The 57671-nt window shown below is 25.8% G+C and carries 37 protein-coding genes and 1 riboswitch (1 of these 38 running past the window's edge); of the genes, 6 read left to right on the top strand and 31 right to left on the bottom strand.

Annotation, left to right across the window (positions count from 1 at the left end; translation table 11 throughout):
- The 4 genes from KYD98_RS10725 to KYD98_RS10710 all read right to left on the bottom strand — a co-directional run.
- Positions 1-1329, bottom strand: the 5' portion of a protein-coding gene (locus KYD98_RS10725; protein ID WP_219780014.1) for a hypothetical protein. Its footprint begins 189 nt before the window's first position; the window shows 1329 of its 1518 coding nt (coding positions 1-1329); its start codon is at positions 1327-1329; the stop codon falls past the left edge of the window.
- Positions 1322-2833 carry a YncE family protein gene (locus KYD98_RS10720; protein WP_219780012.1) on the bottom strand — a complete coding sequence of 504 codons (1512 nt, stop codon included), beginning with the start codon at positions 2831-2833 and terminating at the stop codon, positions 1322-1324. Before KYD98_RS10720 ends, KYD98_RS10725 begins: the two co-directional genes overlap by 8 nt.
- A 95-nt stretch (positions 2834-2928) precedes the next feature.
- Positions 2929-3207 (bottom strand): putative Se/S carrier protein, encoded by a 279-nt coding sequence (locus KYD98_RS10715; RefSeq protein ID WP_308462454.1) that lies wholly within the window; start codon positions 3205-3207, stop codon positions 2929-2931.
- Between the two features lie 134 nt (positions 3208-3341).
- Positions 3342-4835: a hypothetical protein gene (locus KYD98_RS10710; protein ID WP_219780010.1), complete on the bottom strand. Its 1494-nt coding sequence runs from the start codon at positions 4833-4835 to the stop codon at positions 3342-3344.
- 192 nt (positions 4836-5027) lie between these two features.
- Here KYD98_RS10710 and KYD98_RS10705 point away from each other — a divergent pair, with 192 nt between their 5' ends.
- Together KYD98_RS10705 and KYD98_RS10700 are read left to right on the top strand one after the other, a co-directional pair.
- Entirely contained in the window at positions 5028-5789 is a 762-nt protein-coding gene (locus tag KYD98_RS10705; protein ID WP_219780008.1) for a hypothetical protein, read from the top strand.
- Between the two features lie 157 nt (positions 5790-5946).
- Positions 5947-6486, top strand: a complete 540-nt coding sequence (locus tag KYD98_RS10700; RefSeq protein ID WP_219780006.1) for a DUF4489 domain-containing protein — start codon at positions 5947-5949, stop codon at positions 6484-6486.
- Positions 6487-6761: 275 nt separating this feature from the next.
- On the opposite strand, the gene KYD98_RS10695 is transcribed toward KYD98_RS10700, so the two are convergent.
- From KYD98_RS10695 to KYD98_RS10635, 13 genes are all read right to left on the bottom strand, one after another.
- On the bottom strand, positions 6762-8480 hold the full coding sequence (locus KYD98_RS10695; RefSeq protein WP_219780004.1) for a flavin monoamine oxidase family protein: 1719 nt from the start codon (positions 8478-8480) through the stop codon (positions 6762-6764).
- A gap of 123 nt (positions 8481-8603) precedes the next feature.
- Positions 8604-9743 carry an aminotransferase class V-fold PLP-dependent enzyme gene (locus KYD98_RS10690; protein WP_219780002.1) on the bottom strand — a complete coding sequence of 380 codons (1140 nt, stop codon included), beginning with the start codon at positions 9741-9743 and terminating at the stop codon, positions 8604-8606.
- A gap of 411 nt (positions 9744-10154) precedes the next feature.
- Positions 10155-10928, bottom strand: coding sequence for a hypothetical protein (locus KYD98_RS10685; RefSeq protein WP_219780000.1), 774 nt, complete (start codon positions 10926-10928; stop codon positions 10155-10157).
- A gap of 383 nt (positions 10929-11311) precedes the next feature.
- On the bottom strand, positions 11312-14497 hold the full coding sequence (locus tag KYD98_RS10680) for a DEAD/DEAH box helicase (RefSeq protein WP_308462453.1): 3186 nt from the start codon (positions 14495-14497) through the stop codon (positions 11312-11314).
- Between the two features lie 349 nt (positions 14498-14846).
- Positions 14847-15362: a J domain-containing protein gene (locus tag KYD98_RS10675; protein WP_219779996.1), complete on the bottom strand. Its 516-nt coding sequence runs from the start codon at positions 15360-15362 to the stop codon at positions 14847-14849.
- A gap of 254 nt (positions 15363-15616) precedes the next feature.
- Positions 15617-17287, bottom strand: a complete 1671-nt coding sequence (locus KYD98_RS10670) for a GH3 auxin-responsive promoter family protein (RefSeq protein ID WP_219779994.1) — start codon at positions 17285-17287, stop codon at positions 15617-15619.
- A gap of 21 nt (positions 17288-17308) precedes the next feature.
- Positions 17309-19750, bottom strand: a complete 2442-nt coding sequence (gene recQ / locus KYD98_RS10665; RefSeq protein ID WP_219779992.1) for a DNA helicase RecQ — start codon at positions 19748-19750, stop codon at positions 17309-17311.
- A 441-nt stretch (positions 19751-20191) separates the two neighbouring features.
- Positions 20192-20443, bottom strand: a complete 252-nt coding sequence (locus KYD98_RS10660; RefSeq protein ID WP_219779991.1) for a phage holin family protein — start codon at positions 20441-20443, stop codon at positions 20192-20194.
- Between the two features lie 287 nt (positions 20444-20730).
- Positions 20731-20994, bottom strand: a complete 264-nt coding sequence (locus KYD98_RS10655; protein WP_219779989.1) for a hypothetical protein — start codon at positions 20992-20994, stop codon at positions 20731-20733.
- 375 nt (positions 20995-21369) lie between these two features.
- Positions 21370-22410: a CAP domain-containing protein gene (locus KYD98_RS10650; protein ID WP_219779987.1), complete on the bottom strand. Its 1041-nt coding sequence runs from the start codon at positions 22408-22410 to the stop codon at positions 21370-21372.
- 490 nt (positions 22411-22900) lie between these two features.
- A complete protein-coding gene (gene nifJ / locus KYD98_RS10645; RefSeq protein WP_219779985.1) occupies positions 22901-26416 on the bottom strand; it encodes a pyruvate:ferredoxin (flavodoxin) oxidoreductase in 3516 nt (1171 codons plus the stop codon).
- 402 nt (positions 26417-26818) lie between these two features.
- Positions 26819-28537, bottom strand: a complete 1719-nt coding sequence (locus tag KYD98_RS10640; RefSeq protein ID WP_219779983.1) for a S8 family peptidase — start codon at positions 28535-28537, stop codon at positions 26819-26821.
- Positions 28527-30326, bottom strand: a complete 1800-nt coding sequence (locus KYD98_RS10635; RefSeq protein WP_219779981.1) for a S8 family peptidase — start codon at positions 30324-30326, stop codon at positions 28527-28529. The genes KYD98_RS10640 and KYD98_RS10635 overlap by 11 nt, the downstream gene beginning before the upstream one ends.
- Before the next feature lie 223 nt (positions 30327-30549).
- Between KYD98_RS10635 and KYD98_RS10630 the strand changes: the two genes are divergently transcribed.
- Positions 30550-31392, top strand: a complete 843-nt coding sequence (locus tag KYD98_RS10630) for a viral A-type inclusion protein (RefSeq protein WP_219779979.1) — start codon at positions 30550-30552, stop codon at positions 31390-31392.
- Positions 31393-31469: 77 nt separating this feature from the next.
- Here the strand turns inward: KYD98_RS10630 and KYD98_RS10625 are convergent, their stop codons facing one another.
- The 11 genes from KYD98_RS10625 to KYD98_RS10575 all read right to left on the bottom strand — a co-directional run bounded on the left by KYD98_RS10625 (position 31470) and on the right by KYD98_RS10575 (position 48198).
- Positions 31470-32660 carry a DegT/DnrJ/EryC1/StrS family aminotransferase gene (locus KYD98_RS10625; RefSeq protein ID WP_219779977.1) on the bottom strand — a complete coding sequence of 397 codons (1191 nt, stop codon included), beginning with the start codon at positions 32658-32660 and terminating at the stop codon, positions 31470-31472.
- A gap of 26 nt (positions 32661-32686) precedes the next feature.
- Entirely contained in the window at positions 32687-33847 is a 1161-nt protein-coding gene (locus tag KYD98_RS10620) for a MerR family transcriptional regulator (protein WP_219779975.1), read from the bottom strand.
- Between the two features lie 599 nt (positions 33848-34446).
- Positions 34447-35622, bottom strand: coding sequence for a DegT/DnrJ/EryC1/StrS family aminotransferase (locus tag KYD98_RS10615; RefSeq protein WP_219779973.1), 1176 nt, complete (start codon positions 35620-35622; stop codon positions 34447-34449).
- Between the two features lie 200 nt (positions 35623-35822).
- Positions 35823-37613 carry a dynamin family protein gene (locus KYD98_RS10610; protein WP_219779971.1) on the bottom strand — a complete coding sequence of 597 codons (1791 nt, stop codon included), beginning with the start codon at positions 37611-37613 and terminating at the stop codon, positions 35823-35825.
- 35 nt (positions 37614-37648) lie between these two features.
- Entirely contained in the window at positions 37649-39421 is a 1773-nt protein-coding gene (locus KYD98_RS10605; RefSeq protein WP_219779969.1) for a dynamin family protein, read from the bottom strand.
- A gap of 3 nt (positions 39422-39424) precedes the next feature.
- A complete protein-coding gene (locus KYD98_RS10600) occupies positions 39425-40255 on the bottom strand; it encodes a hypothetical protein (protein WP_219779967.1) in 831 nt (276 codons plus the stop codon).
- Between the two features lie 83 nt (positions 40256-40338).
- Positions 40339-42846, bottom strand: coding sequence for a dynamin family protein (locus KYD98_RS10595; protein WP_219779966.1), 2508 nt, complete (start codon positions 42844-42846; stop codon positions 40339-40341).
- A 282-nt stretch (positions 42847-43128) separates the two neighbouring features.
- Positions 43129-44799 (bottom strand): ribonuclease J, encoded by a 1671-nt coding sequence (locus tag KYD98_RS10590; RefSeq protein ID WP_219780155.1) that lies wholly within the window; start codon positions 44797-44799, stop codon positions 43129-43131.
- A gap of 357 nt (positions 44800-45156) precedes the next feature.
- Positions 45157-46611: a HAMP domain-containing sensor histidine kinase gene (locus tag KYD98_RS10585; RefSeq protein ID WP_219779964.1), complete on the bottom strand. Its 1455-nt coding sequence runs from the start codon at positions 46609-46611 to the stop codon at positions 45157-45159.
- On the bottom strand, positions 46601-47272 hold the full coding sequence (locus tag KYD98_RS10580; RefSeq protein WP_219779962.1) for a response regulator transcription factor: 672 nt from the start codon (positions 47270-47272) through the stop codon (positions 46601-46603). Before KYD98_RS10580 ends, KYD98_RS10585 begins: the two co-directional genes overlap by 11 nt.
- Before the next feature lie 203 nt (positions 47273-47475).
- Positions 47476-48198 carry a DUF2680 domain-containing protein gene (locus KYD98_RS10575; RefSeq protein WP_219779960.1) on the bottom strand — a complete coding sequence of 241 codons (723 nt, stop codon included), beginning with the start codon at positions 48196-48198 and terminating at the stop codon, positions 47476-47478.
- Positions 48199-48541: 343 nt separating this feature from the next.
- Between KYD98_RS10575 and KYD98_RS10570 the strand changes: the two genes are divergently transcribed.
- Positions 48542-49285 carry a 3'-5' exonuclease gene (locus KYD98_RS10570; RefSeq protein WP_219779959.1) on the top strand — a complete coding sequence of 248 codons (744 nt, stop codon included), beginning with the start codon at positions 48542-48544 and terminating at the stop codon, positions 49283-49285.
- Between the two features lie 106 nt (positions 49286-49391).
- On the opposite strand, the gene mgtE is transcribed toward KYD98_RS10570, so the two are convergent.
- From mgtE to bsh, 3 genes are all read right to left on the bottom strand, one after another.
- Positions 49392-50738, bottom strand: coding sequence for a magnesium transporter (mgtE, locus tag KYD98_RS10565; RefSeq protein ID WP_258049765.1), 1347 nt, complete (start codon positions 50736-50738; stop codon positions 49392-49394).
- A gap of 245 nt (positions 50739-50983) precedes the next feature.
- Positions 50984-51149, bottom strand: a riboswitch (M-box (ykoK) riboswitch).
- 172 nt (positions 51150-51321) lie between these two features.
- Complete coding sequence (locus KYD98_RS18425; protein ID WP_219779957.1) at positions 51322-53475, bottom strand: YhgE/Pip domain-containing protein; 2154 nt, start codon at positions 53473-53475, stop codon at positions 51322-51324.
- Between the two features lie 377 nt (positions 53476-53852).
- Positions 53853-54842 (bottom strand): choloylglycine hydrolase, encoded by a 990-nt coding sequence (gene bsh, locus KYD98_RS10555; RefSeq protein WP_219779955.1) that lies wholly within the window; start codon positions 54840-54842, stop codon positions 53853-53855.
- Positions 54843-55032: 190 nt separating this feature from the next.
- Here bsh and KYD98_RS10550 point away from each other — a divergent pair, with 190 nt between their 5' ends.
- Positions 55033-55941 carry a LysR family transcriptional regulator gene (locus KYD98_RS10550; RefSeq protein ID WP_219779953.1) on the top strand — a complete coding sequence of 303 codons (909 nt, stop codon included), beginning with the start codon at positions 55033-55035 and terminating at the stop codon, positions 55939-55941.
- Positions 55942-56121: 180 nt separating this feature from the next.
- Entirely contained in the window at positions 56122-57591 is a 1470-nt protein-coding gene (locus KYD98_RS10545) for an aminotransferase-like domain-containing protein (RefSeq protein ID WP_219779951.1), read from the top strand.
- The last annotated feature ends 80 nt before the right edge of the window (positions 57592-57671 follow it).

The following is a 57671-nucleotide window of genomic DNA, read 5'->3' as shown; positions in this document are numbered from 1 at the left end:
CTTTAATAGTAACTTATTCTCTAAATATTTATTTTTTTCTTTTAATCTATCATTTTCATTAGTATATAACTTGATTTTCTCTTTTTCCTTATAAAATTGATATTGAAACTTTATTACTTGATTTTTTTCATACTTCATAGCTTCATTCAATCTTTTAAGTTCTTCTTCTGCAATTTTAAGTTTTGCTTCAGATTCTTCTTTTTCCATTTCAAGTATTTTCACTTTTGTTAAACAATCTTTCAGCCCTTCCATTTTACAATCTGAATCCTCCACAGCTTTTAAATAGCCTTTATTATCTTCTTGTGTGCTCATTGAATTTTCTAAAAGCTCATGTAAAAACATTTGTTCTTCTCCATTTATGCTAATTACATATATTTCATAGCAATAATGTTTATTTGCCTGATCTTCTAAATGTTCTTGAAAAAAAACTTTTATAGGTACTCCCTTATCAAAACTCTTATATATTTTTGGACTACTAAAATTTTGTCCGTGATTTTTAGAAAAACACCCATAAAGATTGTTACTACAAATCCACAAAGCCCATAATACATTCTTCAATAGTATTAACAAACAAGAATCAATCTTTTCACTTTGAAACAGTATAATATTTTTTTGTAATCCGATCTCTTTATACTGGTAAATTACTCTATTGATTTGATCATCTTGAGTAATAAACAAATAATGACTTCTGTTTTCCTCTAAGCAAAAATTAAAATCTATGTAAGGTAAGAATGATGTATATATGACTTCTTTCTTTCCCCATCGCCCTTCAATAATATGAAACTTTCTAGAAGTTAATTGATACCCCCCAACTAACATAGTATTTAATAATACTAGATTCGATTTAAAATCTCTATTAATACAATATGGACTTTTATTATAATAATCTAATTTATTAATTATTTGTGGGCTACCCAAATTCACCCCATTTTCAGTAATTTGCTGAACTAATACTTCTGAATAAGTATGTTTATCTATTATATTATATAACAAATGAATATGATCTAAATGAAAGAACGCTCTAATATATACAGGCATAATTGAATCATACTTCATATGAAGGAGTGTTTTATAGTTCCATTTTATTCCTTCTAATGTACATAAAATAATATCACCACAAATATCCTGACAGAAAACATTAATTTCCCCATTGCATCCCTCTAATACATAGAAGCATTTAAAACTTTCCTTGTAAATACTCTTCTTATCTGACCAGTTCTGTTTCATAAATATCTGATAATATATCCCTTTTTGACTATCATAAGAAAATTTTAGAAGTGTGTCATCTTTCTGCTTGATAAAATAATAATCATATTTTTCATTAACCATTATTTCCCCTCATTTTTTCATCTCTCCTTTTCCACATCTCACATTCCTTACAAAATGGAATAAATACTATTTCATCCACAATTGCTTTTGTTGAAATCAAAGCACTAACGTCAAACGTCAAATTCTTATTCATAATGATCGGAGTACTTGTTAATTGAGCAAAAGAATTGACTACAAATTCTACTCCTTGTTGTTCTGCATAATCAGGTATATATAATGTAGCTTTCTGAGTTCCCTCGAGCCTTCCTTCAACAATATATTTTCGTTGATGTTCATCAGTATATCCTATGCAATATGGAATATAAAAATTATATTGTAATATTGAATAATTTTTCCGACTATCTATATTACTTCTATTTTTTGTTTCATTTATAACTTCACATTTTTTAAATATGATCTCTTCTATATTTATAATTTCTCCCTCTCCTAAATATACTTTAACTGATACTTCAGTAAAAATCATTTTTTCTTGATAATTTGACAAAACCTTCTTAGCAAGTATTGAAGTTCCATTTTCTTGTTTCAATTTATTTTCTAAATTTGTCAAAATAAAAGGTTCATTTTGTACTTCAAATTCACTCTGACTAATCACTCCGATATCATATGGAATACTATTATTTTGTTTAAATATAAATGTATCTAAAATAGCATTACTAGAAGTATCTATTCTATCAATTACTCCCTTCCCATCATTACTACGACTAGTTACAAGTAATATTTTTTTATCAGGAGATAATCGAAGTCTTTGCAATTCTGTTAGAGTTGTTTTTATTGTTGCTACACATTCTCTTTTTAATATATTTATAACATCAATTCTATGTAACCCACTATTTGCTGCGTATAAAAAATTTTCATTTTGCTCCAAGGAAGTAATAACAGATCCGTTTTCTAAATATATATATGAAATATTTCCGTTTTCAAGATCCAATACAGAAATATTACTTGTATAAGTCGATTTATTAACTCCTTTATTTGAAATATAAACATCCTTTTCATTTTCTGCTATGAGAATGTAGTTCGGTGAGGTTCCAACATCTTTATATAACTTAATTAAATGAAAATCTGATGTATCATAAATTCTTATTTCATTCTGCAAAATATCCAATACAAATAATTTTTTCTTGTCTTTATCAAGTTTTAAATCATCTGCTGCAACAAAACCCGTTAAACATCCAATCTTTTCGCCAGTTTTTAAACTATAAATACATACTTCTTCAGTATCACAAACATAGATATTATTAGCAATGGAATCCACTTGTATATTACCATTATTAGGCATATTCCATGTTTTATTAGAATCATATAAGTCATTAATGAGCGTAACTTTACCATTTCTATCACTGGCTATATACACATTGTTTTTTTCATCTACAATAATATTTTGAGGTCTTGGACCTATTTCAACTTCCTTTATAATACAATAATTATCTCCATCAATAATAGATACCATTCCTGTGCCTACGTTTGATACATAATAAATTGTCTTGTCTCTTTTATCAATCATAAAGTCGCCATCCCCCTTAATTACTTATACTAAAAGATATGCTTTATGAGTTCTTATTATTCAATAAAAATATGAAAAGACCTGGATAACCAGATCTATTCAATTAATTCATAATTTTCTTTTTTTCCTTCTTTTACAATTCTATATACTGCAGTAGGATACATATTATTCTTCTTTAATTCCTCTTGTACTACTTTCTTATCTATTTCTTTAAATTTTACTGCTTGCGTACAGCTAATATTAATTTTATTAGGAGAACTAACAAGCTTAACTTGAATATTTCTTTGAAATAAATGTTGATATATATATAATGCTCTATTATGAGAAGTAAATGTCATTATATAATCATAATCTTCTATTTTTATGTTAACCACCTCTATTTTGTGTATTTTTAAATTTAAGCATATGAAAGAAATTAGTAGACTAAAGAGACGTGATATTTTTTTGAATATGAATTATAACGAATTTATACTTTAATATTGTATACTCTAAATTCTTAGAAGTGACTCTATATTTCTCTTGATCTTCTTCTTAATAATCGCTCCATAATGGATTGATTCTTTTCAAGTTCAAGTTCTTCATACAATTTTTTCTTTTCTTCACTTATAATCTTAATTTGCTGTTTAATTGATATATTTTCCTCTTTAAATTCTTTTAATTTATTTTTAATACTTATGTTAGTCTCTCTTTCTTCTACTAGTTGCTGATTTGTATCCTCCAAATCTTTTTGTATCTTTTGTTGCAATTCTAAGAATATATTATAATTCTCTTCCGCCTTGTGTTTTTGTTCTAATATTCTAGCAATTTGTTCTTCATAATCTTCCATAAATCTTTGCTTCTTTCGTAATTGCATCTTTAAGGAATCAATTTTTCTTTCTAAGTTTTTCTTTTCTGATGTTATCCTAGATAATTCAAGTTTTAAGCTTTGAAATGCTTTTTCTTCATATGGTGTATCTATGTTAGCTTTATCTACCTCATATTTCAATGAATCCTTAATATTTAATACAAACCAGCTTGGAACAAGTAAGCATAAATCTAATTCATTAGTTCCATAAACTCTTATTGCTTTAATTGAACTCTTATCATCACTACAAATAAAACAATTATATCGCCTTACTACAAGCTCATTTCCCCTATCAAAATAGAATGTACTACTCCATTTTTTATCATTAAAAACTGAGTAGAAAATCTTACCTTGCTCTAACCAACAAGAATACAACTTATTATTTTCAGTAAATAATAGAGGTTCCTCTAAGTCATTATTACTTTCATAAACTCTGAAATTTTGAATATCTCCACTGATATCTATACACACGTGATCAAGAAAATACATAGATTCTTCTCTATACTTATTTAGTATATGAATCTCTTGTTGATCTCTTAATACGTCAAATCCTATATCATCGCCTTGAATACCATAAAGCATCTTTACAGGAGTCCATCTAAGATTTTCAAATCTGCAATAGTTTAAGGATATCTCATCGCCTTCATCAGTAATAAAAAATACATCAATACTATTATTTTCATTTACGTTTATTAAATAGTTTTCTCTTAAATCAGGTAGCAATATAATATCCTGCAATGTAGTAATTTTAGTCTCTTTTCCATTCCATATGCAATGCATTAACACCCCATGTTCAGTGCCATCATTACCTATTAATAAATAAAAGATATGCATCTTATCTCCACTAATTTCAACTTTTAAATTTTGTATTTCAAAGTCATCAATTTGCATTTTATAGAGAATCTTTCCTACCCATCGCTTATCCTTCATGGTACAGTATTTCAATTCTCCTTTAATATTGCTGTAGACTATATGTATTGTTTCATCTTGCTCAACATATACAGCAAACCCTAGTACATCTTTATCAATAAGTCTTTCTTTGGTCCATTTTCCTTCTCCATACATAATTTTGTAAACTAATTCTTTATTATCATTTTCAAAGAATTTCCATATATTATTTGTATAATCAACATATATCCATGGATATATACTACTCATTTCACTCCCTCCTTTATAAAATTATATTTTTAGTGAAAACTTATTATTCCCTTTTGCAAAATAAAAAATTATTTTTGTCAAGCTTTTATTTTCACAACTTTTATTTTCTAACATACAATTATTATAGGAAGCTTTTAATTAAGTAATAAATAAACTTATATTTACTATAATTTTTGAAGAGGAGGAGAATTTATGTCCATTAACTTCAAGAAATTTTCACCACGTCCTGGTCTTGTAAATAAACAGGGATGTTTACCAGACCCTTCTGAATTAGTCTGCATTGAAGTACCTAAAATCTTTGATCAGTGCTTAATAAAAAGGTGTCTTGTATACGGTGAAGGTCCTGATACGAATACGACAGATTCTGAATTAAGAAGCAATCCATTAACAGATCCAAAAAGATATATTAATAGTAGAGATTTTAATTTAACATTAATTTCAGTAGATAAAATTCCTCTTAAGGGAAAACCAGGTTTTAAAAAAATAGTTATTTCTTATAAAATTTCTTTCTATTCAGATTATATTGACTGTAATGGTGTCAATCGAAGTGAATTCTTTGAAATTAATAGAACAGATATAATTGGAAAGTTCTATTGTCCTGATTCTATAGCTCAAATTTCTGCTAGCTTTGTACCAGTTCAACATGCTAAAGATTTAGATTCTAATATAATAAAACTTGAAATGGTTGCGGATGCTTTAGATGGTGAATTATTACAAGATGAAAGAGGTAACGATGTTTTAGATATCACTTTAGGTTACTACATTATTGTAAAATGTGAGCTTATTGTACAGCTTCTAATTCCTGCTTATGATTATTGTCCAATTCCAAAAGAACCATGTGAAGAAGATCCAGAAGAAGATCCATGCGAAAGATTTGAAAAAGCTCCAATTCCTAAATTCTATCCAGATCAAAATTTAGACCCATTATTCCCAGACTGCAATGACAATGATTGAAGGTATAATTAGTAAAATGAAATTGGCTCATTGTCATCACCATTCTTCTACAAGACTCATATACTATAGGAGAAGCATTAAAAGAATTACCTTATGACTTAATTGGTCATATAGTAATTCCTAATTAAATTTATCCAATTAAAGGGAGGGTTCATTTATGAATTCAATGTCAAAAAATTATTGTTATGATGATCATGATCGTTGTAAACATGATGATCATTGTTATTGTAGAAAAGAAAAGAAACCATGTCCAACTATTATAAAATGTAATTGCCCTAGTTCAACTACAATCCCTGCCATTCCAACAGGAACTTCTAATTTTACCATTAGTTCTCTTACTTTAAATACGTCTTGCTTGTGTGATCCATGCATCAAGCTTGAATTTGCAAGTAATGTAACTATTAGTGCGGACTTTACTGGAACTATAAATTTCCAAGTATTTAAGCTTTGTAAAAATCAACTTAACCCTATTCCAGTAGGACCTAGCTGGACATTATCAATTCCTGCTGCTACTGGTTCAATAATTAGCTTGCCTTTAGCATTCTTTGTTTGTGATTGTGATAATTGTGGCGATGATTGCTGCACTTATACAGTAGTTGCAACTAATACAACTGTTATTGTGGGTAGTGTTACTCTTGGAAATACAACATTGGGAGCAATAGCAACATGTAACTCAAATAACTGCTGCTACAATTAAATAAAATTTTGTACTCACAGAGTGAATGTGACACACACTTGGTGCACCTGAACTCTTAGAGCCTGATGTATAAATTTCATGCATCTTACTCTTAATAGATTTATCTAAATAATTATTTAAATATTCTAAAAAGAAAAAGTGGATTCAATACGAATCCACTTATTTGCGCATACTTATACTTTTATTATAATTAATAATTTATCTTCTAAATCATTAAAGACCTACATCAATATAATGCAGGTCTTTTTTATATAAACATTTACTTATTATAAAGTTTAATTATCCCTTATTTGCTTTGCCACTTCATTTGCAGCAATCATTCCACTTTGAAGAGCTCCTTGTTGACTTACATGTTTCTGTGAAATATGCTCTCCTGCAAAAAACACCTTATTCCCCATCTCTGGTTCTGTTACAGCATATGAAAAAAGTGTCTTATCCCCTGGCCTTGATAATGTTCCTGCTGTCCATATATACTGTACATCTGACCAAATTAATGACTTATAATCAATTAATTTATCATCTAGATAATGTGGAGAAAGACCATGAGCTTTTTCTATATATCTCATTACATCATTAATTTGCAATTCTGGATTTTCATTTCCCAATCTCACTGCTTCCTGACCCCAACTATAACTAGCCAATAATACCCCAGCTTCTTCTGGACTTGCTCCAGGTTTTAATACCCACTTACCGTATTTACTAGTTACAGGTTTTGCATGATCTGAAGGATAATACATTGAAACCAAAGGAAGATCTGTATAGGTACTCCCTCCTATTATATTTTTTGATGCATTTCCCATTTCCCAAAATCTTTCCTTAAGATATAAATATATCTTATGTGCTATCTCATAATTCATTTCATTGATGGCCTGCACCTTCTTAGTTGTAAAAAGAGGTCCTATTTCAATTCTCCTTAGACTTGAAAATGGTATAGCACATATTACATAATGAAATTCTTCAGATGTTTCTTTATTATCTCTATAATCTTTATATTTAAGTATAACTTTATCTTTTGCAGAAGAATTATATATTCCTCTAACAGGGAAGCCCATTTTTATTTCTATTTTTCCTAATTGTTCTTTACTAATACCTTTATAAGCATCTTCGTTTTTATCGCAAAGTGCTTCATATAATGAATGAGGTAAATTAATCATGCCATCAGTAATGCGATAGGTATATTCATGATCTACTGTATAATATTGCTGAAGCATTTCAGTAAGACTTAAACCAAAAAATTGCTCTTTGCCTTCTAAATACCCTAACATTGATATGGCATCTTGACTAAGACCCACATTCTCATATGCATTTCTATAGCTTAACTTATCTATTTCTACTATATTTTTTGAATATTCTGCTTTAACTTGAATTAATTCCTTTCTCAATTCTGCTGAAAGAGATTTTAAATATTTTTCATATATCTTTTCGCAAAGTTCATACCATGCTTTCTTTTTTTCAACTTCACTTAAATTAAATTTAGGATATATATTATTTTCAACACTTTTACCTTTAGCATCATTAACTGCCCGTTCATTTCTAACATAAAACAGATTATTGTCATTATTATTTACAAAAGGGCTTGTATGAAGTTTAAATAAATTTATATAATGCCAAGTAGTGTAATGAGATACTGGTATACTTATTGGTCCTAATTCACCATAGTACTTTCTATTTCTATCAAAGTAATAAGTGTATACTCTTCCCCCTATTCGTTGGCTTGCTTCAAATAAAGTAACATTACATCCTATTTTTCTAAGTTCAAATGCAGCAGCTAATCCAGCCTCTCCTGCACCAATTACTGCTACTTTAATATTCTTAGCCCCTCCCATCTTACAAATATTGGTTATATCTTCAGGTGGACTCATTAAATTAATTATATTATCTAAATCATCTGATCTGTTTTGTAGTTTGAGTATATATTCAAGCATTGTATATCTTTCATACTCACCAGGATTATCAATCTGATAAGGAGAGTTTGAATTATTATAAGAATTCATAACTTTCACATCCTAATATTTTTATTACATATATAGTTATATATGTACTACATCCTTTGTCTTAAATAAGGCACATTCAAAAATAATAGACAGGCATACTAGTCTATTATTTTTGAATGTGCCTTATCTTATTTTACAAATCTTCATTATTGTCACTAATAGTTTATCTATATCATCCAAAGTATTAAAGTATCCTGGGCTAACTCTAACTGTTCCCGCATATTCTGTATCAATCACATCATGTATTAGCGGTGCACAATGATACCCTGTTCGTACAGCTATTCCCTCTTCATTCAATTGTTCACCAACAATTGAGGCATCAACCCCCTCTATATTAAATGAAATTGCTGTGCTTCTTTGCTTTACAGAATCACTTCCATAAATTTTTATATAAGATAGCTTTTTTAATTCCTTCAATAAATATGATATTAATTCTTCTTCATATTTTTGTATAGTTCTTATTCCAATATTCTTAATAAATTTTATCCCTTCGCATAACCCTGCAATCCCTGGAATATTTAATGTCCCACTTTCAAATTGATCTGGCATAAAATCTGGTTGAACTATAAAATGAGAATTACTTCCTGTTCCACCTTCCCTAAAATTTTTTAGTTTTATACCACTTCGTATAAATAATCCTCCTGTTCCTTGTGGTCCTAATAATCCTTTATGTCCTGAAAATGCTAATAAATCAATATTATCATGTTCCACATCAATAGGAATAACTCCAGCACTTTGAGATGCATCTACCATAAATATAATTCCTTTTGACTTTGAAAGCTTTCCGATATTTTTAATATCCTGAATACTCCCTAATACATTAGAAACATGATTGATAATAATCATCTTGGTGTTTTCCTTAATCTCTTCCTTAATATCATTGATATTAACATATCCTGCTTTATCTACACTTACCAAAGTAACTTCAACCCCATCTTCACTTAATGAATAAAGTGGTCTTAAAACAGAATTATGTTCAATCACTGTACTAATAACATGATCTCCCCTTTTTAAAACGCCTTTAATTCCTATATTTAAGGCTTCTGTTGCATTACATGTAAAAATTAAGTTAAATGGACTAGGAATATTAAATAATTGACATATTTCTTCTCTTGTTTCCATTATTTTTAGAGCTGCTCTTATAGATATCTCATAAGAACCTCTTCCCGGATTAGCAGCATAATTTTTCATACAATTTAGTACTTCTTCATAAACTTGTGATGGTTTTGGAAAAGATGTTGCTGCATTATCTAAATAAATCATATAAAACTCCTTATTAAATTTATACGTTGTGCCAGCTAATTTTCACAAAAAAACTCCAACAAAATTCAATAAGCCAAATCATAATTAAATTAAGTAAAAATCAATAATAAGGAGGATAATTAAACTGCTAGAGTTCACTTATTATACTACTGAAAAATTTAATAATTCAAAGGATTATTTTACAGTTTTCTTTGTATTAACTGATAATTTGCATGATATAATTTCACTACCTAATATTTCTTATAAGTAATGTTTAATAAAATGAAACAAATTTTTATAAAATTATCTTATCACTAATGTATTTATAATTATTTAAAATACATTTTTAAATACTAGCACAACGCGTAAATGTAAAATTTATATTTGCACAAACTTTAGGTAATTAAATCCTCTTATATGGATAATCTTATTCTACTCATCATCTCCATCATTATTATCACAATCTATGAATAATGGATCTAAATTTTGATCTGGATAGAACTTAGGAATTGGAGCTTTTTCAAATCTTTCACATGGATCTTCTTCTGGATCTTCTTCACATGGTTCTTTTGGAATTGGACAATAATCATAAGCAGGAATTAGAAGCTGTACAATAAGCTCACATTTTACAATAATGTAGTAACCTAAAGTGATATCTAAAACATCGTTACCTCTTTCATCTTGTAATAATTCACCATCTAAAGCATCCGCAACCATTTCAAGTTTTATTATATTAGAATCTAAATCTTTAGCATGTTGAACTGGTACAAAGCTAGCAGAAATTTGAGCTATAGAATCAGGACAATAGAACTTTCCAATTATATCTGTTCTATTAATTTCAAACAATTCACTTTTATTTACACCATTACAGTCAATATAATCTGCATAGAAAGAAATCATGTAAGAAATAATTATTTTTTTAAAACCACGTTTTCCTTTAAGTGGAATCTTATCAACGGAGATCAACTTTATATTGAAGTCTCTACTCCTAATGTATCTTTTGGGATCTATTAATGGATTGCTTCTCAATTCGCAATCTGTTGTATTTGTATCAGGGCCTTCACCATATACAAGACATCTTTTTATTAAGCATTGATCAAATATTTTAGGTACTTCAATACAAACTAATTCTGAAGGATCTGGTAAACGTCCTTGTTTATTTACAAGACCAGGACGTGGTGAAAATTTTTTAAAATTAATGGACATAAATTTTCCTCCTCTTGAAAGATTATAATAAATATAAATTTATTTAATATTTATATTACATCATATGTCCAAACATAAAAGTGGTTACATTAAAAAATTAGATATAAATATTTTTTTCTAAATTTTTTAGTATATTTATATTTTAGTAATTTATACATTCTTTATTTATATTGTATTAATGGATATGATTTTCAATAAAGCACATGATATAAAATAATAGCTCAAAGAGGCGTTGTATATTTTGAGTCAGACAAGAAAGTAATTTTAGTTAATAACGAGCTATTAGCTAAATTTGCTGACGCAGTATCACACAAAATAGACTAGCATACTGCTCTATTATTTTTTGAATGTGTCTAAATGTGACACTAGAGTTTAATTCTTAATTATATCATTAATAAGTCCAAGAGTTCCTCTCTACCTAGCTTGTTTATTAATCTTTCCTCTTTTAGTTCTCCAGTTATTATATCTTCTATTAAGGCTTTTTTATCATCTTGAAGTAATAATATCTTCTCTTCTATACTTTCTTTGGTTATTAATTTTATTACTTGAACTACATTTCTCTGTCCTATTCTATGAGCTCTATCAGTAGCTTGTTCTTCTATGGCTGGATTCCACCAAGGGTCAAAATGTATTACCATATCTGCTGATGTTAAATTAAGACCTGTCCCTCCAGCTTTTAGAGAAATTAAAAATATCTTTAATTTCTCGTTATTATTAAATTCTTCTACAAGCTTAATTCTTTCTTTTGAAGTTGTTGAACCATCTAAATAAAGATATTCAATCTTTTCATTTTTAAGTTCATCACAAACTTTATGTAATACGGATGTAAATTGAGAAAATAGTAGGATTTTATGATTATTTTCTATTGATTTTTTTATTAATTCCTTTGCTACATTAATTTTTCCACTTCCACCTTTATATTCTTCGATAATAAGTGATGGATCTAAACAAAGTTGTCTAAGTCTAGTTAAATATGAAAAAATAGTTATTCTATTATTACTATTTTCTATTTGCTTTAATTTATTTTGTATATCTTTAATATAAATTTTATATATTTTCTTTTGATCTGTTGTCATTTCTACAAAAAATTTATTTTCTATTTTATCAGGCAATTCTTTTATAACATCACTTTTTAATCTTCTTAATATATAAGGTTTTATCATTATTCTTAATTCTTGTTTAGATTTTTCTTCTTTATTGATAAATTTTTTAGAAAACACTTCTTTAGTAAAAAGATATCCTGGCATTATAAAATCAAATAAAGACCATAAATCAATTAAATTATTTTCTACAGGGGTTCCTGTTAAAGCAAATTTTATTTTAGCATCTATACTTTTAACTGCTTCTGTTACCTTAGCTTTAGGATTATTTATATTTTGAGCTTCATCTATAATTAAATTATCAAATTTTATATTTTCATATTTTAAACAATCATTTCTTAATGTTCCATATGTTGTAATTAAAACATCATATTTTTTAATATCCTCTAATACCTTAGTTCTATTTTTTAACTCTCCATGTACAATTCCTATCTTTAAACTCGGTGCAAACTTCCTAAATTCTTCATACCAATTATAGATTAAAGAGGTTGGAGTTATAACTAAAGATCTTGTATTTGATTCTGAAAGTAAAAATGCAATTATTTGTATAGTCTTACCCAATCCCATTTCATCACTAAGTATTCCTCCGAATCCTAAATAACTTAAACTTTTAAGCCACTTATATCCGTTTGTTTGATATTCTCTTAAAGAAGCTTTAAGATTCTTAGGAACTCTAAATTCTTCTTTATTTATGTAATTTAACTTATCTAAAACTTCATTAAGAACTTCTTTTCCTTTAATATTAAGTCCTTCTTTGTTTAATTTTTCATTTAAATAATATAATTTATTTTCATCAATTAAATATGAATCATCTTCTTTAATTAAATCTATATTTAAGTTTTCTATTAATCTTAAAAAATTCAATACTTCCTCATCTTCTAAATTAACGAAACTACCATCCTCTAATTTAATATAAGTTCTCTTTTCTTTCCAAGCATTATATATTGTATTTAAATCTTTATTGCTTAAATCACTTAATAAGAATGAAAATTTAACATTCTCTTCTTTATCCTTATTAAAAAAATATTTAATATCAGCACTATTATATAATTTAAAATCCTTCATTTCTTTTAAATCATTAATTTCTCCTATTTTCTTTATATGATTTATTCCAGATTTTAAAAATTCATAGTATTCATCATCATTTCCTTGAAATATAAACTTTCTATCTATATAGTAAAATCTATATTTATTTAATTCTCTTTCAATATTTTTAATTTTTCTAGACATTTTAAATATTCTATCAAATATCAATCTTTCATCACTATAATCTATCTCTTCTTTATTTTTTATTATCTTAACTTCACAATTTTTTTTATCTAATTTCTTTGAAAAGTTAAACTTAAAATCTATTAATTTATCCAAATCATTAATAATATCTTGATCAATATTAAATTCAGTTGATATTTCATCTAATAACAAAATTAAATTATTAAGTTTTTCTATATCAACATCTTGATAAATTCTAATTTCTTTATTTTCTTTAAATTCTTTATAAAGTTTACTATAGGCTTTAAGGTGATTTATAGGAGAAATATATATTTCTCTATCATATAAAAACACATTCATTTTATTATTAAGTGGAATCGGAAATATTTTTTTAGTTCTTAACACATAATTATCTTTTATTTTCTTTAAAGTAAAACTTATTGGTAAATTAGTCTTTTTTATATCACATAAATAACTTTGATAATCATATTTAAACTTAATTTTCTTTCCACTTATAATATTTAAAAAACTTCTTAAATTTTCAGGAAATATCTTTATAGCATCTCCTTTAAAATCATTTTTACAAATTGATAAATATTCTTCTATAAAATTAATTAAGTTTTCATCTTCTTCATTAAAATAATGATTCTTATAATTATAATTAAGCCCTTTTCCTATATAAAAGTTCTTTCTATTTATGACACATTCTATAAATTCTTTAATATTTATTAAATTCTTAGTTGTAATTCCAACAAAAAAACTAGCCTCAAAATAATCTCTACTCTTATCTTTTACTTCTTTTAAAGCTACATCTATCTCTAATTGTTTTTTATCTCTATTTTCCTTTGTTATATAATCAATTAAATTATTGCTTAAATCCTTTTTACTTTGTTCTTTGATATATCTATTCTTTAATTCGATTTGCTTTTTAGCTTTATCAAAAAATTTTATAATTATAGAAGCTAAATGTTCACAAATAAATATACTGTTACAATTATCCTCTAATTCTAAATTAAAGCATTCACATTTAGTTAATAAAATCTTTCCACTTTTTAAATCTATCCTTAAATGAGGATTATAATTAATTATATTGCTATCACATTTTATTTTTCCATATAAATTATAAATCCCATTGATATTTTTCCCACTTACTCTAATTATTCGATTACTCTCTAATATCTTTCTTCCTTTTATTAAACTTGCTCTAGATATATTTTTAAGCAATTTCAATTCTAAATCTGATATCTTCAAAATTCTCACCCACCTTAAATAAGCTCAAATAACCAAATCCTTTCAGATTATTACTATATTTTAAAATAGTATTGATATTATAGTGGACTAACATAAATCAAGTTTTGTCCATGAAGTTTTATACTATAAATATCAACATTTACTTAAAATATAGCCTAGATTACTTAAGCAAAACAATTTATATATCAAAAGGAGCTTAGAGACCGGCGAAGGACACTCTAAGCTCCATAATCAGCACTTTACGTACCAACTGCTCATTTATCATAACATAATACTCATTTAATATCAATATTAATATTTTTATTTTTAAATTATGTTTTAAGTAAATTTATCTATCTAATAGTTTTATCCTACCTTATTAACACATCCCTCCATTTCCACCTCCCCCTCCACATGCATTCATGTTATTATTATTATTAAAATTATTATTCTTATTTCCATTATTTTTTCTAGCATAATTGGCTGCAAATTCCATAACTTTTGATTGAAGTCTGTTCAAACTATTTAAATATTCCATATTATTAGGTTCTATTTCAGTTGCTGTTTTTAAATAAGATAAAGCTGTATCAAACCAACCTTTTTGTACAGCTATAAAACCTTGAAGATAATTCCATTCTGCCGAACTTCTATTATCTGCAACATTTAATTTGGCTTCAGCAGCTAAAAAATTATTTTTTTCAATTAATCCTCTAACTTCTTTATACAAATTCCCATTAATAAGTACATCATATGCTATATTGGCGTCCTTAAGTATAGATTTAGAATATTCATCTTCCTCTATTTCAGTACATTCTTCTACTATCTTTCCATACTTTTCTTTAATTTCATCTTCTGAAGCACCTTCATTTACACCTAAAATTTTATAGGGATCCAAAATATTAACACTCCTCTAATTTTATTAGTACTCTATAAATATATTTATTAATTTTTATATTATTACCTAAATAAATTGCTTTAACTTTAAGTAAAATCCATTATAATTATTTTGTTCTTTAAAAACATCACTTCTATTTTTAAATTCTATAACTCACTTGCAGATTTTTAAATAATTATACTTTATTAAAAACAAAAAATAACTATTCTAAAAACGTAAAGCTTTCTAAAACAGTTATTTTTTATAAAATCAATCTATATTTTTAACAACATATTATCTTTTATATAATCTTTAGAAATAACTCTTGGAACCTTTAATTGTGATCTTGATACTCCTTTTTTTACAAGCTTGTCCTTCAAATTATTAAATGCTCCTTCTTCTACAATAACTAGTTTTAATTGATCAAGTCTATTGTTATCTCTAAATCTTCCATATGCTAAATTAGCATTTTTAAGTTCACTATCTAATTTTTTCTCAATTTCCATAATATTATATTCATTATTAAAATTTCTAAGTTCTAAATATATAATGTATCTTCCTGGTGTAGTATTATTGTCTGGACAAGTAGTATAATCTACTAATTTTAAATTTAATTTATTAACTGTTTTATCTATTGCATACCTTAAATGCTGTTCTGTAGTTTTTTCAGATACCATATTTAATAACTGATTTTTTCTATATAAAAATTCTATTTTAGGAGTCTTATTATAAAATCCTACAACTTTAACAATGTCTCCAAGTCTATATCTATATAATCCATTTAAATTAGTTATAACTATTTCATAACTTTTACCTATAATAATTTCATCAATATTACTCGTATATGGATTCTTTTTCTCTATATCTTTTACATCTATAAATTCAAAATAACATGAATCTGGTAATAATACATACTCTATTTTATTAATATAAGGATTAATTCCTATCATTCCTTCACTAGCACCATATGCAATTGAACAGACTGGTAGTTTATCTATATAAAATTCAACATTACTATTATATAATGAAAAATTTGCTCCAGTTACACATGCAATATAAGCTATTGATGGCCAAATTCTTTTAGCTATTCCATTAAACCCTTTATAAAATTCTTTTTCTAATTCATCTGCTCTTTTTTTAGATGCATGTAACTTTTTGTTAAGTTTTTTTCTAATATCATCATCAATAATTATCTTTTCATTTATTTTTCCATTTCTTATATCTTCAATCAGCAATTCATGTTTTTCTTCTATAAGTCTGAAAAAATCTAAAATAGTAGATACAAAAATTCCACTTATATACATTAAATTTTTATCCACTAATGCAAATAATGCATGTAAATAAAAGGCTGACTCCTTATCTTTTAATTCCATTACTTCAACAGGTGATGTCCAAATAAATGGAATTATATTTTTAAGTGATTTCATTCCACCCGAAGAAGCTGCACTTATAGGAATACCTGCTTTAGTATAAGTTCCTACAATTATATCTGTAATCATAACCCCTTTTCCATAGTTCCATTTATCTTTTAAATTGTTATATATAAATTTTTGAGGTAATATTCCATTATATTTTGATGCAACTTTCTTTCCTAAATTAGTTATTGGTATCAATTTTTGAGTTCCAGTAGTTCCTGAAGTACGAGCTAAATAAGATACGTTATCTGTTGTTAAAATATTTTTTTTACCCTGTGCTATTTTTTCTATATATTCTTTATAATCATCATAAGTACATAGTGGAATATTTTGTTTATATTCTTCTATAGATTTTATTTCTTTAAATCTATATTTTTTCCCGAATTCAGTATTTATGTTATTATTTAAAATTTTTAATAATAAATCTCTATTTACTTGTTTCATATTATTAGTATTATATTCAAACTCTTTTTCTATTTTTTTTGAAACTTTCAACATGGTTAAATATAATAGTTTACTAAAAATATTCATAATAAATTCCACCCTATTGCTTTATTTTTCTAAAAAATATTTATTTAAAATTACTGCTCTTATTGCTTCATACTTTATATATGATGGAAGATTCTTCTTTATTACACTCACCTTATCATATCCTAATTTTTCACATACTTCGCTTATTAAAGCTTCCTCTTCTTCATTATAAAACTTTTCTAAACTTACATTAAAATCATATTCTCCAAATTCCTTAATATAATCTGTTATATACCCTAAAATAGTTGAAATTGATACTTCTATCTCGTCACATATATCTTCTAAATCTTTACCTTCTTTAAGCATATCTAAAGCAATTTGATTAATTTCTCTATGTTCCCCATCTATAATAACTTTTCTTTTTTTCTTGTCAACCCAATTTATTTCTATATTATTTTCTAAAACATACTCATTAACTACTGAGATTAATTTTTCTCCATATGATGAAATTTTTTTTGGACCAATTCCACTTATGTCTTTGAACTGTTCTATATTCATAGGATATCTTCCGCTTATTTCTTTAAGTGAACTTTTAGATATTATCATTTTAGGAATTGTATTTTCTTTTTTAGCAAATTCATATCTAACTTCATTTAATTTATCAAATAATTCTTTATTAGTATTTATATCTAAATAAATATTTTCTATTATTGCTTCTTCTTTTTCTTTTGTTTGATCAGATAACTCAATGTTATTTTCTTTTACAAAGTTCTTTATTGCATTCTCAAAATCTTCTCCATATTTTTTATACTTTACTTCTCCCACTCCAGATATATTAAGCATTTCTTCTTTATTTATTGGATATTTTATTGTCATTTCTTTTAGTGTTGCATCTCCAAAAACCACATAAGGAGGCACTCCATTTTGCACTGAAATCTCTTTTCTTATTTCTTTAAGAATTTCAAACAATTGATTATCTTCTCTAACTTTCTTCTCTAGCTTAAATTCTTTAAATTCAACCTTTTCTTCTGATTTTAATACTTTCATTGATCTTTGATTTAAACCTAAAACAGGATATGTCCCATTAACAACAGAAATATACCTATGCGAAATTAAAGTATTTATAAAATTTTTAAGTTCTTCACTTGAATAATCTTTCATTATTCCATAAGTTGAAAGTTCATTGAATTTAAATTGAATAACTTTTTTATTTTTTGATCCCCTAAGAACATCAACAAGCATACCTGATCCAAATTTATTTTTCATTCTATATATACATGAAAGTACTTTTTGAGCATCTATTGTCTTATCTACTATTTCTCCTTCATTTAAACAATTACTGCAATTATCACAATTATGATCATAAACTTCTCCAAAGTAATCTAATATATATTTCCTATAACATTCATTGCTATAAACAAAATCAGTCATTTCATTAAGTTTTTTATATTGATTATTCTTTCTTTCAAAATTTTCAATTGATTGCTCTATTAAATACTTTTGTATTTGAACGTCTTGAGGAGAAAATAATAAAATACACTCACTTTTTTCTCCATCTCTTCCAGCTCTACCTATCTCTTGATAATAACCTTCTATATTCTTAGGCATATTATAATGTATTACAAATCTTATGTTAGGCTTATCTATTCCCATACCAAATGCATTTGTTGCAACCATAATATTAGCTCTATCATATATAAAATCCTCTTGATTTTGCTTTCTAATATTCTCTGAAAGTCCTGCATGATATTTAGTAACTGAATAGCCATTAGACAATAATTCTTCATATATATGATCGACTTCTTTTCTAGTTGCTGCATAAATTATTCCAGAAGAATCTTTATTATTAGTCATATAATTATGCAAATATAACTTCTTATCTCCAGATTTTATTACATTTATAAATAAATTTTCTCTATCAAAGCCAGTAATAAAAATTTGGGGATTATCTAAATCTAATAACTTTACAATATCTTCTCTAACTTCTTCTGATGCTGTTGCCGTAAAAGCAGTAATTATAGGACGTTTTTTTAGTAATCTAATAAATCCTGCTACCTTTGTATAACTTGTTCTAAAGTCATGTCCCCACTGAGAAATACAATGTGCTTCATCGATAGCTATTTGAGATATATTACAATTAGATATAACATTTAAAAAATTATGTGATTCTAATCTTTCTGGTGCTATATATAATATCTTACATTTTCCTTCTTTTATATTATTTATAATCTTTAACTCTTCAGATGCATTTATAGAACTATTTATAAATTCTCCTTCTATCCCCATATCTTTCAATGCATCTACCTGATCTTTCATTAAAGAAATAAGTGGAGAAATAACTATTGTTAATCCTTCAAACATAAGTGCAGGTATTTGATAACATATTGATTTACCACCACCTGTTGGCATTATAGCCAATACATCATTTCCATCTACAATTTTTGAAATGATATTTTCTTGTCCTTTTCTAAAAGATTTATATCCATAATATTTCTCTAAAATATCTAGTTCTTTACTTTTCATTTAAATATATTCTCCTTAATCTTTTAATCTCTCTATTTATGTTCAAATTAAGTTATTACTCTTATAATCTTTGTATAAAATATTATATCCTAACTTAATGATATCTCGTTAGAAACGTATATAGCATAAATTTTTTATATAAATTCTTTACTTTATTTACAAATAAATCAATTATAACTATTTTAAGATTTATATTCGTAAGCAAACTTTATTGAAACTTATATATATATTAATTATTAACCTATATTCATAATAACTAATCATAAAACCTAAAACCATTTTACCATAATAACTAAATTATTATAATTTATAAACTTTATAAATTGTTATACCTAAATGTATGTCTATTAAAAAGTCTAAGTATACTATATATCAAATAAATAAAGTTCTTAGTTTCAGATTAAGCTTTTCTCTATCTCAAACTAAGAACCCCTATCCATATTAACTATCTTTTTTAGACTGCTTAAATAATTGATTTGTGTATACCGTTGCTCCTGTAACTAGAATTCCTTGAATAACAGCTTCTATAGTAAAATCTATAAGCAATATTGCTCCTATTACTCCAAGAAACAATAAAATAAGTGGTATATATTTATCTGAAATGCTTTCTGTATTTTTTATAACTAATCCTACTATATATAGTGCAGGAATTAATATTAAAGCATTTTCTGTTATATATTGCATAAAATCCATTAATTCAACCTCCTTTTTAACATGATGATATAAAATAATTATTTTATATAATATCTACTAAATATCTTAATAAACATTATGAATTATTTATATAGACTTCCTATTTTAATTTATGCTTAATAATATTAACTAGAACTTTTTAATACTTTATATAATATTAAAAAATAAAATATATTTTAAATATTTTTCTACTATAAAAAAGTACTATTTAAATGAAAAAAATTTCATCTAAATAGTACTAAGAATAACTCTACTACGTAAATTTATATTTATTATAATTAATAAAGCTATTTTATCTTTTCTATTCTTGTTAATTGTGCCTCACCTGTCTTAGGAACATTAACATGTACTTCTACAAAATCAATTTTATTCTTTGGTTTTATAGTTACTGCTCCACATATAAATATATAATTTGTTCCATTAGATACTTGACTTTTAACAGCTATAGGGGTAAACGTAGTACCTACATATCCTTTTAATGCTTCATTAAGCACCTCCTTATCATGTTTTCTTACATACTTATGATTATTCCATTCAGTACTATTTTCCATATCAATCTTCTCCATTTAATTTAATATTTTCATACTTTTAATTTATATTTTGTATAAATTTTATTGCTGTACTTATATAAAATTTAATATATATTATCAAACATTCTTCCTTTGTTATAATATGTAAGAATAATAAATATGTGTATATTATTTTAATAGTTATTATTTCATATATAATATTTACTTAGATTTTATACATCTAATTTTCTAAACTACATTTTATATAAGTTATTCATATATGTTTAATTTACTTAAAATATACAACATTCACTTAAAACATAGCAAATAAAAACGGTAAATAGTAACAACTACTTACCGTTTTTATTAATCGTTAATTTATAAGACTAATTTTTATTAACTGACTCTCAAAGCTTACTAGTTTGAGAATGTTTGTGTACCCATATATTTCTTATTATCTTTTGCATAAATTACTCCTACACCAACTTTAGTATAAGAAGGACTCATCATATTTTTTCTATGACCTTCAGAATTCCACCATTGATTAAATAATTCAACAGGATCATAAGTGTTATATGCTATATTTTCTGCTGTAGCAGTGTATTTATACCCTATTGCTTGTAACCAATTTGTCCATTTAGTTCCATCTGGATTTATATGATCAAAATAATTGTATTGAATCATATGGTTACTTTTATATCTAGCTACTTGTAATAAGGTATTATCCATACTTAATGGTTTTAATCCTGCTGCCACTCTTTTTTGATTCATTAATTCTAAGATCTTATTTTCAGCACTAGATTGTATACTAATAGTATATTTTTGCGGTAATGTAGCTAATCCATTTATATTTACAGTGGTTGTATTTGTAGTTGTAGTATCTTGATTTTCTGATTTATTTGGTGTAGTAACTGTATTTCCTGTTCCATTTGAACTTTGATTAGTCTCTGGTTTATTTGGTGTAACTACATTTCCTGTTCCATCACCATTTATTCCTGGTTTTTCTGGTGTAACTATATTTTCCGTTCCATCACCATTTATTCCTGGTTTTTCTGGAGTTACTATATTACCTGCTCCATCTCCATTTATCCCTGGTTTTTCTGGAGTCACTATATTACCTGCTCCATTTGAACTACCATTAATTCCTGGATTATTCTCATTTATTACATTATTAGGGTTCACTGCAAGGTTAGCAGTATTAGAATCAGTAATATTGGCAATACAATTTAACCAATCAAAATTCTTATTATATACAAATCTATCTTTTATTTTAGGATTTCCTATTTGTATTTTTCCATTTGAATCAATATAATACCATATACAATTAGTTTGGTTTAATTGACTTAAATTATTAATAGGTTGTTTCACGGCTGCAGATATTCCTAATGGTGATAGAGTAGTTATTGTAACTGCTGCTACTACTGCTCCTAAGGTTCTTTTAAAAAACACTCTCTTCATTAGTTCTCTCTCCTTCGTTTAACCTTATTTGGATATATGTGTAAATTTAAATATAATTTTTTGTAAAATCATTTTCATATATTTAAATTTATCACATCAAAATCCTTGTTTTTATCCTATCATATTTTAGATTTTTTTCAACATTCAAAAAAACTTATTAAATTAAACTATATCTATTTTTTTTGATTATTCAACTTCTAATTTAAATTATCTGATTATTTCACAAAAAACTTAGGTATAATTTATCATTTTTTTAATATAATTCAGTATTATTAACATTTTAGCAATGTGCTATATGTTTTTAGTTTTATTTTTATTCTTAACATAGCATTATTTACTTTTTAAAATGCTTTCTTTAATATTCTGCTTTATATATTTATTTAACTTATTTTTAGTATACTTTTTAAATAATAATATATATTTTTTATAAAAAGAAGTACTATAATAATATTGCTTTCCTATAGTACTCCTTTAAATGAATAAGATTTAATTATTCTCCTTCAGATAATTTTTTATAATTATTATATCTTTCATTTGCATCTTCTTCTGTCTTTTTAAATAATTCTTCAGCTATTTCTGGGAATGCTTTAGAAAGTGATGCATATCTTACTTCTCCCATTAAGAATTCTTTAAACTCTCTCTTAGGCTCTTTTGAATCTAAAGAAAATGGATTTTTTGTTCCTTTTAATGTTGGATTGTATCTGTAAAGATGCCAGTATCCACATTCTACAGCTTTTCTTTCTTCTTCTTGAGAGTTAGACATTCCTATTTTTATTCCATGATTAATACAAGTAGAGTAAGCTATTATTAATGATGGTCCCTTATATGCTTCTGCTTCAGCTATCGCTTTAAGAGCTTGATTTTTATCTGCTCCCATAGAAATCTGAGCAACATACACATACCCATAACTCATAGCCATCATTCCTAAGTCTTTCTTTTTAGTCCTTTTACCAGATGCAGCAAATTTTGCTATGGCTGCTTTTGGCGTAGATTTTGATGATTGCCCTCCAGTATTAGAATAAATTTCAGTATCAAATACTAATACATTTATATCTTCTCCAGATGCAAGTACATGGTCAAGTCCACCATATCCTATATCGTAGGCCCATCCATCTCCACCAAATATCCATTGTGATCTTTTAACTAAAAATTCTTTATCTTTTAATATTACTTTTGAAATTTCATTATTTTCATTTTCAAGTACTTCTACTACTCTATTTGCTCTATCTCTTGTACCTTCTCCATTATCTTTATTTTCTAACCATTCTTTTAAAACATCTTTGGCTGAATCTGATAAATCAGATTCAATTGCTTTTCTAATATTGCCTGCTATTCTTTCTCTTATTGATTCAACTCCTAAATACATTCCGAATCCAAATTCTGCATTATCTTCAAATAATGAATTAGCCCAAGCTGGTCCATGACCTTTATGATTAATTGTATATGCACTTGATGGTACTGATCCAGCCCAAATTGATGAACATCCTGTAGCATTTGCTATCATCATTCTATCTCCAAAAAGTTGAGTTATAAGTTTAGCATATGGAGTTTCTCCACATCCAGCACAAGCACCTGAATATTGAAGTAATGGTTGCTCAAATTGACTTCCTTTAACTGTATTTTTATTCATAGGATTTTTATTTTCTACCTTTTCAACTGCATAATTCCAAGCCTCAATTTGTTCATGTTGAGAATCTTGTGGTTTCATAATTAAAGCTTTTCCTGGTGCTGGACAAATTTCTGCACAATTTCCGCAACCAGTACAATCTAGCGGAGTAATACTAATTGTATAATATAACTTTTCATCACTTTTTAAGCCTTTAGGTTGAACTAATTTCATAGAACTTGGAGAATTACTTTTTTCTTTTTCATTTAATAAAAATGGTCTTATCGTTGCATGTGGACATACATATGAACATTGATTACATTGTATACATTTTTCTAAATCCCATTCTGGTACATTTACTGCTATCCCTCTCTTTTCATAAGCTGATGTTCCGTGCATAAATGTACCATCTTCCATTTTATTTTTTACAAATGTTGAAACTTTTAGTGAATGTCCAGCTTCTTTACTTATAGGATAAACAATATCTTTTATAAATTCAGGTACATCTTTAAGTTCTTCTAATTTTTCATCTTGAGCTACTTTCCAAGAAGCAGGTACATCTATCTTTACTATTGCTTCAACGCCAGCATCAATTGCAGCATTATTCATATTAACTATTTTTTCGCCTTTTTTACCATATGAGTTAACAACTGCTTGCTTTAAATATTTTATTGCATCCTCTATTGGAATTATATTAGCTATTTTAAAGAATGCTGCCTGCATTATCATATTTATTCTTCCACCAAGACCAATTTCTTGTGCTATTTTAACAGCATTTAATGTATAAAATTCTATATTATTTTGTGCAATAAACCTTTTCATTTTAGCTGGTAATCTGTCTTCTAATTCCTTTGAAGTCCAAATAGTATTTAATAAAAATTTACTTTCTCTCTTTAAGCCTTCTAATATATCATATTTGTATACATAAGATTGATTATGACATGCTACAAAATCCGCCTTATCTATTAAGTAAGGAGATTTAATAGGCTTTTTACCAAATCTTAAATGAGAAACTGTTATTCCACCAGATTTTTTAGAATCATATGAAAAATATCCTTGAGCATACATATCAGTATGATCTCCAATTATTTTTATTGCACTCTTATTAGCACCCACTGTACCATCAGATCCCAATCCCCAGAATTTACAAGCTGTAGTTCCTTCAGGAGTTGCATCTATATTCTCTGCTTCTTTTAAGGATGTATTAGTTACATCATCAATAATTCCTATTGTAAATCCATTTTTAGGTTCATCTTTAATTAAATTTTCATAAACTGATGCTATATGCGATGGATTTGGATCTTTTGAACCCAAACCAAATCTTCCACCTACTATTATTGGAGCTTCATTTTGATTTTGAAAAGTTCTAACAACATCTAAATATAGGGGTTCTCCAATAGATCCCGGTTCTTTAGTTTTATCTAAAACTGCAATTCTTTTTACTGTTTTAGGTATAACCTTTAATAATCTTTCCATTGAAAATGGTCTATATAATCTAACTTTTACAAGACCAACTTTTTGTTTATTGGCATTTAAATAATCTACTGTTTCTTCAATTGTCTCTGTTACTGATCCCATAGCAATTATTATTCTATCTGCATCATCAGCTCCATAATAGTCAAAGCAATGATATTCTCTACCTGTTAACTTTGTTATTTCACTCATGTATTCCTCTACAGTAGATGGAATATCATCATAAAATCTATTAACAGATTCTCTAGTTTGAAAATATATATCTGGATTTTGAGCAGTTCCCCTTGTCACAGGATGATCTGGATTTAACGAATTTTTTCTAAATTCTTCAATAGCATTATAATCAACTAAATTAGCTAATTCATCTTGTTCTATAACTTCTATCTTTTGTATCTCATGCGAAGTTCTAAAACCATCAAAGAAATTTACAAATGGAATTCTAGTTTTTATTGTTGCTAAATGAGCTACACCTGATAAATCCATAACTTCTTGAACAGATCCTTCTGCAAGCATTGCAAACCCAGTTTGTCTTACAGCCATAACGTCTTGATGATCACCAAATATACTTAATGAAGATGTTGCAAGTGCTCTAGCTGATACATGTATAACACAAGGTAATCTTTCACCTGCTATCTTATACATATTAGGTATCATAAGTAATAATCCTTGAGAAGCTGTATAAGTTGTTGTTAATGCTCCCGCTTGAAGAGAACCATGAAGTGCACCAGCTGCACCAGCTTCTGATTGCATTTCTACAACTTTTACAGGTTGACCAAATATATTTTTTCTTCCTTGTGCTACCCATTCATCAACATGTTCTGCCATTGGAGATGATGGAGTTATTGGGAAAATTGAAGCTACCTCTGTAAATCCATATGATATATGTGCTGCAGCGGTATTCCCGTCCATTGTCTTCATTTTTCTCATTTTATCTACCACCTTTCTTAAGTTTATTCATTTAATACTTATCATCTTCTAAATTAATAATTTTATCTATTAGTTAATTTATTATTCCTATTATAAAACTAATAGTTTTATATTATATTTTGTAATTTGAGATTTTTATATCATTTTATAGTATTGTTAAAAAATTATGTATTATGTGTAGAATTTTTAAATTTATATATTATATATTAGTTATTTATATCCATATATGTTAAACGTTAAAAATTTCTATTAATTAATAAACCATTAATAGAAATTTTTTTTATATTATCAATTTTTTATATATTTATTTTTAATTAACTAACAACAAAATTTGTATTTATATACAATATTTCAAAGCTTAATTATTAATATATTGTATATAGTACAAATTCTATTTAATGACTACATCATATTGTTAAATATACCCAACACATTTAAAATACCATATCCCCATTGAGGATTAGGATATATATCTCCTGCTCTTTTTACAGTTCCTCTTGTTAAATAAGTTTTTATTGTTTGGGAATACATATGAGGTTCATTTCCATCAACAATTCCCCATTGAAATAATATAGCACAAGTTCCTGCAAGAACTGCTGCTGAAACACTTGTTCCATTTACTATGCTAACTGAATTATTTGGAGCTACTGTTAATGCATTTACCCCTCCTGCTGCAACATCTATTCTATTAAGATAGTCATCATTAAATCCCATTCCTGAATAATTGACTATATTGTTATTATTTTGATTATATGCCGCAGCAGTAATTGATGAAATTGAGTCTCCTGGACCTGTCAGTGTTCCAAAAGGATCTGACGGATTAAAGTGAGTATTTCCAACTGTTATTCCGTATTGAGGAATCCAAAGATTATATTTTCCATCTAATACTAAGTTTGCAATTAATTTTATTTTCCATATTCCTGAATGTAAATTATAAAAACTAATTCTTATTAGTTCATCCCCTGTATTCTCTTCTGGTAAATAAAAATTAATTTTTATTAAAGTTTTTTCAAATACAAATTCGTAAGTTTCAGTTGTATTAATTATGGCAGGAACTATCCCTGTATTTTCTCCTGATGGTGATACTATATCTATTGTCATTATATTAGGAGAATCAACCCAAACCTCAACCCATAAATTTTTTTGTTGTTCTGACACATCTAATTCTACTGTATTTATACCATCCACCTCTGTAATACTACCTGAGACATGTTCACCTCTATCTCTTTCATTTCCTGTACCAGTTACTACAACTATTCCTCTATTATTAGAAACAGATTCAATATATTCTTGTAAAATTCCATTTCCTTTATGATTTCCAGAATTTGTCCCAAGTGGAAGGTATATAACCATTGGCTTAGATTTTCTTAAAGCATATTCATATAAAAATTCTATTGCTGAAAAAATAGATGTAATATTAAAAACAGGAACTTTTATATCAAATTGAGTTTTATATGCATAATCTTCAATTAATTTTACCACTGCAAATTCGCACTCAGGAGCAACACCTTTTAAATCCGGATTTTTTCCAGTAGCTCCAATTATTCCACTCATATTTGTACCATGTCCTATTTCATCTTTAGTTGGAACTATTGTATAAGGATATCTTCCCTCTCTATATTCTTTTATAGCCTCATCTATTTCATTTTTTGTATATATAACCCCATATGGCATAGGATACTCATCATATTTTTTATATGATTTTATTGTTTGATCCCAAATACAATCGATCCGAGTTTTCCCATCAGATGTCATAAATTCATCATTTAAATAATCAATACCTGTATCTATTATCCCAACAATAACACCTTTTCCAGTTAAATTTAATGGCATATCCAATTGTAAGCTTCTTACTTGAGTAGCTTCTATTGGAGAAATATCTTGTAATGTATATATTTCTACCGGTTTAATATATACAATACTTGAAAATAATGGTTCATCAATATTAATCTTAATGTCTTTATTAAATGAGATTATTGCATATTTATCATCAATTATAGTTATATAATATCCTTCATCTTCTAAAGCCTTTTTATCAATCTCTCCTTGGTACTGTATAATATAATGATTATAATTTATATCATAAAAAATATTTTGTACAATATCATAGTTATTTTCCATAATTGAAATGCACCTCCTCTGACAATCTAATAAACAAGTTACCAACATAATATTCAATAAAATTATTTTTTCTATATTTTCTACTCATAACATTAAAAGTTTTTAGTAGATTAAGAGTTCCATAGCCTAATTCTTTATTTGGAAATTTGTAGATAGGTTTTCTATTGGCTCCATACATTAAATAACTTCTAAGTTTTGTAGAATACATAGTTGTATCATTTCCGTCAACAATTCCCCATTGTAATAAAAGCGCACAAACCCCCGCTACTATTGACGTTGCTGCTGAACTTCCTGATACAACTGTTGTTCCTCCTAAATTTTTTGTAGTTAAAATATTAATACCTACTGTAGATATATCTGGATTAATTAAATTATTTGTATTAAATCCTCTTCCAGAAGTAGCTACTAATGATTCATCAATTATCCCATGATATGATACAGTAACTACTTTTCTTGCTGTAGATGGAATTGTCAATGTTGAAAATGGATCCGGAGTTAAAAATCTTGTATTTTTAGGTAATGTACTTTCTGGAGGAAGCCATATATCATATCTTCCTTGAGTTATATACTCACCCCTTAAAACAAATTGCCATATTCCAGGTTTTATATCTAAAAATGTAAGTTCTATAACTTGATGACCTGTAAATTGATCTGGACTATGATAGCTAACTATCATATTAGTTTTTGAAAGTATAAAATCTATATTTGAAGTTCTATTTCTTTTGCTTTGAATAAATCCAGATTCTTCTCCAATTGGGGAAATTACATTCAATGACATTCTACTTGGTTTTTGTACCCATATAAGAAAAGAAAAATATTTCATCTCTTTTGGTATATTTAGTTCTACTTTTTTAGTATCTCCTATATTTTTAACATATCCAGAGGCATGTCCATCTGCTGCTCCTTCATTTCCAACTCCAGCAACTAAAGCTAATCCTCTTACGCTTGCTATAGATGTTAGATATCGTGATATAAGATTATTCCCATCATGACTTCCTTCAGTACTCCCCACTCCTAAGTATATAACCATTGGTTTATTTAACTTTAAAGCAGTATTTTTTAAGTATTCTATTGCTGTTAAAACTTCTGAAGAATTATAAACTGGAGTATCTTTAACTCCATTTTCTCTTAATCTCTTTTTAAAATTACTAGATTCAAAAAGTTTTACAACTACAAATTCACAATCATTTGCAATTCCTTGAACTTCATTACTATATCCTCTTGCACCCATTATTCCTGCCATTTCAGTTCCATGCCCTATCTCATCTTTTGATGGAACAATTTGATATGGATCTTGATTATTTTTATACGCATTTATTGCATCATTTATTTCTTTATTTGTATAAACAGTTCCAATATATAACGTTTTATCATTTAAATTTTGAATTGTTTGATCCCATATGTTAACTATCCTTGATGTTCCATCTTCTCTTATAAACTCTTGATTAAGATAATCTATTCCTGTATCTACGATTCCTATTAAAACCCCTTTACCAGTTAATTGTATATAAGGATTTGACTTAACTTCTATTACATTTCCTACTTCAATTGGTGATATATTTTGTAATATAAAGAAACTTCTAAAGTCAATAAAAACAATAGCAGGAACATCTATTATGATTTGATTTAAATATTTATATGGTACTGCAATAATTCCTATAGTCTTAGTAATTATATCTCCACAGGCATATGATACCTTGTCTATTTGCTCTTTAAAATTCCCCCTGTATTCTACTAAAAAATTAGGATGGTCTTCTAAATAATATAAATTACATTCACTTGAATTCATTAAATTTAGCTCCTAATAATACTTATAACTAATATGTATGTCTAAAATTCAATAAAAATTATTTAATTTTATTAACTATAAATAATTTTTATGGTTTAAATATGCATTTTTTATATTTAAACCTACTATAGTAAAGTTTTGTAAATATGTTACGATAATAATGTAAATGTAGTTTTTATATTAAATTTATTTATAATTTTTATAAAAGGAGGGATATAGTATTATGAGTAGTAGTTTAAATATAAATTCTAATAGTTTAAACTTATTTCAATGCAAAAATACAAATTTCACTAAGAAAATTACACTAGAAAATAATGATACAAATGAAAAAACTAAAAGTAATAATGCTAGTCTTAAAATTAATCAAAAAAATAACCAAAATAAATTAATGGAAAATCTTCAAAAACAACATCAAAATCTTTTAGAAAAAAAACAAGTTCTAATGGCAAATACAGATATGGATGTAGATGAAAAAAAATATAAACTTGAAGAAGTTAACAAAAGTATAGAAGAAATTAATAAACAAATAATGGAAATTTCAGTTCAACAAAAACAAAAAGAAATTGAAGAAGAACAAGAAAAAATGTTAAAGAAAAAAGCTGAAGAAGAAAAACAAAAAGAAAATGGGGATGAGGTTCGAGATGATGTTATAATTTCTGCTAGTTTAAATGAACTTATCAAATTTAGCCATTCAAAAGATAATATACATTTGTTTAAAGATAGCCAAAATAGACAAAAAATAGAAGCTCAATATATTAAGCCTAATGATAATCCTAATAGTTATAATAATAAACGTTTAAATCAAATAGGCAAGAGTCTTGCCTCTCTTAATATTTCTATTAATAATGAAGTTAGAAAAATAAATAAATCATCTGAAAGACTTAAATTAAAAACTGATATAGCTTCTGAACAATTAGATAATAAAAAAAATAAAGAAAAAGATAAAGATATTAATACTAAAACACACGTTAATACTGAAACAGTAAATTATGAAAAACAAATTAGTAATGAAACAATAAATAGTAAAAACCCACCTAATAAAAAAACAGTAAATAATCTTGTATAAACAAAAATTAATTTTATAAATAAAAAGAATGCTTAATTCAAATTTCATTTTTGAGACAAGCATTCTTTTTATTTATGTTATTTATCAATTTCTTTAATTGAATATATTATATACTCTTTTTGTTCATTTGTTAATTCTGGGAAAACAGGTATTGCAAATGTTCTATGTGATAGATATTCTGCTACAGGCATATCCCCTTCTTTATATCCTAAATTTTTATAAACTTTTTGAAGATGCATTGGAACTGGATAATATATTCCTGTACTTATTCCCTTTTCTTTAAGTCTATTAACAAATTTTTCTCTATCATTTGATTGAACTACATACATATTATATACTGATTTTCCTTCATCTATTGTTACAGGTAATGTTAAGGAAGTATCTTTTAAATTTTCATCATATATTCTAGCATTTTCTCTTCTAATTTTGTTCCATTCATCTATATAATTCATTTTTACTCTTAAAAGTGCTGCTTGAATAGTATCTAATCTTGTATTAAATCCAATTAAATAATTATAATATTTTAACGGATTATATACTGTATCATCATGGTCTTCTGAGATTTTTACTTCTTCATTTATATTATTTAATAAGTTATATGCCTTTTGACCATTTTCTCCACTTCCATGAGTTCTTAAGGCTTTTACAATTGTTGCTATGTTATCATCAGATGTTGTTATCATTCCCCCATCACCTGCACAACCAAGGTTTTTTGTTGGAAAAAATGAAAAGCATCCAACATCACCTATGCTTCCAACTTTTTTTCCTTTGTATTCTGAACCAAACGCTTGAGCTGCATCTTCTATAACTTTTAGTTTATGTTTTTTAGCAATCTTTTTTATTTCATCCATTTTTGCTGGTTGACCAAATATATGAACTGGCATAATTGCTTTTGTTTTTTCAGTTATCTTTTCTTCTATTTTTGATGGATCAATATTATATGTATCCTTCTCTACATCCACAAAAACTGGTGTTGCACCTATAAATGAGATACTTTCTGCAGTTGCAAAAAATGTAAATGGTGTAGTTATAACCTCATCACCTTTACCAATCCCTAAAGCCATAAGTGCTACAACTAACGCATCTGTTCCATTTCCTACTGATATTGCATGTTTAACCCCAAGATAATCCTGAGCTTCTTTTTCAAATTCTATTACATCTTTCCCCATAATATAACTTGCAGATGAAAGCACTTCATTAACTTTATTATCTGCATAATTTTTTATTGATTTATATTGAGCTTTTAAATCCACTAATGGAATATTCATAATTTGCCCATCCCCCTTTAATTTAACTATTTTGTTGCTTTAAATATACATGTCTTTGTTGTTATTGATATATTTCCATTATTCTTAATATAGTTTTCTAAGTAATTTGTAAATTCTTTTTTCGTTTCGCCTACGAGTATCGAACTTCCTTGTATTGTTGAAGCTTTATATGATACTACAGGTTTAGGATCATCAACTATTATTTTTCCTTCTAATGTTTCTACTTCTACCTTACTAAAGTGCTTCTTTAACATTTTTTCCCCATTTTCTAATGAAAACCTAGATGAAAGTCCATTATTATCAAGACCTATATTGGGGGCAAACCTCTCTATTAATTCATTAAGCTCCCTCATAGAATCATATGAATTTCCTGTTACATAAAATTTCCCATTTGGAGATAAAACTCTTCTTATTTCTGATAATGCCTTTTCTATATTAGGTACAAAATAAATCATATGTTGTGCAATGACTATGTCAAAACTTTCAGCCTCATAAGGTATGTCTTCTGCATTTATCTCTTTGTATATAAACTCATAATCTATATACTTTAATTTTTCTTTTGCTATCTTTAACATATTCTTAGAGAAATCAGATAAAGTAATATTTAATCTCTTATCTATTTTTTTACTATTTTTGCTCCAAAGTTTTCCTGGACCACATCCTAATTCTAGTATTCGTGCATTCTTTGGAAATTCCATTTGATCAAAACACCATTCATCCCAATCAATTTTATTTATATTATAACTATATAAGTTACTACGCAAATTAAGATTCTTGTCACTCTTATATTGTTCTTTTACGCTTTTTTCCATATTGGTTATCTTTATAATATCTATTAAATTATTAGCATCTAAAAATCCATTTTTTTTAGCTGTATTTTGTGCCTTATTAAAAACCTCTATAACTGAATCAATATGTTTTTTCTTTTCCTCTAATGCTTTTTTTTGAATACTTATCATGCTTTCTAAGTTTTCTCCACTCTCATGTAGAATATGGCTTATTTCAGTCAATGACAATCCTATAAATTTTAAAGTAGTAATCTGCTGAAGTTTTAAAAAATCATCTTCACAATAAATTCTATACCCACAATCAGTTTTTTTTGATGGCTTAAGAAGGCCTATTTTATCATAATGAAGCAAAGTCTTTACAGTTACTCCTGACTTTTTTGCAAACTCACCAATTTTCAATAACTATCCCTCCTAATAAATTCATTTTAATCCCTTACCTTAGGGTAGAGTCAATACAATTTTTATATAATAGAGTATCTTGTTTATATTTTACTATAAAGCTCATGGACAGAGGAATTTACTTTAAGAATTGTAAAATGAATCTTAGTCCAATTAATGCATGCTCCCAATCAAAGATTGTTGACAAGCAATTAATTTGACAAATCTTCATTAACAATTCTAAAAAATAAATTCCAATGCCAGTTCGCCCTTATACTAAAATATAAACATTCACTTAAAATAGAGTTATAATTAAATAGTCATATAAAAGTAAGAGTTATATAATATTATATAAAAATTAACAAAGTAGAATATATATGTTTAAATTGTACTAGAAAATATTCTTTATCAATTTAATGCCCCTAATGAAAAAGGTACTTATAATTATTTTTTAAAGTAATTTTGGATGATACACATAACTTTGAATATCTATTTAAATTAAAAGTTATATAAATTAATAGAGGGATATCAAAAATAATCTTTAATTATTTCGATATCCCTCATAATATAATATTACTTTATTAAAAAAACTAATTAATTTTTAAAGCTATGTTTTAATACTATAATAATTCTTTAATTACTTTTACAACTTCTTTTGCTACATATTCAGCGTCTTCTAATGATAATGTAGTATACACTGGAAGAGTAATTTCATTTTCATATTGATTATATGCATTTGGATAATCTTTAATATCATATCCAAGATTTTTGTAAAGTGTTAGCATTGGAAGTGGCTTATAATGAACATTAGTTGCTATTCCTTTTTCAGCTAACATTTGAATAGCTGCATTTCTCTTTTCTTCATTAAACCCCTTAACTCTATAAAGATATAGATGATATGATGTTTCAGTACCATTGTCATCTTTAGTAAATGGAATTATAGAAAAATCTTCTTTAGATAAAATCTCTGTATATGTTTTAAATATTTGTCTTCTTTTTTCTAACATACCTTCATATCTTTTAAGTTGCACTAACCCAATTGCTGCACCTATATCTGTTAAATTACATTTAAGTCCATCATTAATGATATCATATTCCCATGCTCCAGCTTTAAGTTTGCTTAAAGCATCTTTTGATTGACCATGCATAGCTGTAAATCTCATATATTGTTGTAAATTTTCATGTCCTCTAAAGTTGTTATCATTAAAAGTAACTGCACCACCCTCTCCTGTAGTTAAGTTTTTAACTGCATGGAATGAGAATGAATGGAAATCACATTGAGAGCCAACTGGTTCTCCTTTATATTTAGCACCAAAAGAATGTGCTGAATCACAAAGTATGATAATATCTTCTCTATTCATATCTTTTAAAACTTTTTTTAGTGCATCATAGTCAAAAGGAACTCCAGCTATATCTACTGGCATAATTGCTTTTGTTTTATCTGTAATTTTTTCTGCAACTTTATCTATATCCATTTCAAAAGTATCTTTTTTAACATCCACATATACTGGTTTAGCTCCTCTATGTATTCCTGAACTTGAAGTTGCTGTATAAGTATAAGGAGTTGTTATTATTTCATCTCCTTCTTTTATATCAAATACTTTAAGTACCAATTCCATCGCAGCTGTTGCACTATTTAATGCTAATGCTTTATTTACTTTTAAGTATTTTTGTATTTCTTCCTCAAATTTAGCAAGTTGAGGTCCTGATGTAATCCATCCTGATCTTAATACATTTGACACTGCTTGAATTTCTTCTTCTGTTATATCTGGTGGTGAAAAAGGTATTTTTTTCATATAATTCATTCCTCTCTGATTATCTATACTATTTTAATTGAACTTAATAATATATTTTAAGTAAATGTTACTATTATAATATCAATACTACTTAAAAATAAATAAATTCTTATTTATTTTTATTATAAACTCTTACCTTAGGGTGGAGTCAACAAAATTTTCTTCTCCTATTTTACCTAATATTATAATATTTAATAAATCTACTTTTTCATAGACATATATAAACACTTATGAAGTAAAAATTCTATTTGCTTTTTAAGTTTAACTAATTCTTCTAATTCTATATTTACTAATAATTTTTCATCTTCTTTAAATTCTTCACTAAGTTGATTAAATAGAGCCATTATCTCTTCTTTATTAGTATCTCTTAACATCTCCAAATATTTTTTTATAGAAATTTCTACATCATTAGCCCAATTATCTATAGCATTTAATGAAATCTCCTTTATTTTTTTCTGCCAAGTTAATGAATCATATAAATAAAATATTGACTCTGTAAAAACACTTAAATAACGAGTGATTGCTTTTAAAGATGATGCTTTTATTGCTTTTAAAAAATACTTTATATTATATTGAATATGTTTATAAGACTTTATATCTACTAGACTATTTAACTCTTCTGAATTACTAGTTCCTATACTATATTCTCCCTCTTTATTTGCTTTTCTAAACATCTCACCTGTAGCTTGCTTTATTTCATCGCCAATATGTTGCTTTAAAACTCCATCCATTACTTCAGTATAAGAAGGTGTATTTACCTTAACTTTTTCTTGTAAAACAGAAATAGATTCTTTTAGTAACCTATCTATTGTTTTATCTAATAAGATAATATCATCTTCAATATAGTTTACTAAATTATCAGTTTCTTCATTTGTAAGATTAGGGACATAATAATCTTGCATTAAAGCAAAAGTCTCCTCTTTTTTAGACCATTTGCTTTCATCATGTATGTAAGATGTAATCTTTTCTTTAATTGTTATTGCAGATTTATCTATAGTTTTTATCGAGTTCACTTTTATTTTTGTAAATCCTCTATCTATAGTCCCTAAAATTTCAAATTTCTTATCTAATAATTCTCCAACTATATTTAATTTTTCTTCTATTTCTTCTTTTTGAGATTCAATATTTGCAATTTTTGAATTTATCTTTATATTACATTCATCTAATATATAGTCTTGATAATTTTCTAAACTTTCTAACAATCTATTTTGCTTTTCTTCATCATTTATCTTTTTATAAATATAATCCCAAAGTTTAGCTGTATCTGGCTTTTTCTCTGAACTACTTTCTATAAAAAATGTCTTAACATTTTTATGTATACATTTATTAACATTTTCCTTGATTTCTAATATTCTTTTATTATCGTCTTTAAGATCTTTAGGACACATATTTATAGCTAAAACAACTTCAACATCATTTCCTATAATTTCTCCAATATATTTTAAGAATTGTGCATCATCATCTCCAAGTCCAACTCTATAAGAAACAACATATACAATAAAATCACTTTCAGGTATAAATTCTTTCAATACTTCTTCATGATATTCTATCAGCGATCCATAACCAGGAGTATCAAAAATTCTCATACCTTTGTATTTTATATTTTTACATACTCCTTTATACCTCAATCTATGTAATGTTTTATTTGGATTTACTGAAAGATTATCAAAACTATCCTTGTCCAAAGTTTCAATAGTTGCATCTTTATTTATAGCTGTTAATTCTTCCTCATTTTCATTAGATATAATAACTTCAGTAACAACACCAGTAGTTGGCTTTACACTTTCAATTAATATTTTATTATCAAACAAACTATTTATTAAAGCACTTTTACCTGAACTTGTCTCCCCCATCATAACAACATAATGAGCAGGATTCATTATTTTATCTTTAACCAACAAATTCTTTTTAGTAATACTTTCATTACCAATAGCATTTACAATTGAATCAATGCTCTTTTGTCTTTCTATACAGCTTTTAAAAACATTCATTTATATTTCACCCTATTCCTTTTTGTGTACTTACCCTAATTCAAATCATATTCTTCTTTTATTTTATTTAAAACTTTTAGATCTTCGGCAAATTCTAAAATATGATCTTCATTGTAAATTCCATCATATTGTTTCTCTATATCTTCTATATCAAAATTAAAAGTCTTTTCTAAATTCCCTCTTAAATTTTTAATTGAATCATCCACCTCTTGTTGTTTAGCCCTCAAATCATCAAGAATTTCTTCTTTTAAATAATTTTCTAAATCTTCTAACATAGGCTCTAAATCTCTTATAGTATAATTTGCTCTAGTTTCAACTATTTCTTTACGTACTAAATCACCTATTAAAGAAAAGGCCATACCAATTCCCATTCCAACAAGTATTCCAAGTGGTCCTCCTAATGTTCCTACTGTACCTAAAGTTCCAATTAAACCACCTGATAATCCTAATACTGAGGGAAGTGATTTTTCAAATTTAAATTCACTATCCTTATTAAAAAATGATATATTTTCATACTTTCCATCAAAACTTTTTATAGTAATATCTTTTAATTCCTCATTTAAATTTTTTATTACTTCACTAGTCTTTGATAATACCTCATCCATTATATTATTAATTGCTTTATCAGATGTTTCTTTATATATTGAACTTAGTCTATCTCCATCAACAATACCTTTATTAATTATTCTCTTAAGTTCTACTCTAAGATTCTCAATATTTTCTTTTATTATTTTTGAAGCATATTCTATTGTATTATCCATCTCATCATATGCATAAGTTCTAATTCTTCTAAAATTTCTCTTATTAGCTGATACTATTTCTTTTATTTCTTTTATTTTTTCTTCCTTATCCAATTCATTTTGCTTAGTTTCATTTAAACATAAATTTTTATAGCTTTCTATTTTATCATTTATATTTCCTAGTACTTCTTTAATCTTTAAATTCAATGTATTTTTTACGCTATTATTATAATCTATTGAAATATTTTCTATTTCCTTTATAACATCAATTATTCCTGATTCTTTATATAAATCATTTTCTTTAGTAAATTTCCCTTTAACAGCTTCATAAACATTAACAACATTAACATTGATATTTTTTTCATCATTATGTGCATAACTAATACTTGTTAATACACCTTCATTATGTTCTTTAGCTTCATTTACATCTTCATCATCTTCATCATTCCATCTATTTTGAACAAATATCGTATTAGATAACTTAGGCCATAAAGCATTTATAAAATTTTTTTCAGTCCTTGTTATTGGAGGATTTGTTCTAAGCATAAAAATACCTGCTATAAGCCTATTTACATAATCTAAAGTAGTTTTTTGATTTTCTGGAGTCAAACTGCCTACACCTGGTAAATCTACAAGTACAATATTATTTTTTAAAATATCACTTTTATTGTATAAAACTATTCTAGAAACTTTAAGTTCATTTGCTTTATTATAGTCATTATGAACATACTTTTCTAAATTTTTTAATTTTATGCCTTCTTTTTTTCCATCAAAAAAATGTATTATAGCTTCATCAACATTTTCTCCATATCTTACTTCAACTGGTACACAAGTAGTTTCATCAACATCTGTAGGTAATACATTATCCTTCATTAAAATAGAGTTAAGGAAACTACTTTTCCCAGCCCCTTGTATTCCAAGGACAGGTACCAGTATTTCCTTTTTATTTAAATTATCAAGAAAATGATTAAAATATTCTCTATAATCTATCCCTTGTTCCTCATTATTAAGATATTTATCTAATAATACATTAAATCTAGGATCATGTATCAAATTGATATAATTCATTTTTTATCTCCTCTTTCCAAAAATCCTAGCAAAAAATGATTTATTTCCCCATTCTACTTCTTCTTTTATACTTTCCATTTTACTATTAAAGTCATTTTCTAATCTTTCTATCATTTCTGCTAAAACATCTTTATCATCTATTTTATTGTCAAGATAATTAAGTTTTCCTAAAACTATTTGTTTATCAATCGACAAATCTTTTTTTATATTTTTTTCTAATAAATCTATCTTTTTTTCTAATTCTCTATTATTAATATTATCTAGCTTATTTAAAATATTTTCTTTATTACTTGCAGCATCTTTTACTATTTTTAATCCTAAGATAGCTAGCTTTTCTTCTAAAGATTTGATATCTAATTCATCTATTTTATTGAAAATATCTTCTTTATTTGTATTAGAAGTTTCATTTATATTTTTGCTTAATTCTAATATATTTTCAGTAATTATACATTGCAAATGCTTGTCTTTATTTTCTATACTGTCTTTAATTTCTATAGAGCTATTAGCTATTTTTTCTAAATTACCGTTTAATATTTGATTTTGCTCGGCGATAACCTCATTAATGCATGTTTCTATAGTATTCTCAATAGATTCCCTTATTTTTAATAAATTATTATTTAAATCATTAAGTTTTTCTTCAACTTCTTCACTATCTTCGATAAAATCTTCTTTTAAAGTATTTAATTTTTTTTCAATAGGTTTTAACTTTTCTATTATATCATCACTCATATTTTTAGATACTTTAGACAGTGAATATATCATTTCATCCTGCAATTCACTCATCATGTTTTTAGTTATCTCGTCACATTGAATTGATATTGATTTATTTTCCATAACTATTCTCCTTAGTTTATATAATAATTTATATCTTTCTCTATATATTCTAATTAAATTTTTATATTTAATTATTATTTACTTCACTTGTTTAAAAAGTAACTTAATATTTCTTCAAGAGTTTCTTTTTCTTCTTTACCTCTTGATAATGGATTTGCAAATAATTGTTCCTTTATAGTCTTATAATCACTTATTATAAAATCATCATTTTTGTTTCCTTCTATTAATGCCATATTATATATAGGATTTTTAGAATTAATTAGTGTATTACCTTTTATTATATTAGGAAACTTTTTTGAAATTTTATTTCTTAAATTACTAACTGATAATAGTAGCTCTTTTATATTGTTTGCATTAACAAATTCTTTGTATGAATCTATTACTAAATTTGCTATTATATCATTATTTTCTATAATATAATTCAGATTGTTACTTTTCATAATTTGTTTTTCTGAATTTCCTATTTGAATACCATTAAACATTATAAAAAGATTAAACGATTTTTCAATTAATTCTTTTAATTGCTCTAAAAATTTTTCTTTATTTTTACATAATTCATAAATAATTATTATATTTTCAGAATAATATATTCCATTCTCCTTTAAATTCTTATTTTCCTCTTCATTTAAATAAATGCCTTTAATTCTAGAAACAAATTTTACACAAGATTCAATATCCCATGTCCAAAAGATGTCTTGCACTTCTGTTTTTATTTTTTCTAAACTACTTTGCTTTAAATAATTTCCTATCAATAAATAATTTTTTTCTAAAATTTGATTAATCAATTTATAAAGATTATATGATACATTAGAAATAGAATACTCTGTTAATTCTTTTGATATATCCTTATTTAAAATATCTTCACTAACTGTTATTGCTATTTCATCTTCATAAGCTTTATGCTCTTTAAGTTTTCTATTTATATATTTTAAACTTTTAATAACTTCATCTATATCATAAAATTCAATATTTTGTTTTTTCTTTCTTTGATATTCCTCTTCCTTCTTACTTATCTCATGATAAAAAAGATTTAATGAATTATTATACTGCGTTCCCCATTCCCATAATATATTCATATATTTTCTTCTATTTTGATAACTCACATTTTTAACCATATCTATTGTAGCATCTTTATCTACTACCTTTTCATCATATTCTTCCTCTTTATATCCCCATTTAGTTTCAAATATATCTGATAGAAGTCTTTTTCCAATGTTAAAGACCCCATCTTTCTTAATTAGTCTCGTTCTCTCTTCATATTTATGTTTAACATCTATATTTTTACCTTCCATACTAGGAAGTGAATAATCATATCTTATATCTAGATTAAGTTTTGTATATATCTCTTTTTTACTATTTTCACATTCTTTAACTATATTTAATATCTGTTTTTCTATTTTTAAGTTTTTATTATTTATCTTTTCTATTATTTCTGAATAACTTTCAACTTCTTCTGAATCAAAATCATTGATTTCACTTATTGTATCTAAAATTATTTTATCTATAATTTTAATCTTAGATTCTATTTTTTCTCTTGAAACTTTAAAGTCATATACAATATCATCTATATCACTACTTATTTCTTTTATTGAATTTATATTTTCTAAATTTTTTCCTTCTATAATTTCTCTATCAGTTGAAATTATGTGATTAATTCTTTCACTAAAACTTCTCTCTCTTGATGCATTTATCTTAGGCATAACTTTTTGAACACACATATTTATAGCTTTAGTTAAATATTCTATATTTGAACTATTATATAAATTGATATCATTTGCTATCCTTCCTTTAAGTGCATTAAGAGCAGATATCTGAATCACATCAAATTCACTATTATTATTTATTGCACTCTTTAAAAGATTTTTTCCTCTTTTTTTATGTTTTTTTAGAATTTTCTCTTTATCCTCTTCTATGATTCCATTCTTTCCTATTTTCTCCTCAATAGAATCAATCATATTTTGTACTAAAACAATTTGCTTTTCTTTTTCATGTACAATTTTAATTTTTTCAGCATTAATTTCATCACTATTAGCTTTAACAGTTGTTAAAAATATACAAATATCTATTGTTGGAAGTAATATTTCCAATGTTAACTTCTCATGTATCTCTAAATCACATGCATCTAAGCCCGGACTATCTATAATATGTATATTATCTTTAAGTAAAAATTTTGGAGATTGTATATCAATTTGAATAACTTTAAATTTATTATTAGGATTTTTACTTTCATCCGCATATTCTGCTATAACTTTATCATTTAAATTACTACCACTTAAAACTTTTGCTTCTTTATCTTTAAAATATACAGTAGCTTGTCTTATTTTTCCTTTAGAGACTGTAATAATAATACTAGAACTTGGAATAATTGCTACTGGTAAAATCTTTTCTCCTAAAAGAGCATTTACCAGTGTAGATTTACCACTGCTTGTTATTCCCATAATGGCAATTCTTATTATATTATTTTCAATTTGTTTCTTTTTTTCTTGAAACCATTCAATATCATAGTTATATCTTTTTTTTCTGTATTCATTTTGTTCTAACACATTTCTTATTTCATCAACAGTATTTAATATATAATTATTTTTTTCCATAGTAATCTCCATTTAATATTAATTTATGTAATTTTAATTATCACAAATTACTTGTTTACTGATATATTACCACAATTACTAACATTTATCTAAATAAAAAATTATCAAAATAATACTATATAATACGATTATTTTTTATTCTTTAAGTTTTATTTCTTAAATTTGAAATAAAAAAGCTATTTAAAATAATAATAAAGTATTTTAAATAGCTAAATATATAAGTACCTATATAGTTTGTTCATTAATATAAATTTAAAAATATTTATAAATGATACTAATTTTTTATATCTCAACAATTACTGGTAAAATCATAGGTTTTCTTTTCATTTTTGTATATACAAAATTATCTACTTCTCTTCTTATTCTATTTTTTATTTCAGCCCATTGAGTAATATTATTATCTAAACAATTTTCTACTACCTTAGTAACTATACTTTTAACATCTTTAATTAATTCTTCTGAACCTCGGACATATACAAATCCTCTTGATACTATATCAGGTCCTGACAATATAATTTTATTTCTTATGTCTATAGCTACAACTACAGTTATAAGTCCATCTTCAGCTAAATTCTTTCTATCTCTTAACACCATACTGCCTACATCACCTACACCTAATCCATCTACAAGTACCCTTCCTGCTGGTGCTTTTCCTACTACTCTACCTTCTTTCTTAGATAATTCAAATATATCTCCTGTTTCTAAAATAAATGTATTAGATTTGTCTACGCCCATACTATTTGCAATTTTAGCATGAGTAATTAAATGCTTATATTCACCATGTACTGGAATAAAAAATTTAGGCTTTAAAATAGCTTGAATAACTCTTAATTCTTGTTCACAGGCATGACCTGAAACATGAATATCTTCTATTGCTTTATATATAACATCAGCACCTTTTGCGGTTAAATCATTTATTAAATTTGAAACTGCTTTCTCATTTCCTGGTATTGGTGTTGCTGAAATAATAACCATATCTCCTTTTTCTATTTGTATATACTTATGCGTTGATGCTGCTATTCTTGAAAGTCCTGCCATAGATTCTCCTTGACTTCCAGTTGTAACAATTGTAATTTTATCATTTGGATAATTCTTTATTTCATCTAATCCAATCATCATTTCTTCAGGTATAAACAAATATCCTAATTCTATGGCAACTTTGCATATATTCTCCATACTTCTACCGCTAAAGGCTATTTTTCTACCATTTTTTATAGAACAATCGCTAATCTGTTGTAACCTATGAACATTTGATGCAAATGTAGATACTATAACTCTACCAGTCGCTTTTCTAAAAAGATTTTCTAATGTTTCACCAACTGTTTTTTCTGACATTGTATAACCCTTATGTAAAGCATTAGTACTATCAGCCATCAGAAGTAAAACCCCTTTTTTACCCAGCTCAGCATATCTTTGAAGATTTATAAATTCTCCATCAATTGGAGTAAAATCGATCTTAAAATCTCCACTATGTACAACTATTCCAACTGGAGTATGTAAAGAAATAGAACAACTATCTGGTATACTATGATTAGTTTTAATAAATTCTATTTTAAAATTTTTAAACTTTATAAACTCATCTACTTTAACAACATTTAATATGCAATCATTAACCATTTTGTGTTCTTCTAATTTTGTTTTTACTAACCCTAATGTTAATTTAGTACCATATATAGGAACATTAATTTGTTTTAATATATATGGTAAACCTCCTATATGATCTTCATGTCCATGAGTTATAAAAAATCCTTTTACTTTTTCCTTATTGTTTATTAAATAAGTAACATCTGGAATTATGATATCAATTCCATAAAGATCTTCATCAGGAAATGATAATCCACAATCTATAACTATTATTTCATCATTATATTCAAATGCAGTTATATTTTTTCCTATTTCTCCTAAACCACCTAATGGAATTATTTTTAACTTATCTTTATTTTTTAATGGCATTGTTTTGGATGCATCATTTTTAACTTTTTTTTCTTTAATCTTAATTTCTTCTATATTATCCAAATTATCACCCCTATTTAAATAAGTTATTACTCAATTTAAGTATTTACAAATATCATTAAATATATTAATTATTTATAAAATAATTAACTTTTAAACAAATAAAAAGAAACAATAATTTAGGCATATTCAAAAAAATACTAAGTGAATCTTTTGGCCTATTTTGTGTCATACTTCGTCAGCGAAACCACGTAATAGCTGAGCTATTCCGTGGCTTCACTTCCTTGTCTGACGCAAAATGTCCTCAAAATCTTTGACTTATTATTTTCTTTCATATGCCTTAGATATCTAAATCTATTATTTCTTTTCATCACTCTTAAGTTTAAACCAAAATATACTTCCCTTTTTTAATTTTGATTTTACTCCATAAGTTAGACCTTTATGACTTTCCAAAATAGACTTAACAATTGAAAGACCTAGTCCTGTTCCCGTTACTGCTCTCTTATGTGATTTATTACTCTTATAATATCTTTCCCAAATATATGATAATTCTTCTTCTGATATCCCCTCACCAGTGTCAATAATTTCTACTTTAACAAAGCCATTACTTACAATCTGCTTTATAATAACTTTTTTATCACTACCTGTATAGTTAATAGCGTTTGTTAATAAATTATAAATTACTTGAGTAATCTTAACTTTATCCGCTGTCACAAACATATCTTGATCATAACTAAATTCTATATTGTATCCATCTTTTTTAGTCAATTCTGAAAAACGCATTATTATTTCTTTTATAGTCTTTGTTAGATTAAAACTACTAATAGATAAATTTATTATTCCCGCTTGAAACTTTGAAATATCAAGCATATCATTTACAAGTGTTGTAAGACGTTTTGTTTCATCAATGATAATTTGTACATTATCTATAGTATTTTCATTTGGTAAATCTCTCATAATTTCCGCATAACCTGATATAAGTGTAAGTGGAGTACGTAAATCATGAGATATATTAGCAATAAGTTCTTTTCTTAGATTATCAACTTTTGATAGTTCTTTAGCTGCATAATTTAAAGTAGATGCAAGTTCTGAAATCTCCTTATATCCATCTCCTTTAAATTCAACTGAATAATCTGCTTTTGCAAGCACTTTTGCACTTTTATTTATAGCTACAATTGGTTTTGATACTTTTTTAGAAATTATAAAAGCTAATATTATAGAAAAAAGAAGCATAAAGCCAGTAATATAATAAAGTTGTATTCTTAAAGTTTGAACAGTTGCATTAACAGGAGATATCATAGAATTTATTACAATTATTCTTATTTCTCCATTTTTATTTTCAGCTAACTTACCATATAGTATACTTTCATCTATATTCTTACCCATTTTTCCATTCATTTTTTGATAGTGTTTTATTTCTTTTAAATTATCTTTATTAAAATAATATAAAAACTCTCCACCTTCTCTTTGAAGATTTAATTTTAAATTATCTTTTTCATATTGTGTTAATTTATATATAACAGGACTCATTATATTATTAGATTCATTTAGTAGTGTTCCATATTCCGAAAAAATTTCAATACACATATCCTCATTTTGAGAAATACTTTTTATAAGTAAATCTATATCATCATTATCTAAGTTTTTTATTATAGTATTTGCATTACTTTTAATAGAATCTATTTTTACTATTTTATAAAATCTTTCTAAAAAAACCACTTGAAAAAGCCAAAGTAATATTAGTAATGCAGAACAAAATCCTATTAAATATATAAATATCTTCCACTTTATACTGAGTTTATTAAGCTTCAAATCTATATCCAACCCCTCGCAGTGTTACTATCATTTTACTATATTCACCTAAAGATTTTCTTAATAATTTTATGTGGGTGTCAAGTGTACGATCATCTCCATTAAAATCATACCCCCAAACTTCAGTAATAAGCTTTTCTCTACTAAGAGCAATATTACGATTCTTTACCATATAAAATAATAAATCATATTCCTTAGGAGACATATTAATTTTTTCTTTATCTATAGTAACAATTCTTCCTAAAAAATCAATCATTAATCCATCTTTTACGAAAGCATCTCTTTTTATATCATTAAAATTACTCGTTCTTTTAATAATAGCATTTACACGCATCATAAGTTCTTTGGGTGAAAATGGTTTTACTACATAATCATCTATACCTATTTCAAATCCATGGATTTTATCATATTCTTCTCCTCTTGCTGAAAGCATTAATACTGGTGTATTTATTGTTTTTCTTATTTCATTTACTGTTGAAAACCCATCAAGTTCTGGCATCATAATGTCCATAATTATTATATCAAATACATTATTCTCACAAAGCTTAATTGCTTTTATACCGTTTTCAGCTTCATATACTTCATGATTTTCAAAAATTGCATATTTTTTTATAAGAAGTCTTATTTTTTCTTCATCATCAACCACTAAAATCTTTGCCATTATATTTCAACTCCTAAATAAATATATATATATTATAATTAATTTAATACATTTATAATTTTTATAAAAAATATATATTAACACTATCTAATTAGAATCATATATATTATAACCATAGTTTAAAGTTTTTTATAAATCATACCAAAAACCTCTTATCAGATTATATTCTATACTCTGATAAGAGGTCAATTTCTTAACTAAATCTATTTAGCTTTACCTTTAAATCCTCTTTCTCCTTTTCCAAAACCTCCATTCATAGGCATTTTCCCATCTTCTCTCATTGTTGTTTTACATTCTGTTAAATGAGTTTTCATATTGTCTGCTTGTTCTTGAGTAATTATTTCAAGTTCTAACTTTTTATCAATAATTTGGCTTTGAATATCTGTTTGCTCATCTTTTAGTTTGTAAATTTCTTCTTTTTGCTCATCTGTAAGTGATGACCATTTTTGTTGCATCTCATTCATTTTAGTTTGTCTTTCTTGATTCTTTTCTTTTCCTTGACCCTTCATTTCTTGTCTATTTTCTTTTTTATTTTCCATCATTTTAGATTTATCTTCTGTTAAATGTGTTTTGATATTATCAGCTTCATCTTGATCTATTACACCAAACTCTAAATATTTATCAACAATTTGACTTTCAACACCTTTTTGTTGATCTTTTAATGTATTAAATTCTTGTTTTTGTTCATCTGTAAGTGATGAATATTTCTCTTTCATATCACAATTTTCACCATGTCTTAATTTATTATTTTCTTTCCCCATTGAAGAGTTCTTATAACATTTAAAATTCTCATCATTTTTATTTTCTGATACTGCACTACCAGTTGTAACAGAAGTATTTGGTGCATCTGATGCAAAAGCTGTTACCCCCATTGTTCCCATCACTGTTACTAAAGATAATATTGATAAAACTTTTTTTACTTTCATTTCATTCAGATCCTCTCTACAATTAATTTTTAATTTATTTTTTAGATAGACTATCAAAAGTTGTATAATATATTTTAATTACCCTTTCGATATTATTAGTATAAATTCCTAATGTGATGGTTTTTTGAAGATTTGATGAATTTAATATGAAATATATTAGTTTTTCTGCTTATTCCAAATATTTTTTAATTTCTTGTTAAAAAATTCTATATATTGTATAATCTTATACAGTCTTTAAATTTATATTACTATACAATTTTTTCAAGAAGTTATATAGTTTAGGCATTTTGGACTCTTTATTTGCGTTCATATGCCTTATCAATTCTAAAAAGTAGGTGAACATATGAATTATATAATATATGATTTAGAATTTAATCAGAGAGATCCAAGTATTCCTAAAGATGATACAAATAATATTAAAGATTTACCATTTGAAATTATTCAAATTGGAGCAATAAAACTTGATCAAAATTTTAATATAATTTCTAAATTTAATACTTTAATTAATCCAACAGTATATACTACAATACATCCATATGTAGAAAAATTAACTAAAATAAATAGTAAAATGCTTAGTTCTTGTGAAAATTTTCCTAAAATTTACAAAGATTTTTTAAAATTTGTAGGAGATACTGAGACTGTTTTTTGTGTTTGGGGAAAAGTAGATATTAAAGAACTTTTAAGAAATATAAAATATTATAAATTATCTACATCATTAATTTCTAAATATTATATTGATGTTCAAGAATGTGCATCTAAATATTTTAACGTTGAAAAAGGATGTAAAATAGGTTTAAAAAATGCTGTTGAGCTTCTAAATATAGTGAATAAAGATGAATTTCACGATGCTTATTATGATGCTTATTATACATCAGAGGTTTTTAAGAAAATTTATAATGAAAATATAAAACCTAGAATTTATACCACTAATTTATCTCGAAAAATATCTAATCGTAAAAAAACAATCGATAACATTGCTTTAATAAAAGAATTTGAAAAAATATATAATAGAAAAATGACTAAAGAAGAACAAGATATTATAAAATTAGCTTATTTAATGGGAAGGACTAATCAATTTGTTAAATAAATATAAAAGTCATAATTATAATATCTACTCATAATTATGACTTTTAATTATTTTAAATTAATACTTAATATATATATTCTAATTAAGTTATTATATTTATAATATTTTATATTAGATAGCTAATAAATATTGTTGCTAGTCCTAAGAAAAAGAAAAATCCTAAAACATCAGTAAATGTTGTTACAAATATTGATGATGCTAATGCTGGATCAATTTTAAGCCTTTTAAGAACTACAGGTACAATAAATCCTGATACTGTAGCAATTATCATATTTAATATCATTGCAACACCAATAACAATACCAAATATAACATTTCTTTCCCAAGCATATCCTAATATTGCAATTATAATACCAATACATGTACCTGTAATTACTCCTATACCAGCTTCCTTTAATAATATATGTTTAACATTTTTGTAACTTAATTCACCTAATGCTAATCCTCGTACAATAATAGTTAATGTTTGAGTTCCTGCATTTCCTCCCATTCCTGCAACTATTGGCATAAATGTAGCAAGAGATACAACTTGTTCAATAGTACCTTCAAATATTCCTACTATTGAAGCTGCTAAAATAGCTGTAATAAGATTAATAATTAACCATGGTAATCTATATTTTACAGATTCTATTAAAGTGCCACTAATTCTTTCTGAATCTGGAACTCCACCCAAACGATGAATATCTTCTGTGCTTTCATCTCTTATTATTTGCATTACATCATCCGCTGTTATTATTCCAAGTAATCTATTAAAATTATCTACTACTGGCACTGTAAAAAAACCATACTTTGCAAATTTATTGGCTACTTGCTCTTGATCCATATCAAATGGAATAGGATGTATTTCTGTTTGTATTATGTTTGAAATTTTTGTATCAAATTTATTAGTCACAACATCTTTTAATGAAACTATACCTTTTAACATATAGAAATTATCTACAACATAAAGATCATAAATATTTTCATTATCTTCTTTAGTCTTTTGTAAATATTCTATTGTCTCTTTAACAGTCATATTTTCTTTCACTGAAATAAATTCAGTTGCCATAATACCTGCTGCTGTATCAGATGCATAACTTAATAATTTACGTATATTTCTGGCATCTTCAACTGTCATTTTTGACAACAAATCATTTGCTTGTTCTTCATCCAATATTCCTAAAAGATCTGTTAATTCATCTGAAGACATTTCTTCTACTATATTTTTTTGTTTATTATCAGAAAACTTCACAAGTATTCCATACTTTTCATCATCTTCTGCTTCATCTATAATTGATGCAATTATTTTCTCTGATAATCTATTCATTATATCAAAGCTATCAGTTGGATTTTCCCTTATTACATCTAATATATCTACTGGATGAACCGTCTCCACATACTTAATAATATTTTCCTGTGGTGCATAAAGTAAAAATTTTCTTAGTTCTTCCTTATTCATCTCTATATTATTCATATAACATCCTCCTTTATTAGAGGAAGCTTCCTTTATTATATATGATATAAATAAAATTCATCTTCCTCTGAATACTATATTTAATTTTTTTATTACCCCTAATACTCGGATCAGAATCCATTTATACCACCACCTTATTTAAATTAATTTAATCGGTTTTTCATTAATCTAATAATTCCTTTTTACTATAAATTATTTATTAAATGAAAAGAGTAAACTTTTTACTCTACGCAAAAAGTTTACTCTTTTTATTTTTTCGTAGAGCTTTAGCACTATAAAGCGTAGATATATTATATATCAGCTACATTAAAAAACACCTTTGCGATGATTTCTGTTAACCTATTGGAATCTCTAGATTTTTCTAGGCAGTAGCGTATTTCTTTATAGGAGCCTCACCTAACAATATATTATATTATTTTTAATTAAATTTCATATGAGTACTATTTATTTGATTATTAATTACAAATTAACTTTATATAATTAATAAACTTTACAATTATCAACAAGTATTTATTATAACATCTACAAAAAATTAAATAAAGAGAAATTTTTACATAATAACCTCTAAAATTTATATAAACTTTTACTCTTCTCCAATCCCACTTTCTTTAAATTTATTAGAAAATTTATTTACAATCCTACTAAATGGTTTTTTTAAGACTATTCCTATTATTATTGATATCATTATATAAACTGACAACGCTATTATATCTTTAATTAATACTTCTTTTACTATTCCTCCTATGCATTCTCTTAAAAAAGATATAGCATATGTAAATGGTAAAAGTGGATTTAATCTTTGAAAAAATTTAGGAGTTAATTCAATTGGAAATGTGCCTCCTGATCCTCCTATTTGTAATACTAATAACACTATACCTATAACTTTTCCTACATTTCCAAATACGGAACATGCTGAATAAACTATGAATGCAAATACTATACTTGAAAATAATGATCCTATTATAAATAATATAGGATTTAAGCAATAGATCTTTAGTATATAAAGATCTCCTAATGATACAATCATTGACTGAATTAAAGCTAAAGTAATAAACAATAATAATTTTCCGAAGTAAATCTCTACTGATTTATAGTTTCCATGCACATCAACTGTTAAAATAGATGATAATAGAAGGAGTCCAACCCAAAAAGATAATATTGTATAAAAAGGAGTCATTGCTGTTCCATAATTCCCCATAGGATATAACTGTTTTTCAATTAAATTTACTGGATTTGATAAAAAATTTGTTCTTTCTTGCACATTATTTTTTAATAAATTTATTAGCTGTTTTAGACTTTCATCATCATTAACCTTACCTATCTTATTTGTTAATTCACTTATCATATTTTCAGCTTCTGGTAAATTTTCTTTAACAAAAGCTATTTCATTGATTCCTTTATCAGCACCTTCATAAACTGTATTTAGTATGCTTTCTATATCTGGTAATTTATTTTCTGCTTCATTTAATACATTTAATATATTTTGTGATACTTCAAAAGCATCATCAAATATTTTACTTATTTTAGGTGCAATTTCAGAATCAAATTTTGCATAAATCTCTCCACTTATTAAAGATATATCATTAACCAATGTTTTTATATTATCTAATAAAGTTAAATCTGGAATTTCACCTGTCTCTAATGAATCTTTAACGTTTTTTAACTCTTCCTGTAATTTACCTATTTTAGTTCCAACTTCTTCTAATCTAGTTATAATAGCATCTAATGGTTTATTAGATGATAAATTATTTAATGCTTCTAATAATTTTATTAACGATTTTGTTGTCTTATCTAAAATATCTACTCTATTTATTAAATTATTTACCATATCCAAAGCATTTTTAGAACCTGAATTTATTGCTCCAATAATTGTATCAGTATCTTGTAATACTTCTTTGCTTATCTCATTTATTATTCTAATGTCTTCCTTAATAGTTGGAGATAACCTTGATAGTTCCTCCTTTGAAGATGTTATAAAATCCCCTACTTCACTAGTTAAATCTTTAGCATTTATTAATGTATTTTGAATTAATGGTATATCATTTTTAACTTTATTTGATAAGTCCCTAATTTTAATTGCTCCATTATAAGCTAAATTAACTGTATTATTTATTTCTGAAAATTTCCCCCTTATTTCATTTAACATATTATAAATTCTTGATATAGTTGGAAGCTGCTCTTCTAATTCAAGTCCTAGTTCTTTTGAAACTGTAAGTAAAGTTTTACTTACGGTTTCTATAAGACTTTTACTTATATTTTCTTGAACCCCTGTTGCTCCTTTATTTGTAAGCTTTGGTGCAATTGCATTAATTTTTTCATTAACAGTATATATTATGTCTCCTTTTTTTATTTCACTAGTAATTATGGAAGTCATTTGACTTGAAAACTCCTCTGGTATTGTTATTGATGCATAATATTTTCCTTTTTGAAGTGCATCACTTGCTTCATCTTCACTTACAAATTGCCATCCCATTAAATCATTATTTTTTAATTCTTCAATTATTTTATTCCCTAAATTTATATCGTCTCCATTTAATGATGCTCCAATATCTTTATTTACCACTCCAATTTTAATTTGGCTTGTTGCTTGTGGAGCATAGGGATCCCAAGATGCCATTATATTAAACCAAGCATATAAAGATGGGAGCATACATAAAGCTATTACTACAATAAGTGCTGCATAATTTTTAAATATACTACTTATATCTTTTTTATAAATTTCAAATATGTTTTTCACTATATTTCCTCCTTAGTAATTTAATTATTAGGCTATGTTTTAGAATATCAACATTCACTTAAAACATAGCGAATTATCTAAATATCATTTTTCTTATCAAACCCATACCTTTAAACTATATTTGTAAAAAACTGGTTATGCTAAATTTTAAATATAATATCTATATTATTAGATTGTTTAAAAATTTTTATTAATTTATGATTAGTAAAAGTTTTACTTGATTTAGTTATGATAAAGATAATCGTTAAAAAATATGTATTTATAGACTAACTTATTTATAATAAATAACAATACAAATATAAAAAAGAACTATATTTTAAATACAAATCTTATAAATGTATTTTAAAATATAGTTCTATTGTAATTAATATTATAAATTAATTTTCATTATTGATTATTTGTTCTCTTCTAAACGGATAATTCTTAATTTCAAGCATATCTAAATTTTCATTAAGCAAATGAATTGCTGAAACTTGACTATTATCATAAGTATGATAATAGTATGTACATGATTCACTACACATTGCAGAAGTATATATTGAAATATCTTCAGTATTTTCAAGTGTTACAACAGTACCTTTAGGAACTTCACAATTAGAAAGAATATGAAATACTCCACTTACTCCTTGTAATTCATCATCAATTTGTGTTAGATTACTCTTTAAATATGCTGCTCTAACAAAACGAGAAGGTGGAGTGAAATCCCCTGGTAACCCAAATGTACCTGATCCCTGGCTGAATGCTGATAAATCTATATCTGACCATGTAACTGGTGAAAATTGTTTTGCTCTTAATCCAATATATTGACGTAAATTAGTTAAATGCCATTGAAAATCTGGACTGTTTGTCATAACTCCAATTGGATTATTAAAAACTTCAATTCCATTTTTTGTTCTCTCAATGACAATACTTTTCCCTGTTTTATCAGATACTATCCAATGCAATGGTGGTGTTAATTTTAATAATGAAAGTTCAGTATCAATTATCTCTATATTACTTAAAGCATTCTTTAATTCCTCTAAAGTTTTAAAATTTGATAATACCCATAATACAAAATCATGAGGAGCAATACCATTTTTCTCCTCTAGTCTTATATTTGAATACTCTGCAAATCCTGGTAGATAAAGAGTTGCACACATTAAGCCTTTCTCATTTACTCCATCTGCTAAAATAGGATTCTTATCTATAACAACAGACATTCCTACCATACCGTATTTAGTTTTTAAAACTTTTTTATTTATTATATTTGTCCATTTATAATTTCTAGGAATAATATTAATTGATTGATTGAAATCCATAGCGAAATCCATTGTACGTCCAAGTAAATGATGTTTATCTTTAGTTTCTAATGTTACACTTGTACACATTGTCCAATCTCCCCTTTATTCATATTTTAATTTTCTCCATTCTACAATTATGTATGTACTCTTAAAATTTAATCTATTACCTAAACCTTGTTTATATTATTAGTTTACATTCTAATAATAATTAAGTAAAATTAAATAAATTTAACTTATTGTTAAGTAAAACTAAACTAAGTAAAGGATTGAAAATTTTATGAATTTTGAACAACTTCAAATTATCACAACATTGTCTCAAGAAAAAAGTTTTTCCAAAACAGCAAATAAACTTCATATAACTACATCCGCGGTTAGTCAAGCAGTTTCAAGTTTAGAGAAAGAACTTGGAATAAATATTTTTACACGTTCAAAACAAGGTAGTTTTCCAACTACTAAAGGACAATATATAATAAAAAATGCTCATATTATTTTAGAAAAACAACTTGATATATATGATTATGTTTCAAACAGAATTAATTTTCCAAAAATAAAACTAATAATTGGATGCATTCCTGGTGTTAATTATCCTCTTATTAAATCACTACAAGTACTTCAAAATGAATTTCCATTTATTGAAACTTTAATTATTGAACAAAATACACAAGAACTTTTAAAATCATTACAACAACAAAAGTTTGATTTTGCTTTAATTGCTTTTACTGATAATATCAAAAATCACAATTTATCATATAAACTTACTAAAATTACAAATGGTTCATTTTGTTTTGCTGTGAATAGAAATTCTCCTCTTTCTACTTATAATATTTTGACCTATGATAAAATTATTGAATATCCCTTAGCTATTTATCAAGATAACTTTATACTAAATCACTTAAGTTATATAGAAGGTAAAACTCATAAATCAGCACATATTTTATTTAAAACTAATACTCTTAACTCTATTATGAATACTATTCAACAAAACATGGCTATTTCATTTGGACCGGACTATACCATGATAAACGATTTTTCAGAGAAGCTATCTGATATAAAAATAATACCAGTTGAAGAAGATCCCGAAACATTTAGTCCTTCTTTATGGTTTGTACAAACAAAAAACAAATCTCTTACTGAAATAGGTACTTTGTTGTATACATTTATAAAACAAAATATAAAACATAATTAATAATATTAAGTGCTATTTTGATTTTATCTTTTACAAAACAGAGTTTAAATCTTTCATTGTAAATAATGTAAAAGACTTGTTATAATAATATTCAGGCACATATCTAATCTATTGGTTTCTTTATGTGTATTAATAACAAAGCTTATTTTTAATTAAATTTAAATAAGGGGTGATTTAATATTGATATTTTCTACTCTTAATATAAATAAGGATGAACCTATTTATATGCAAATAGAAAAACATATTATCGATGGAATTAAAAATGGAGAATTAAAAAAAGATAGTAAGCTTCCATCAACTAGAGAAGTAAGTAAATTTTTAAATGTAAGTAGAAATTCTGTTATTTCCGCCTATGAAAAATTAGAAAGTGAAGGAATTATAATTACAAAAAAAGGAATCGGCACTTTCATTTCAATAGAATGTAAGAATGAATTTTATGAATATAATATAGACTACTCTTCCATAATTAATACTTATGCAAATACTCTTAGAGATTTTGATATTATAAAAACTGAACTTCCTTATAAAAAAGGTATGATATCTTTTAAATCTATATCTCCAGAAAGTGATCTTTTTAATCTTGATGATTTTAAAAGGTCCCTTTTAGATGCATGGACATATGAAGAATCAAATCTTTTAAATTATGGATATGCAAAAGGATATCAGCCTTTAATAGATTATTTTTTTGAATATATGAAAGAAAAAAGAGTAAATGTAATTAATAAGGATATTTTAATAACAAATGGATTTACTGAAGCTTTTGATATAGTTATTAGTTCTTTAACGAATCCAGGAGATATTATATTATGTGAGAAACCAACACATAATACTGCTTTAAAAATAATGAAATCTTATGGATTAAAGATTATACAAGTTGAAATGGATAAAGAAGGTATGGATTTAACAGAACTCGAAAATGTTTTAAACAAATGTAGTCCTAAATTTGGATACTTAATCCCATCTTATAATAATCCAACTGGTATAGTAACTAAAACTGAAAGACGAAAGGAAATATATAAACTTTTTAGAAAACACTCTGTACCTATAATAGAAGATGGATTTAATGAAGAGCTACTCTACTCTAGTTCCCCTATTGATCCTATTGCTTCACTAACTGGCGAAGGTAATGGCGTTATATATATAGGAAGTTTGTCTAAAGTACTATTCCCTGGCTTAAGGATTGGATGGATATTTGGAGATACTAAACTTATAGATATTTTAGAAAGTGTAAAACGTGGTAAAACTATTCATTCATCATTTTTAGATCAAAGTGCTTTTTATTATTATCTAAAAAGCGGAGCTTTTACTAGATATTTAAAAAATGTACGTAAATATTATAGAAATAAATATCTTCTTGTTATGGATATGGTTAATAAATATATTCCTTATGAATATGTTACAGGCGAAGGTGGATTACACATTTTTATAAAACTAAAAGATACTATAAATTCTAGAAATCTTTTAGATTTATGTTATAAAAATGGTGTAATATTTATGCCTGGCGATATTTTTTATGAAGATGATAAATGTTTAAATACTTTTAGAATAGGTTTTGGACGAGTAAAAGATGAAGATATAAAGAAGGGAATTAAAATAATTGGTGATAATATTAAATTAATTTCTGAAAGTTTTAATAAAAGACTAGAATAAATATGATACATCCCTTGTCAAGTAGACAAGAAAAATAATTAAATTCAAGGTTGTAATATAACCAGCATTCGAGAGAGTGC

Origin of the sequence: Clostridium weizhouense (assembly GCF_019431045.1) — a bacterium.
Classification (GTDB): Bacteria; Bacillota; Clostridia; order Clostridiales; family Clostridiaceae; genus Clostridium; species Clostridium weizhouense.
The sequence above is the reverse complement of the archived record's forward strand: the minus strand, read 5'-3'. Positions and strand labels throughout refer to the sequence as shown.

Excerpts from the sequence above, each read along its gene's own strand:
- KYD98_RS10550 (WP_219779953.1), top strand. The coding sequence starts at position 55,033 with ATGAATTTTGAACAACTTCAAATTATCACAACATTGTCTCAAGAAAAA.
- KYD98_RS10705 (WP_219780008.1), top strand. The coding sequence starts at position 5,028 with ATGTCCATTAACTTCAAGAAATTTTCACCACGTCCTGGTCTTGTAAAT.
- mgtE (WP_258049765.1), bottom strand. The coding sequence starts at position 50,738 with ATGAATAATATAGAGATGAATAAGGAAGAACTAAGAAAATTTTTACTT.
- KYD98_RS10640 (WP_219779983.1), bottom strand. The coding sequence starts at position 28,537 with ATGGAAAATAACTATGATATTGTACAAAATATTTTTTATGATATAAAT.
- KYD98_RS10595 (WP_219779966.1), bottom strand. The coding sequence starts at position 42,846 with ATGGAAAAAAATAATTATATATTAAATACTGTTGATGAAATAAGAAAT.
- bsh (WP_219779955.1), bottom strand. The coding sequence starts at position 54,842 with ATGTGTACAAGTGTAACATTAGAAACTAAAGATAAACATCATTTACTT.
- KYD98_RS10615 (WP_219779973.1), bottom strand. The coding sequence starts at position 35,622 with ATGAAAAAAATACCTTTTTCACCACCAGATATAACAGAAGAAGAAATT.
- KYD98_RS10695 (WP_219780004.1), bottom strand. The coding sequence starts at position 8,480 with ATGAATTCTTATAATAATTCAAACTCTCCTTATCAGATTGATAATCCT.
- KYD98_RS10670 (WP_219779994.1), bottom strand. The coding sequence starts at position 17,287 with ATGAATATTTTTAGTAAACTATTATATTTAACCATGTTGAAAGTTTCA.
- KYD98_RS10610 (WP_219779971.1), bottom strand. The coding sequence starts at position 37,613 with ATGAATGTTTTTAAAAGCTGTATAGAAAGACAAAAGAGCATTGATTCA.
- KYD98_RS10590 (WP_219780155.1), bottom strand. The coding sequence starts at position 44,799 with ATGCCATTAAAAAATAAAGATAAGTTAAAAATAATTCCATTAGGTGGT.
- KYD98_RS10605 (WP_219779969.1), bottom strand. The coding sequence starts at position 39,421 with ATGAATTATATCAATTTGATACATGATCCTAGATTTAATGTATTATTA.
- KYD98_RS10630 (WP_219779979.1), top strand. The coding sequence starts at position 30,550 with ATGAGTAGTAGTTTAAATATAAATTCTAATAGTTTAAACTTATTTCAA.
- KYD98_RS10685 (WP_219780000.1), bottom strand. The coding sequence starts at position 10,928 with ATGTCCATTAATTTTAAAAAATTTTCACCACGTCCTGGTCTTGTAAAT.
- KYD98_RS10720 (WP_219780012.1), bottom strand. The coding sequence starts at position 2,833 with ATGATTGATAAAAGAGACAAGACAATTTATTATGTATCAAACGTAGGC.
- KYD98_RS10690 (WP_219780002.1), bottom strand. The coding sequence starts at position 9,743 with ATGATTTATTTAGATAATGCAGCAACATCTTTTCCAAAACCATCACAA.
- KYD98_RS10660 (WP_219779991.1), bottom strand. The coding sequence starts at position 20,443 with ATGGATTTTATGCAATATATAACAGAAAATGCTTTAATATTAATTCCT.
- KYD98_RS10570 (WP_219779959.1), top strand. The coding sequence starts at position 48,542 with ATGAATTATATAATATATGATTTAGAATTTAATCAGAGAGATCCAAGT.
- KYD98_RS10575 (WP_219779960.1), bottom strand. The coding sequence starts at position 48,198 with ATGAAAGTAAAAAAAGTTTTATCAATATTATCTTTAGTAACAGTGATG.
- KYD98_RS10600 (WP_219779967.1), bottom strand. The coding sequence starts at position 40,255 with ATGGAAAATAAATCAATATCAATTCAATGTGACGAGATAACTAAAAAC.
- KYD98_RS10700 (WP_219780006.1), top strand. The coding sequence starts at position 5,947 with ATGAATTCAATGTCAAAAAATTATTGTTATGATGATCATGATCGTTGT.
- KYD98_RS10635 (WP_219779981.1), bottom strand. The coding sequence starts at position 30,326 with ATGAATTCAAGTGAATGTAATTTATATTATTTAGAAGACCATCCTAAT.
- KYD98_RS10650 (WP_219779987.1), bottom strand. The coding sequence starts at position 22,410 with ATGAAGAGAGTGTTTTTTAAAAGAACCTTAGGAGCAGTAGTAGCAGCA.
- KYD98_RS10655 (WP_219779989.1), bottom strand. The coding sequence starts at position 20,994 with ATGGAAAATAGTACTGAATGGAATAATCATAAGTATGTAAGAAAACAT.
- recQ (WP_219779992.1), bottom strand. The coding sequence starts at position 19,750 with ATGAAAAGTAAAGAACTAGATATTTTAGAGAAATATTATGGATATAAA.
- KYD98_RS10710 (WP_219780010.1), bottom strand. The coding sequence starts at position 4,835 with ATGAGTAGTATATATCCATGGATATATGTTGATTATACAAATAATATA.
- KYD98_RS10625 (WP_219779977.1), bottom strand. The coding sequence starts at position 32,660 with ATGAATATTCCATTAGTGGATTTAAAAGCTCAATATAAATCAATAAAA.
- nifJ (WP_219779985.1), bottom strand. The coding sequence starts at position 26,416 with ATGAGAAAAATGAAGACAATGGACGGGAATACCGCTGCAGCACATATA.
- KYD98_RS10580 (WP_219779962.1), bottom strand. The coding sequence starts at position 47,272 with ATGGCAAAGATTTTAGTGGTTGATGATGAAGAAAAAATAAGACTTCTT.